We start from the raw sequence: 55,679 nt of genomic DNA, 5'->3' as shown, positions 1-55,679 counted from the left end.
GCGCGCTCCTGGTGGGTCATGAAGAACTGCAACAGGCGGTATTCGGTGGGGCCCATCTCGGCGGGCTTGCCGTCGATGGTGACACGGTGGCTGATCGGGTCGAGCAGCAGGCCGCCGACTTCGATCGGTGCTTCGCTGTCGCTCGGGCCGGTACGACGCAGCACGGCTTTCAGGCGCGCTACCAGCTCACGCGGCGAGAACGGCTTGGTGATGTAGTCGTCAGCGCCCACTTCCAGGCCCTGGATCTTGTTGTCCTCTTCACCCTTGGCGGTGAGCATGATGATCGGGATGTCGCCCGTCAGCTCATCACGCTTCAGGCGGCGGGCCAGTTCGATACCGGAGGTGCCGGGCAACATCCAGTCGAGCAGGATCAGGTCCGGTTTGCGGTCGACGATGATCGCGTGGGCCTGTTGGGAGTTTTCCGCTTCCAGGCAGTCATAGCCGGCCATTTCCAGGGCAACGGCGATCATCTCGCGAATGGGCGCTTCGTCGTCGACGATCAGAATGTTCCTGCCAACCATGCTCAAAACCTCTCCTGGATTCGGTGTCTTGGCCCGCATTAGATAACGGAATTATTGCAGCTGTGTGACAGGGTGTTGGCCGTTCTGGCGACATTGCGTGACTGAACTAGGCTTCAAAGAGCCGCAATCGTGGCACCTGAACCCAATTTCCCCCGAAACAATGGTGAATCCAATGACACGACAAACGCTGAGCTGGATGGCCCTTTTCACTGCGCTGGCGCTCCCGGGGGTGGCGTCGGCCCACCATGCCATGGAGAAGGACGGCATGTGGGTCGATCATGCCGGCATGACCCTGTACACCTTTGACAAGGATGCGGGCGGCAAGTCGATGTGCAATGGCGATTGCGCCACCAACTGGCCGCCATTGAAGGTAATGGATGGCGAAAAGGCCGATGGCAAGTGGACGCAGATCAAGCGTGACGACGGCTCGATGCAGTGGGCCTACGACGGCAAGCCGCTGTATACCTTCATCAAGGACAAGAAGGCCGGGGACAAGACCGGTGACGGCGTGAAAGACGTCTGGCATATCGCCAAGCCTTGAGATTGCCGGGGCCGCTGTGCGGCCCATCGCGACACAAGGCCGCTCCTACAGGGTCCTGCATACGCCGATCAGTGTGGGAGCGGCCTTGCGTCGCGATGGGCTGCAAAGCAGCCCCATAATATTCAGCGCAACGCGTAATCCAGCACCACACCAATGAACACCAGCAACCCCGCCCAGTGGTTGTGCAAAAACGCCTTGAAGCACGACTCGCGGTCCAGCTTGCGCGTCGACCAGTACTCCCAGGCAAAGCACGCCGCAGCGCCCAGCAACCCCAGGTGGAACCAGCCCCCCAGCTCGAAGCGGCTGCCCGCCAGCAACAGGCAGCCCAGCGACAGCAGCTGCAAGGTGAGGATGATGGAGCGGTCGGCCTCGCCGAACAGAATGGCGGTCGACTTCACGCCGATCTTCAGGTCGTCATCGCGGTCGACCATGGCGTAATAGGTGTCGTAACCCACCGTCCACAGCAGGTTGGCGATGTACAGCAGCCAGGCGCTGGCCGGCAGCTCGCCGCCCGCGGCAGTGAAGGCCATGGGGATGCCCCAGGAATACGCCGCCCCAAGCACCACCTGTGGGTAATAGGTGTAGCGCTTCATGAACGGGTAGCAGGACGCCAGCGCCACCGCGCCGAACGACAGCCACACCGTGCGGCTGTTGGTGCACAGCACCAGCAGGAAGCTTACCGCGACCAGAATCGCAAACAGTGCCAGCGCCTCGCGCGGCTTGACCCTGCCGCTGGCCAACGGCCGGTCGGCGGTGCGTTTGACGTGGCCGTCCACCTTGCGGTCGGCAAAGTCGTTGATGCAGCAGCCTGCGGCCCGCATCAGCACCACGCCAAGGCCGAAGATCAGCACGTTGGCCACGGTGGGAGAACCGTTGCCGGCAATCCACACCGCCGACAGGGTTGGCCACAGCAGCAGATAGATACCGATCGGGCGGTCCATGCGGCTGAGCTGGACGAAGTCCCAGGCCCGCGGGTGCAGGCGGTTCAGCGACTTGAGCAGTTGCAGGTACATCAGCGGTTTTCCTCCCTGGCCGCTTGCCACAATGCCGGCAGGAACACTTCTGCCACCAGCAGCTCCAGGCCGCCTCGTTCAAAGCGCGAGCGACGGCCCCACAGGGCTGCATGGGCTGCGTCGGTCGGTAGCCAGGCCTGTGGATAACTGCACACTTCGATCGGGTGGCGGATGAACGCCTGGTCGCAGAACAGCAACTCGCCCAGCGAGCGGCTACCGAGGGTTTCCAGGTCCAGCCCGCCACGCTCCAGGGCGCTGCGGCTGGCCACACTGCGGGCGAACACCCAAGGCTGGCCATGGCCGCGCAGGTACACCTCGCGCACCCAGCCTTCGCTGCCGGCAGCAATGCCCAACGCCTGGCATTCATCCTCGCGCAGCGCTTGCCAGCCCTCGAACAGCGGGGTAACGGAGAAGTGATCAGAAGACAGGCGGGTCAGGCGGCGGGTCAGCGAGCCTTCGTCGAACAGCCAGTCAAGGGTAGGCTGGTCGAAGTCGGTCGCCAGCTGTGAATACGGCAGCCACGCGACAGCGGCTGCTTGCGGGGATTCGTACGACACGTCGGTCTGCTTGTTACAACCAATGAGGCGGCGAGCTTAGCATGATTGCCCCGACTGCTTGCATACTGCGGGCAGGGCCGATAAAAAAGCCCCCCAGAATTGCACGCTGGCTGTTTCGCGGGCACGCCCGCTCCCACAGATATCACCACAACCTCTGGCCCGTGGAGTTCCTGTGGGAGCGGGCGTGCCCGCGAAGAGGCCATCAGCTGCGACACAAAGCCCCAGCCTGAACCGAGGAAAAAGACCTGATGAAAAAGTGGCAATGTATTGTCTGTGGCCTGATCTACGACGAAGCCGAAGGCTGGCCCGACGACGGCATCGCCCCCGGCACTCGTTGGGAAGATGTGCCTGACGACTGGCTGTGCCCGGACTGTGGCGTGGGTAAAAGCGACTTTGAAATGATCTCCATCGGCTAATCGAGGAAAGCACGACATGACGTCCCCTGTGGTAATCATCGGTACTGGCCTGGCGGGCTACAACCTGGCCCGTGAATTTCGCAAGCTCGATGCGCAGACGCCGCTGCTGCTGATCACCGCCGACGATGGTCGCTCCTACTCCAAGCCCATGCTCTCCATGGGCTTTGCCAAGCAGAAGGACGCCGACGGCCTGTGCATGGCCGAGCCGGGCGTCATGGCCGAGCAACTGAACGCCGAGATCCGCACCCATACCCGCATCAGCGGCATCGACCCGGGCCACAAGCGCCTGTGGATCGGCGAAGAGGCCGTGGAGTACCGCGACCTGGTGCTGGCCTGGGGGGCGCAGACCGTGCAGGTGCCGATCGAAGGCGATGGCAGCCATCTGGTGTTCCCGATCAACGACCTGGAAGATTACGCACGCTTCCGTGCCGCCGCCGTAGGCAAACAACGTGTGCTGATCCTCGGTGCCGGCCTGATCGGCTGCGAGTTCGCCAACGACATGAGCCTGGGTGGCTTCCAGGTCGACGTGGTGGCGCCGTGTGAACAGATCATGCCGACCCTGCTGCACCCGGCCGCTGCGGCAGCGGTGCAGGGCGGGCTGGAGGGCCTGGGTGTGCGCTTTCATCTGGGGCCGGTGCTGACCCGCCTGCAGCAGGTGGCCCAAGGCCTGGAGGCGCACCTGTCGGATGGCAGCGTGATCGCCTGCGACCTGGTGGTTTCGGCCATCGGCCTGCGCCCACGTATCGACCTGGCTGCCGCAGCCGGCTTGCAGACCAATCGTGGCGTCAGCGTAGACCGCGAGTTGCGTACCTCCCACGCCAACATCTTCGCCCTCGGCGACTGTGCCGAGGTCGATGGCATCAACCTGCTCTACGTGATGCCGCTGATGAGCTGTGCCCGGGCGCTGGCGCAAACCCTGGCCGGCAAACCGACCGCGGTAGCCTACGGGCCGATGCCGATCACCGTGAAAACCCCGGCCTGCCCGCTGGTGGTTTCGCCGCCGCCCCTGGCCCACGAGGGCATCTGGCAGGTAGAGGGGCAGGGCAGTGACCTCAAGGTGCTCTGCCACGGCGCTGACGGCGCATTGCTGGGCTATGCCCTGACCGGGGCTGCCGTGATGGAGAAGCTGGCACTGAATCGCCAGTTACCGCCGGTAATGGCGTAAATAGAGGGCGTTCTGTCGGATTTATCCTGTTGTTGCCTGCACAATGGCCGGCCTGATACTGGCGCGGCCCCTGAGCACGTGCCATTCTCACTTCCGTCTGCCGCAGATTAGAGCCTGCGGTGCCTTGAGCGCTGCTCCCAAAGGCAGCACGGCATAACAACAAGAATTCCGTCAAAGAGGCTTCACTATGCGCAAACCAGAACTCGCCGCCGTCATCGCCGATAAGGCTGATCTGACCAAGGAAAAGGCCAATCAGGTGTTGAACGCGATTCTCGACAGCATTACCGGTGCCCTGGACAAGGACACGGTGACCCTGGTCGGTTTCGGCACCTTCGAAAAACGTCATCGCGGCGCGCGTACCGGTAAAAACCCGCAAACGGGTGAGCCGGTAAAGATCAAAGCCAGCAATACCGTGGCCTTCAAGCCAGGCAAGAACCTCAAGGACAGCGTCAATCCACCGGCCGCGCCAGCCAAGGCCGCCAAGAAAAAGTAAGCTTCCGCTGACGATTCGTTGATCCCGAACGGGCGCCTTCATGGCGCCCGTTGTGCTTTACACGCGGTAACTGCTGCGAACTTGCATAAAAAGGTCGTTAAGAGGATAAACTGCGAAACTTAGTCACTTTTCAATCGAGGCGTGTCGATGAAGTTCCGCTTTCTTCTCTGGGCCATGGGGCTTTTGATGGCCAGGGCCAGCCGTAACAACCCGGCATTCCAGCAGCAGCTCAAGGGCAAGGACCTGGTGTTCCAGATGCAGACCCTGGACGGCAAGGTTGCCCGGCACTTCGTCGTCAACAACGAGCGCATCAGCAGCAAGGGCGGCGCACATCCGCAGCCGGCCTTCGCCATCGCCTTCAAGGACGCTGCCTACGGCTACGCCACGATGCAGGCGGGCAACAAGCAGTTGGCGTTCATGCAGGGGATTCAGGACAAGAACATCCAGATCAAGGGCAACCCGGCCCTGGTGATGTGGTTCCAGGGGCTGATGAAGTACCTGAAACCGAAGAAGAAAGGCTGAAATTGCCGGGGCTGCTGCGCAGCCCATTCGCCGGCAAGCCAGCTCCCACAGGTACCGCACAGGGTTTGAGACCAATGCGGTCGATGTGGGAGCTGGCTTGCCGGCGATTGGGCCGCAAAGCGGCCCCTCGTGATATCAGTGCGGTGCTTGAAACTGCGAAGCCAGTTCGCGCAGCAGGGTCTCGGCCTCAAGCACCTTGTTCACCACATCCTCAGCCTTTTCCCTGGTAATCCCAAGGCGCTCCAACAACTCGTCAGGAATCTCTTCCTGCGGCCCGGAGCCAATCCCCCGCGAGCGCAACAGGCGGGTGGCCAGGCACACCAGGTTGGGGAACGCCGAGTACTCGCCATCGTAGGCCGGGTCGTGCTGGAAGCGCAGCGCGGTCGACAGCTCTTCGGGCATGTCCCACAGCTTCATCAGCCAGGCACCGATCTGTTCGCGGTTGATGCCCAGCAGGTGCTGTTCCACGTAGGTGTGGTTCAGGTGCGGGTTCACCTCCAGATGGCGGCAAATCAGCGAGAAATGTGGCGGGAACACGTGCGCCAGCAGCAGGTAGCCGAAGTTGTGCAGCAGCCCGGCCAGGTAGGTCAGACCGGCTTCGGGGCGTTCTGCCCGAGGCATGGCGCGGGTCAGGCCTTCGATGATCGCGGCAGTGTAGATCGACTGCTGCCAGTAGGGTGTGGCCTGCTGCGGCTGGTCTTTCGGCAGGCTCAAGGTCTTGCCCAGCGCCAGGCCCAGGGCCAGGTTGATCACCAGGTCGAAGCCCAGCACGCGCACGATGGCGTCTTCTACCGAGCGGATCTTGCCCGGCGAAGCGTAGTAGGGCGACGCGGCCCAGCTCACCACCTGTGCCGCCAGCGCCGGGTCGGTTTCGACCACGCCGGTGATGTCATCGATGCTCGCGTTGGGGTCTACCCGCAGCTTGATGATCTTCTGCGCGGTATCGGCCAGTGGCGGAATCTCGATGGTTTCTTCCAGGCGTTTCTGGATGCGGCGGGCGGTGAAGGCCTGAACGGCATCGGTGATTTCCTGGGTGTCGTCATGGGGGCGGTCGAGGTTGGGGCTGATGGCCTCGATCTCCTGGCCGAAGCTGCTTTCGCTGGCCTTGGCCAGCATGCGCTTGAAGTGGGCGCGCTCGATCTCCAGCAGCAGCCCGCTTTCGCCAGACTGGATGTACACGGTCTCGGCGCTGAGCAGGCTCTTTTCGTACTGGCACGGTGAGCTGGTCAGGGCGGGAATGCCGGGCAGGGCCTTGAGATGGTGTTTGTCGAGCATTTGCTTGAGGCGTGGTACCGACACTGCGGTCAGCTTGCGCCCGGTCAGCTCGGCCAGGCGGCTGAGGTCCAGCAGTTGGCTCTGCGGGAACAGCACCATGAGGGCGCCGACCTCGTCGTCGAGAAGCACCGCCTGTACCCGCGAAGCCGCAGGCAGCTGCGGGTGTTCGACGACCTCGCGGTAGACCACGCCGAGCTTGTCGAGCAGCAGCTTGATGACAGAGGGGGCGTGTGGGGTTGCGGTGTCCAGGGCAACTTCAGTCATGGTCCGTATCCACTGATTCTTTTAAACGCGAAGTATAACCAGCCTGCGAGCAAATCTGGATCCATTCTGGGACTAGCGTCACACTTGGCCATATTGCTGGCCATGGCGCAGCCAGCGGTCGAGCAGCGGGCTGACATGGTCCGGCCAGCGGGCCACCAGGGCCTGGGCGGCATCGCGCACAGCCGGTAAAAGGTCGGCATCGCGCATCAGGTCGGCGACCTTGAATTGCAGCAGGCCGGTCTGGCGTGTCCCCAGCATTTCGCCTGGGCCGCGTAGTTCGAGGTCTTTCTCGGCAATGATGAAGCCGTCGTTGGTCTCGCGCATGATCCCTAAGCGTTCGCGGCCGATCTGCGACAGCGGCGGGTGGTACAACAGCACGCAATGGCTGACGGCACTGCCCCGGCCAACCCGGCCGCGCAGCTGGTGCAACTGGGCCAGGCCCAGGCGTTCGGGGTTTTCGATGATCATCAGGCTGGCGTTGGGTACGTCCACGCCTACTTCGATGACGGTGGTCGCGACCAGCAGCTGCAATTCACCGGCCTTGAACTGCGCCATGATTTCGGCTTTTTCAGCCGGCTTCATACGGCCGTGAATCAGGCCCACACGCAGTTCGCCCAAGGCGCTGCCGAGTTCTTCATACGTGCTTTCGGCGGCCTGGCAGGTCAGCTCTTCGGATTCTTCGATCAGGGTGCACACCCAGTAGGCCTGGCGCCCCTCGGCGCAGGCTGCGCGAACCCTTTCGACCACCTCGAAGCGTCGGCTGTCGGCTACCAGCACGGTGTTTACCGGGGTGCGCCCAGGCGGCAACTCGTCGAGCACCGAGGTGTCCAGATCGGCGTAAGCACTCATGGCCAGGGTGCGCGGAATAGGCGTGGCGGTCATGATCAGCTGGTGCGGGCACAACTGGCCGGCTACGCCTTTCTTGCGCAGGGCCAGACGTTGCTGCACGCCAAAACGGTGCTGTTCGTCAATGATCGCCAGGGCCAGGTGCTTGAACTTCACTTCTTCCTGGAACAGCGCGTGGGTGCCGACCACCATCGGCGCACCGTTGGCAATCTGCTCCAGGGCGCTGGCCCGGGCCTTGCCCTTGAGCTTGCCGGCCAGCCAGGCCACTTCAATGCCCAGCGGCTCGAGCCAGCGCTTGAAGGTGATGAAGTGCTGTTCGGCGAGGATCTCGGTGGGCGCCATCAGCGCCACCTGATAGCCGGCTTCCAGCCCTTGCAGCGCTGCCAGGGCGGCGACCACGGTCTTGCCGGCACCGACATCGCCCTGCACCAGGCGCATCATCGGCTCGTGCTGGCTGAGGTCGTAGGCAATTTCGTTGGCCACCCGCTGCTGTGCGCCGGTCGGCTGAAAGCCCAGGTTGGCCAGGTACTGCGCGTGCAGGCGCGTGGCCTTGGGCAGCACCGGCGCCCGCAGGCTGCGCAGGCTCTCGCGCAGGCGTTGCTGCGACAGCTGGTGGGTCAGCAGTTCTTCGAAGGCCAGGCGGTGCTGGGCCCAGTGCTGGCCTTCGGCAAGTTCGTCGAGGTCGGCGTCGGCTGGCGGGTTGTGCAGGTAACGGATGGCATCGTCCAGCGGCGCCAATTGGTAGTCCCGGGCCAGCTCGTCAGGCAGCCAGTCGGGCAGGCTGCGGGGGCCAAGCAGGCCCAGGCTCTGCTGGCACAACAGGCGCAGGCGTTGCTGGGTGAGGCCTTCGGTGGACGGGTAGATCGGCGTCAGGGTCTGTTCGACCGGTGGCGGCGGCTCGTCGCCGTTCAGCGCGCGGTACTCCGGGTGGTAGATTTCCAGGCCCGAGGCACCGGGGCGGGCTTCGCCGTAGCAGCGCAGGTGGGTGCCACGTTTCAGGCCTTCCTTCTGCGCGTTGCTGAAGTGGTAGAAGCGCAAGGTCAGCACGCCGCTGCCGTCGCCCAGGCGTACCACCAGGCTGCGGCGCTTGCCCATGGTCACGTCGGTACCACTGACCACACCTTCGATAACCGCATCCTGGCCGGGGCGCAGTTGGCCGATCGGCACCACGCGGGTGCGGTCCTGGTAGCGCAGGGGCAGGTGGAACAGCACGTCCTGCAGGTTCTCCAGGCCAACCTTGGCGAGTTTTTCCGCCATGGCCTCGCCAACACCCTTGAGTACCGTGACCGGGACCTTCGACAGCTCACTCATGACTCAGGCCGGTTGTTCCGAAGGGGCTTTGGCGACCGAGCACAGGCGGATCGAGTCGGCGAGGATCTCGATGGCCTTCGGCCGTGGGAAGCTGGCGCGCCAGGCGATGGCCACGGTGCGGAACGGTGCCGGTGCCGTCAGTGGGCGAACTTCGATGACGCCAGGGGCGTAGTGATGGCTGTGCACCGCCGACAGTGGCAGGATCGACACGCCAAGGCCCGAGGCCACCATGTGGCGAATGGTTTCCAGCGAGCTGGATTCGACAGTGGTATGCCTGGCGCCTTCGCCGCCCTTGTTCAGGGTCGGGCAGGCTTCCAGTACCTGGTCGCGGAAACAGTGGCCCTCACCGAGCAGCAACAGGCTCTTGTCGTTGAGCATGGCGGTGTCGATGGTCTTTTTTGCCGTCCATGGGTGGTCGGCGGGCATCAGGGCGCAGAACGGCTCATCGTACAGCGGCAGGGTCAGCACATCGGCTTCGTTGAACGGCAGGGCGATGATCACTGCATCCAGCTCGCCGTTACGCAGCTTTTCACGTAGGACGTGGGTGAAGTTTTCTTCGATGTACAGCGGCATCTGCGGCGCTACGCGGTGCAGTTGCGGGATCAGGTGCGGGAACAGGTAGGGGCCGACGGTGTAGATGGCACCGACCTTGAGCGGGGCGGTCAGCTGGTTCTTGCCAGCCTGGGCCAGTTCGCGAATGCCTTGGGCCTGCTCCAGTACCTTCTGCGCCTGGGCGACGATGCTTTCGCCGACCGGGGTCAGGCGTACCGCGCTTTTGCTGCGCTCGAAGATCAGAACGCCAAGCTCGTCCTCGAGCTTCTTCACACCGACCGACAGGGTCGGCTGGCTCACGTGGCAGCGTTCGGCGGCATGGCCGAAGTGCTGTTCCTGGGCGAGTGTGACGATGTAGCGTAATTCGGTGAGGGTCATAACGTGCGTCCATGAAGTTGCGGGCCCAGCATAGCGGCTGCAATCGATAGACGCACGTTATCAGAGTTGCCGATTTGTGACAGAAGCAAAAGTCTTAGCGGCGGTCCAGCGAGTAGACGAACGGTGCCACGACTTCGATCGTGCCATTGTTCAGCAACTCGGGTGGCGGCTTGGGTACCGTGCCGGCCCGACGGATCATTTCCAAAGTCGCCCGGTCCAGTGCAGCACTGCCCGAACCACCTGCCATGGAGTACGACACCACCTTGCCTTCGGCGTCGACCACGAAGCGCAGGCGGTTGATGCCTTGCAGGCCGCGACGGCGCGCGTCTTCCGGGTAACGCTTGTACTTCGCCAGGTGGCGCAGCAGGTCGCTCTGCCAGGTTGGCAGGGCGTTGCTGTTGGACGCAATGCTCGGCGCCGGTGCAGCGGACTTCTGCGGTGGCGTGTTGCTTGGCGGTGCGTCTACCGTTTGCTCGGTGGGTGGCGCTTCCTTCGGCGGCTCAGGCTTTTTCTCGGGCTTCGGCGGCTGGGGCTTGGCCTTCGGCTTGGGCGGCTTGGGGATGGCGATCTTGGGCTTGGGGGCTTCGGCCAGCTTGGGCAGTGGCGGTTCTTCGACCGGTGCCGGTGGCTGTGGCGCCGCTTTCGGTGGCGGTGGTGGCGCTGGCTCCGGTAACGGTGCCAGCTCGACCATCATCGCTGCCGGGGGCAGTTCGATGGCCTGGGGCACCGACCAGTTGAGCGTCAGCAGCACGGCGACCACGTGCACGCCCAGCACGATCGCCAGGCTGCCACCGTAGCGCGCCATGTTTGAGCGCGTTTTCGTCATTTCTTGGCTGCCGTCTCGAGACCTACCAGACCGACCTTGAGGTAGCCGGCCGCACGCATGTTGTTCATCACTTCCATCAGGTCGCCGTAATCCACGCCTTTGTCAGCCTGGAAGAAGATGGTGGTTTCCTTGTCACCCTTGGTCTTGGCGTCGAGCATCGGGCCAAGCTGGTCGGGCGCAGCAACCTGATCGTCGCCGACGTACAGTTTCTGGTCGGCCTTGACGCTGACGAACACCGGTTTCTCGGGCCTCGGCGCCGGTTTGGCGGTTGAAGCGGGCAGGTCGACCTTGATGTCGACCGTGGCCAAGGGGGCCGCGACCATGAAGATGATCAGCAGCACCAACATCACGTCGATGAACGGCGTAACGTTGATTTCGTGGTTTTCGGCGAGGTCGTCGCCACCTTCGTTGAGATGCAGGCCCATGGCTTACCCCACTTTCACCATGTGCGGGGCAGCGCGCTCGCTGCCCTGGTGGTCCAGGTCACGGCTGACCAGCAGCAGTACCTGGGCGGAGGCGTCGGACACCTGGGCCTTGTAGCCTGCGATAGAGCGGGCGAAGACGTTGTAGATGACTACAGCCGGGATTGCAGCGACCAGGCCCAGGGCGGTGGCCAGCAGGGCTTCGGCGATACCTGGGGCAACTACGGCCAGGTTGGTGGTCTGGGTCTTGGCGATGCCGATGAAGCTGTTCATGATGCCCCATACGGTACCGAACAGACCGACGAACGGCGCGGTGGAACCGATGGTGGCAAGTACGCCGGTGCCGCTGCTCATGGTGCGACCGCTGGCATGAACCAGGCGCTCCAGGCGGAAGCTGACGCGCTCCTTGATGCCTTCTTTTTCGCGGGCATTGGCCGACAGGCGCATCTCCTCGAGGGCGTCGTGGACCAAGGTGTGGGACAGGGTGCCTTCCTTGTTGGAGAGGTCACTGGCTTCTTTCAGGGTGGTGGACTTCTTCAGCTGGGCGATTTCACCACGCAGACGACGCTTGGCGCCCATCAGCTCGAAGCCTTTGGCGATCCAGATGGTCCAGGTGATGATGGAGGCGATGGCCAGGCCGATCATGACGATCTTCACCACGATGTCGGCGTTCTTGTACATGCCCCATGGGGACAGGTCGTGGGCCATGCCCAGCGAGGTGTCTTCTACCAAGGCTTGAACGTTCGAGTCTGCCGGGGGCGTTGCATCGGCCGGGGTGGCAGCAGTGGCGTTGGCAGCAGGCGCCTGCGCGTCGGCAGCCGGGGCTGCAGCAGGTGCGGCCGGGGCAGTGGCAGCAGCAGGCGCGGCGGCGCTGGCGGTTGGCTCATCGGCCATGGCCACCGGGGCCAGCACCAGGCTGAGTGTCAGCGCGGCGATGGCGCGCCAGGCGCGCGACGGGGTTGGCGAAGCGGAAGGTTGAATACGTGTCATGCTGGCCGGACCTGATGAAGAAATAAAGTGAGCGTTCTCCAAGGCCTCGAGGTAGGCCGAGAACAGATTGGCGGCCATTATTGCAAGTAATTCTTGTTAACAAAAGTAATCTTGTTGCTTTTTTCGCCTATGGTCTAGCCGCCCATCGTGTAGCGTGGCCGGGCTGATCAATTGGTCTAGGGAGTTCAGAGATGTCAGACCTTTCCGTGATGGTGGTGGGTTGTGGTGATGTAGGTGGGCGTCTGGCCCTGCAAATGCTGGGCAAAGGCTGGCAGGTAAGCGGCCTGCGCCGCGCTGTCGGGCAGTTGCCTGCGGGCGTTCAACCGGTTGCCGCGGACCTGGCCGAACCGTCGATCCCGCAAGCCTGGCCACAGGGTCCGCTGGATTACCTGGTGTACTGCGTGGCGGCCAGCCAGCACGACGAGGCCGGTTACCAGGCGGCCTATGTGGATGGCTTGCGCCATGTGCTGGCCTGGCTGGCCGAGCGAGGCCAGCGCCCCCGTCGCCTGCTGTTCGTCTCCAGCAGCAGTGTGTATGCGCAGAAGGACGGCGAGTGGATCGAGGAAGGCGCGGCCACCGAGCCTGAAGGTTATTCCGGGCGGGTGATGCTGGAGGCTGAGCGGCTGGCGCTGGCCAGTGGTATCCCTGCGAGCGTTGTGCGCCTGACGGGCATCTACGGCCCAGGCCGCGAGTGGCTGCTGAGCCAGGTGCGCCAGGGTTACCGTGTGGCCGAGGAGCCACCGCTGTATGGCAACCGCATCCACGCCGAGGATGCCGCCAGCCTGTTGGCGTTTCTGCTGCAGGCCGATGCCAATGGCAAGGTGCTGGACGACTACTACATTGGCGTTGACGACGACCCGGCGCCGCTGGCTGACGTGGTGGCCTGGCTGCGGGCATACATGGGGGTTACCGAGTGGTCCGATGAACAACGGGTGCGGCGTACCGGCAGCAAGCGCTGCAGCAACGCCCGAGCCCGGGCATTGGGCTGGGCGCCGGTGTATCCGAGCTACAAGGAAGGCTATGCCGCCATCCTGAAAGGAAAAGCTTAGCTGGCGCGGGTGGCGCGCTCCCACTGGTATCGAGAGTATCCTGTGGGAGCGGGCGTGCCCGCGAAGGCTCCAGCGCGGTGGATGTCACCGGCTTTGCCGGTGTTCGCGGGAATGCCCGCTCCCACAAAGAACGTCTACAGCCTGCAGAAGTGCTTCAGCTGCGTTCCAGCACCCACTGGCGCTTGCCCGCCGCCAGCTCCGGCATTTCATCCGGTTGCGCACGGTTCACTGCCTGGAAAATCTCCAGCTTGTCGCCATCACGCTTGATGATGAACGGTGCACCACGCTGGTTACGCTCCAGCCACAGGCTGTCATTGCTGCCGCCCATGGTCGCGCAGTCGCCTGCCAGGCACAGTGCGAAACGGTCTGGCCCCGGCAGGCCTGTGACGTTGCCGGTGTCGCTGAAGCGCACGCTGGCACCTTTGCCCTCGCCTTCGACCACCTTCCAGTTGCCGCCCAGGTAGGCCTGGTACAGCGCTTTCTCGAAGCTGCTGCCCAGCGGCGCATTGGCAGTCGCCGGGGCCTTGGCACGGACGAAGGTCTGCTTGGCGCCACGCTGGTCGACGGCTTGCAGCTCGTCACCGTCGAGCGACAGCTGCTCGGTCTGGCCGCCCTCGAAGCTGGCCTGCCATTGCTTTTCGTTGCTGCTCAGCTGGCCGTCAGCGGCCTCGAAGCCATTGCTGTAGCTGGCCTGCTGGCTGGCAACGTCGAGCTTCCATTCGAACACCGGGCCGTGTTCATTCAGCGCTTGGCGCAGGCTTCCGCCTTTTACCGCAGCAGTGATGGCCTCCTGGTTGATCCAGGTGCCGTTGAAATCTTCGGGTTTGTGGCTGGCGCAGCCGCCCAGTAGCAGGGCTGCCAGCGCGAGGGGCAGTGCTTGACGCATGACGGGGTAACCTTGCAAAGGAGGGGTGACGGGCAGGGCGCCCGTCACCGGGGCATCATTCGATGACCAGGATGGCGTCCATTTCGACCTGGGCGCCTTTCGGCAGCGCGGCAACGCCAATGGCGGCACGGGCCGGGTAGGGCTGTTCGAAGTAGCGGCCCATTACCTCGTTGACCTTGGCGAAGTGGCTCAGGTCGGTGAGGAAGATGTTCAGCTTGACGATGTCCTTGAACGAACCGCCAGCGGCTTCAGCCACGGACTTCAGGTTCTCGAACACCTGCACGGTCTGGGCTTCGAAGCCTTCGACCAGTTCCATGGTCTTAGGGTCCAGCGGGATCTGGCCCGACATGTACACCGTATTGCCGGCCTTGATCGCCTGCGAGTAGGTGCCGATGGCGGCTGGGGCCTTGTCGCTAGTGATGACGGTCTTGCTCATGATGACTCCTTGCGGTTGGCGGACTACGTACGCATGCGGGTGATGCGGACCACACCGGTCAGGGTACGCAGCTTCTTGATCACACGCGCCAGGTGCACACGGTCGTGCACGCTGACCACCAGTTGGACCACGCTGATACGGCCGTCGCGTTCGTCCATGCTGATCTTCTCGATGTTGCCGTCGGCGGCGTTGACGCTGCTGGCCAGCAGGGCGATAAGGCCGCGCTGGTGCTCCAGTTCGACACGCAGTTCGACATTGAACTCACCGGTGATGTCCTTGGCCCAGGAAAGCTGTACGCACTTCTCCGGGTTATGGCGGATTTCACTGATGTTGCGGCAATTCTCCAGGTGCACGACCATGCCCTTGCCGGCTGACAGGTGCCCGACGATCGGGTCGCCAGGGATTGGCGTGCAGCACTTGGCGTAGCTCAGCACCAGGCCTTCGGTACCACGGATCGCCAGCGGGCCTTCCGGTGCAGGCAGTTGCTCGCCGTCGGCCGACAGCAGGCGGCGTGCGACCACGTAGGCCATGCGGTTGCCCAGGCCGATGTCTTCGAGCAGGTCTTCGATCAGTTCCAGGCGGTACTCGGCGAGAATCGCCTGGATGCGCTCCTGGGGGATTTTCTCCAGGCTGCTGTCGAAGCCGGTGAGCACCTTGTTCAGCAGACGTTCGCCCAGGCTGATGGACTCGGAGCGGCGCTGTTGCTTGAGCGCGTGGCGGATGTGCGTGCGCGCCTTGCCGGTCACCACGAAGTTGAGCCAGGCCGGGTTCGGCCGTGCGCCTGGGGCGCTGACGATTTCCACCGTCGAGCCGCTTTGCAGCGGTTCGGACAGCGGCGCCAGGCGGCGGTTGATGCGGCAGGCGATGCAGCTGTTGCCGACGTCGGTGTGCACCGCGTAGGCGAAGTCCACCGCCGTGGAGCCTTTGGGCAGCTCCATGATGCGGCCTTTGGGCGTGAACACGTAGACCTCGTCCGGGAACAGGTCGATCTTCACGCTCTCGATGAATTCCAGCGAGTTGCCGGCACGCTGCTGCAGTTCGAGGATGCCCTTGACCCACTGGCGCGCGCGGGCGTGGCTGCCCTTGGGCTGTTCATCGTCGTTGGACTTGTACAGCCAGTGCGCGGCAATGCCGTTGTTGGCCATCTCTTCCATCTCACGGGTGCGGATCTGGATTTCGATGGGCACGCCGTGCATGCCGAACAGCGTGGTGTGCAACGACTGGTAGCCGTTGGCCTTGGGGATCGCGATGTAATCCTTGAAGCGACCGGGCAGCGGCTTGTACAGGTTGTGCACGGCGCCAAGCACGCGGTAGCAGGTATCGACCTTGTCGACGATGATGCGGAAGGCATACACGTCCATGATCTCGTTGAAGGCACGGCGCTTGCCGCGCATCTTCTTGTAGATGCCATAGAGGTGTTTCTGCCGGCCGCTGACCTCGCCCTCGATGCCGTCGGCAGCCAGGCAGTTGGCCAGCGAATGCTCGATCTTGGCGACGATCTCTTTGCGGTTGCCGCGTGCGCTTTTCACCGCCCGGTGAATCAGCGACGAGCGCATCGGGTGCATGGCCTTGAAGCCGAGGTCCTCGAACTCCACGCGCACGGTGTGCATGCCCAGGCGGTTGGCGATGGGGGCGTAGATTTCCAGGGTTTCCTTGGCGATGCGCCGGCGTTTTTCGCCGGACAGCACTTCCAGGGTGCGCATGTTGTGCAGGCGGTCGGCCAGCTTGACCAGGATCACGCGAATGTCGCGGGCCATGGCCATGGCCATCTTCTGGAAGTTTTCGGCCTGCGCCTCGGCCTTGGTCTCGAAGTTCATCTGGGTCAGCTTGCTGACCCCATCGACCAGTTCGGCCACCGTCTCGCCAAACTGCTGGCTGAGGGCTTCCTTGGCGATACCGGTGTCTTCGATGACATCGTGCAGCATGGCCGCCATCAGGCTTTGATGGTCCATGTGCATGTCGGCGAGGATGCTGGCCACGGCCAGCGGGTGGGTCACGTAGGGCTCGCCACTGCGGCGGCGCTGCCCATCGTGGGCCTGTTCGGCGTAGAAATAGGCGCGCCGAACCAGGTTGACCTGTTCGGGGCCAAGGTAGGTCGACAGCCGTTCGGCCAAGGCTTCTATACCCGGCATGGGTTCACCTCCTGCGGAGGACGAGGGCCTTGCGCCGTGCGACGTCGACCTGGCATCAATCAGACAGCCTCGTTGTTCTCGTCCTCGAAGGCGGCGAAGACCGGATCCTCGGTGACGATCTCTTCAGCGGCGATGAACTCGTTGGTGACGATGCCTTCGGCGATTTCACGCAGGGCAACAACGGTCGGTTTGTCGTTTTCCCACGCAACGCGGGGCTCTTTGCCGCCGGTCGCCAGCTGGCGAGCGCGCTTGGTCGAGAGCATGACCAGCTCGAAGCGGTTATCCACGTGTTCCAGGCAGTCTTCAACAGTTACGCGGGCCATGGTCTTCCTCAGTAGCAAATGCGGTGGGCGTGCAGCCCAGTAATGGGCAGGCGGACTCGATAGTATAAAAATTCACCAGCCAATAGGGAAGCGCTGTTTTGCCGGGTGGTCACCTTGAAGCACTGTGTTTGCTTCTTCGCGGGCCAACCTGCCCCCACAGGCAACGCCTACCCTGTGGGAGCGGGTTTTCCGGCGAAAGGGCCGGACCAGACAGCCGCAATACTTGAGCCGACGATAACCTCAGAGCATCGCGCCACGCAACCGCGGCGTCAGCTCTTCGAAAAGGGTCTGCACCGAGCGCAGCGCCCGGCAGTCCGGCCGGGTCAGCAGCCACAGCTGGGTGTCGCAACCCGGCAGCGGTCCGCTCAGCGCATCCACGCCGGGCAGGGCGTGCACCATGTAGTCCGGCAGCGCCGCCACGCCCAGGCCGGCAGTTACCAGCTGGGCGATGGTCGACATGCCGCTGCACTGGTAGCGCGGGCTCAACCCAGGGTGCTGCTGGTTGCGCCAGACCACCGTGGGGTGGTCCTGCATCGAGTCGTCGGGGGCGATCCATGGCACGCTGACGGCCGACTCTGCCAGGCGCTCGCGCCACTGCGGCTTGCCGCAGACCACATAGGAGGTGGACCCCAGGTTGCGACCCACCAAGTGTTCCGGTGGTGTATTGGTCAGGCGCAGGGCAATGTCGGCATCGCGCCGGCTGAGGTTGGCGAAGGTGTTCGAGGTGCCCATCTCCAGCGACAAGGCCGGGTAGTTGGGCATGAACTCGGCCAGCGCCGGCAGCAGCAGGCTATGCATCACCGCCTCGGTGCAGGTCACCCGCACCGTGCCGCTTACAACCTGCTCGCCACTGGTCATGGCAATGCGCGCCGCCTCCAGCGCCTGTTCCGCGCGCTCGGCCTGCTCGGCCAGGGCCTGGGCAGTGTCGGTCGGCAGGTAGCCCTTGCGGCTCTTGACGAACAAGGCGGTGCCCAGCGCCGACTCCAGCCGTCGGATCGAGCGGAATACCGTCGAAACGTCGACTTTGAGGAGCTCGGCGGCTTTGGCCAGTGAGCGGCCGCGCTCCAGTGCCAGGACCAGGGAGAGGTCGGCGTGGGTGATCTGATATTGCATTGGTGCACGCTCTGCTTGCCGAATTGCCAATGTCTGTTGCGTCGGGGCCATTTTATAGTGAAACGGCCCCCCGGAATCAATGCGTCCGGTCGGGTAACCAATCCCCACGATGGGAAAGTGAAAAAAACAACAGCTGCAACCATCGTCGCCCGTGAGGCGCCAGCCGTATCCCCACATCGCCGCAGCACATCAAAGGATGTACACCATGACGTCGGTAACCCCGTGCGCCAGTTCTTCCAGCGAGATGAATGACTTCCTCCAGGCCCATCCGGAAACGCAGTACGTCGACCTGCTGATCTCCGACATGAATGGCGTGGTACGTGGCAAGCGCATCGAGCGGGCCAGCCTGCACAAGGTGTACGAGAAAGGCATCAACCTGCCGGCTTCGCTGTTCGCCCTGGACATCAACGGTTCCACGGTAGAGAGCACCGGCCTTGGCCTGGACATCGGCGATGCCGACCGCATCTGCTTCCCTATCCCCGGCACGCTGTCGGATGAGCCGTGGCAGAAACGCCCCACCGCCCAGCTGCTGATGACCATGCACGAGATCGAAGGCGCGCCGTTTTTCGCCGACCCGCGTGAAGTGCTGCGTCAGGTGGTGAGCAAGTTTGACGACCTGGGCCTCACTATTTGCGCGGCGTTCGAGCTGGAGTTCTACCTGATCGATCAGGACAACCTCAACGGCCGCCCGCAGCCGCCGCGCTCGCCCATTTCCGGCAAGCGTCCGCAGTCGACCCAGGTGTACCTGATCGACGACCTCGACGAATACGCCGACTGCCTGCAGGACATGCTCGAAGCGGCCAAGGAGCAGGGCCTGCCTGCCGATGCCATCGTCAAGGAAAGCGCCCCGGCGCAGTTCGAGGTCAACCTGCACCACGTGGCCGACCCGCTGAAGGCCTGCGACTATGCGATCCTGCTCAAGCGGCTGATCAAGAACGTTGCCTACGACCATGAGATGGACACCACCTTCATGGCCAAGCCCTACCCGGGCCAGGCCGGCAACGGCCTGCACGTGCATATCTCGCTGCTGGACAAGAAAACCGGCAAGAACATCTTCTCGAGCGATGACCCGCTGCAAAGCGACACGCTGCGCCACGCCATTGGTGGTGTGCTGGAGACCATGCCAGCGTCGATGGCCTTCCTCTGCCCGAACATCAACTCGTACCGCCGCTTCGGCGCGCAGTTCTATGTGCCCAATGCGCCGAGCTGGGGCCTGGACAACCGCACCGTCGCCGTGCGCGTGCCTACCGACAGCAGCGAAAACGTGCGCCTGGAACACCGTGTGGCCGGCGCCGATGCCAACCCGTACCTGATGCTCGCGGCAATCCTTGCCGGCGTGCATCACGGCCTGACCAACAAGGTCGAGCCGGATGCCCCGATCGAGGGCAACTCATACGAGCAGCTGGAACAGAGCCTGCCGAACAACCTGCGTGATGCCCTGCGCGCGCTGGACGACAGCGAAGTGCTCAACCAATACATCAGCCCGGACTACATCGATATCTTCGTGGCCTGCAAGGAAAGCGAGCTGGCCGAGTTCGAAGTGTCGATTTCCGACCTTGAGTACAACTGGTACCTGCACACGGTGTAAGCCCATGAGCGCAAATGCGGTCCCCTTGATCGGTGTCAGCGCCTGCCGCCAGCAGGTGGGGAAGAACTCGTCGCACACGGTAGGCGACAAGTATGTCGAGGCGGCCGGCTTTGCCGGTTTGCCGCTGATCCTGCCGGCCCGAGACGGGGGCAGCGACACGCAGGCGCTGTTGGCCCGGCTGCACGGCATTGTTTTTACCGGCTCGCCTTCAAATATCGAACCGCATCATTACAATGGCGCCCCTAGCGTAGCCGGCACCCGGCACGATCTGGCGCGCGATCGCCTGACCCTGCCGCTGCTGCAGGCAGCGATTGCCGCCGGCGTGCCGGTGTTCTGCATCTGCCGTGGCTACCAGGAACTGAATGTGGCGCTTGGCGGCAGCCTGCACCAGCGCGTGCAGGAAATGCCCGGGTACCTTGACCACCGCGAACCTGAGGACGCACCCCTGGAGGTGCAATACGGCCCTCGTCACCCTGTCGGCATCGAGCCAGGCGGGTTGTTCGAGCGCCTGGGCCTGGCGGCGCAGTTCGAGGTCAACTCGCTGCACAGCCAGGGTATCGACCGCCTCGCCCCGGGCCTGCGTGTCGAGGCACGGGCCCCGGATGGCCTGATCGAAGCGGTATCCATGCCTGCGGCGCCGGGCTTTGTGCTTGGCGTGCAGTGGCACCCGGAGTGGCGCTTCACCGAAAACCCGGTCTCGCTGCGCCTGTTCCAGGCGTTTCGCGAGGCCTGCGTTGCCTACGCGGCACGGGAGGGCGCACGGCAGGAGACATTCTGACGTCAGCCGAAGGTCTTGGATGACTGGTTCCCGGCAGCAAGCTTTCAATGAGTGAAAGCAGGCCTTGTGCGCAAGGCCTGCGAAAACAATTCCAAAATTTACGGCAAATACTCATGAGCAATTATACAGAAGCCGGCCGCCCACCCGATGTGGCGGCCGACGCGGGCAACACCCAACGCGGCAAGGGCTTGGCCAAAGGCCGCCTGGGCCTGCTGGCCAGCGTGGTGCTGGGCATTTCCACCATCGCCCCGGTCTACACCCTGACGGGCGCCCTTGGCCCGACCGTGCGCGAGGTGGGTGCCCACCTGCCCGCCGTATTCATCGTCGGCTTCCTGCCGATGCTGCTGGTGGCCCTGGGCTACCGTGAACTGAACTCGGCAGAACCGGACAGCGGTACTTCGTTTACCTGGTCGGCGCGTGCCTTCGGCCCGATGATCGGCTGGATCGGCGGCTGGGGGCTGGTGGTCGCCACTACCATCGTGCTGTCGAACCTGGCGGGGGTGGCGGTCGATTTCTTCTACCTGTTCCTTGGCCAGATCACCGGCAAGCATGAACTGGCAGCGTTGGCCGACAACCTGCTGATCAACATCAGCACTTGTTGCGTGTTCATCGGCCTGGCCGTGTGGATCTGCTGTCGCGGCATCGCCACCACCATGACCGTGCAGTACGGCCTGGTGGCCCTGCAGTTGCTGGTGCTGATCGGCTTTGCCTTTGCCGCCTTCGGCGGCACCACTGCGCCGCCACCGCTGGAGTTCGATTTCGCCTGGTTCAACCCGTTCGGTGTCGAGTCGTTCTCGGCCTTTGCCGCCGGGCTGTCGCTGTCGATCTTCATCTTCTGGGGCTGGGACACGTGCCTGACCGTCAGCGAAGAGTCGGTGGGCAGCGAAGAGGTGCCGGGCAAGGCCGCTACCTGGACCGTGATGTTGATCCTCGGCCTGTACTTGTTCACCGCCATCGCCACCCTGCAGTTTGCCGGTATCAGCGAAACCGGGCTGGGCCTGAACAACCCGCGCATCCAGGAGAACGTCTTCGCCCACCTGGCCGGCCCGGTCATGGGGCCGCTGGCAATCCTGATGTCCATCGCCGTGCTGGCCAGCACCGCGGCGTCGCTGCAGTCCACCTTCGTGGCACCTGCGCGCACCCTGTTGGCCATGGGTTACTACGGTGCGGTGCCGCAGAAGTTCGCCAGCGTCTGCCCGCGTTCGCAAACCCCGCGCTACGCCACCATCTGCGCCGGCGTGGCAGCAGGCCTGTTCTACGTGACCATGCGTACCCTGAGCGAGAACGTGCTGGCGGATACCATCACCGCGCTGGGCATGATGATCTGCTTCTATTATTCGCTGACCGCGTTCGCCTGCGTCTGGTATTTCCGCGACAGCCTGTTCGACAGCGTGCGCCACTTCATCATGCGTGGCCTGTGCCCGCTGGTCGGTGGGGTGATCCTGTCGGTGATCTTCGCACGGACCGCCATCGACAGCGCCTCGCCGGACTTCGGCAGTGGCTCGCATGTGGGCGGGTTGGGGCTGGTATTCGTGATTGCCGCGATCATCTCGGTGCTCGGCATCGGGCTGATGATGCTGTCGCGCATGCGGGCGCCGGCTTACTTCCTGGGGGCTACCCTGCGCCAGCAGGCTACCCTGCCTTTGCAGGAATAAATAATTGGGGCCGCTCTGCGGCCCTTCGCGGGCACGCCCGCTCCCACAGGTACAGCGCACGCCTCAGGGCGGTGACTAACCTGTGGGAGCGGGCGTGCCCGCGAAGGGCTGCAAAGCAGCCCCAATCGTTTTTCAGCCGATCAACTGCTTCAGTAGAGACCCGTGGCGCTGTTGCTGTTTCTTCAGCACCAGCCGGTTCGAACGGAACACCGCTTTCAAGTCTTCCAGCGCCGCGTCGAAATCATCATTGATGATCAGGTAGTCATACTCGTCGTAGTGCACCATCTCGCTGACCGCTTCCTTCATGCGCCCGGCGATGATCTCTTCGCTGTCCTGCCCGCGGCCGTCCAGGCGCTGACGCAGCGCTTCCTGGCTTGGCGGCAGGATGAACACCGACAATGCCTGCGGCATCAGCTTGCGCACCTGCTGGGCGCCTTGCCAGTCGATCTCCAGGATCAGGTCATAGCCCTGATCCAGGGTCTGCTGCAGCGCACTGCGCGAGGTGCCGTAGAAGTTGCCGAACACTTCGGCATGCTCCAGGAAGTCGCCTTGCTGGATCAGCGCCTTGAACTCCTCGTGGACAACGAAGTGATAGTTCACCCCGTGTTCCTCGCCCGGGCGCATGGCGCGGGTGGTGTGCGAGACCGAGACGCGGATTTGCTGGTCGTCCTTGGTCAGGGCTGTTACCAGGCTGGTCTTGCCGGCGCCCGAAGGGGCCGAAACGATGTAGAGGGTGCCGCTGCTGTGGTTCATGGTCGGGTTGGCCTTACTCGATGTTCTGTACTTGTTCACGCATCTGTTCGATCAATACCTTCAGGTTGACCGCCGCTTGCGTGCTGCGTGGGTCGAAGGCCTTGGAGCCGAGGGTGTTGGCTTCGCGGTTGAGTTCCTGCATCAGGAAGTCCAGGCGTCGGCCGGCGGCGCCACCACCCTTGAGCACGCGGCGCACTTCGGTGACGTGGGTGCTGAGGCGGTCGAGCTCCTCGGCCACGTCGCTCTTCTGGGCCAGCATCACCATTTCCTGCTCCAGGCGCTGCGGGTCGAGTTCGGCCTGCATGTCGCCGAAACGGTCGAGAATCTTCTGCCGCTGCGCCGCCAGCATCTGCGGCACCAGGGCGCGCAGGGTGGTGACTTCGCTGGTCATGTTGTCCAGGCGCTCGTTGATCAGCCGGGCCAATTCCTGGCCTTCGCGCTGGCGGCCGGCCTTGAGTTCGGCCAGTGCTTCGTCGAACAGGGCCATGGCTTCGGCGTTCAGCGCCTGTGGGTCACTGGTGTCGGCCACCAGCACACCCGGCCACGACAGCACTTCCAGCGGGTTCAGCGGTGCCGGCTGCTTGATCAGGCCGGCCACTTCCTCGGCGGCTGCGACCAGCTGTGCCGCGCGCTCGCGGTCTACCTTCAGCGGCTTGCCGTTGCTGTCTTCATTGAGGCGCAGGGTACATTCCACCTTGCCCCGCGAAAGGCCCTGGCGCAGGCCTTCACGCACGGCACCTTCAAGGTCGCGCAGGGCCTCGGGCAGGCGCAGGTGGGGTTCCAGGTAACGGTGGTTGACCGAACGCAGCTCCCAGATCAGGGTGCCTTGGCTGCCGGCGCGCTCGACACGAGCAAAAGCGGTCATGCTGTGCACCATGGGGAGTACCTCGCGTAGATGAATGAACGGTGGGAGCCTCTCGGCTGCAAGGCGCAGGATTGTAGCGCAGTGGGACCTCGGCGCCCAATCCGCCTATGTTACAGAGGGGTGGCCATGGCAGTCGGAAAAGGCGACGGGCTGTGTCGGGCGCGACAATAGGCATGTCTTCCCCGCGCTGCGGGCTCTATAATGCTCGGCAGATTCAAAGTCCCAGTACAGGTATCCCAGATGAAACGTCCAAGTGGTCGCGCCGCCGATCAGCTCCGCTCGATCCGCCTCACCCGCAACTACACCAAGCACGCCGAAGGGTCGGTACTGGTCGAGTTCGGTGACACCAAGGTCATCTGCACGGTCAGCGTGGAAAACGGTGTCCCGCGCTTCCTCAAAGGCCAGGGCCAAGGTTGGCTGACCGCCGAGTACGGCATGCTGCCGCGCTCCACCGGTGAGCGTAACCAGCGCGAAGCCAGCCGTGGCAAGCAGGGTGGCCGCACCCTCGAAATCCAGCGCCTGATCGGCCGTTCGCTGCGCGCCGCGCTGGACATGAGCAAGCTGGGTGACATCACCCTGTATGTCGACTGCGACGTGATCCAGGCCGATGGCGGCACCCGTACTGCGTCCATCACCGGTGCCATGGTCGCCCTGTGCGACGCCTTGGCGGTGATCAAGAAGCGCGGCGGCCTGAAGGGCGGCAACCCGCTCAAGCACATGATTGCTGCCGTGTCGGTAGGCATGTACCAGGGCGAAGCCGTGCTCGACCTGGACTACCCGGAAGACTCCGCTGCCGAAACCGACCTGAACGTGGTGATGACCAGCGCCGGTGGCTTCATCGAAGTGCAGGGCACCGCCGAAGGCGCGCCGTTCCAGCCGGAAGACTTCAACGCCATGCTCGCCCTGGCGCAGAAGGGCATGAACGATATCTTCGAGCTGCAGCAGGCTGCTCTGGCTGACTGACTGTTCCTGTAGATACGAAAAAGCCGACATCAATGTCGGCTTTTTCGTGTTTGAACAGCAATCAGATGGTCAACGTCCAGTCATAGTCCACGATCAGCGGCGCATGCTGGGAGAAGCGCGGCTGACGCGGCAGGCGGGCGTTGCGCACGAAGCGGCGCAGGCCCGGGGTGAGGATCTGGTAGTCGAACCGGTAGCCCAGGTTGAGCATCTCGGCCTGCTCGTTGTCCGGCCACCAGCTGTACTGGTCGCCTTCACGGCTGACTTCGCGCAGGGCATCGACGTAACCCATCTCACCGGTGATCGCATCCATCCAGGCGCGTTCCGGCGCCAGGAAGCCCGGCGACTGCTGGCTGTCACGCCAGTTCTTGATATCGAGCTTCTGCTGCGCCACGTAGAACGAGCCGCAATAGATGTATTCGCGACGTTTGCGACGCTGTTTGTCCAGGTACTTGGCGAAGTCGTCCATCAACTTGAACTTCTGGTTCAAGTCTTCGTCGCCGTTCATGCCCGAAGGCAGCAGCAGGCTGGCAATACTGACTTTGTCGAAATCTGCTTGCAGGTAACGCCCGTAGCGGTCGGCTGTCTCGAAGCCCAGGCCGGTGATGACTGCCTTGGGCTGCATGCGCGAGTAAAGGGCCACACCACCTTGGGCAGGCACCTCCGCGTCGCAGGCATAAAGGAAATAGCCATCGAGCTGGAAAGCTGGGTCATCGAGTTCAAAGGCCGAGGCGCGGGTATCCTGAAGGCAGATGACGTCGGCATTCTGGGCTTGTAGCCAGCTGAGCAAACCACGCTCGGCCGCAGCCTGAATGCCATTTACGTTCACACTGATGATCCGCATAAATGGCCCCAAAAATCTCGTGCGTGTATGATACCCGAGCTCAACCCATTTAGCTAAATCCGTGGTGTCCGGGACTATTCATGCAGCCGTATCAGCGCGACTTTATCCGTTTTGCCATCGATCGCGGGGTACTGCGTTTCGGTGAATTCACCCTGAAATCGGGGCGTACCAGCCCGTATTTCTTCAATGCCGGCCTGTTCAACACCGGTTCTGCATTGGCCGAGCTGGGGCGGTGCTATGCCGCAGCCATCGTCGACAGCAAGATCCCGTTCGACGTGCTGTTCGGCCCGGCCTACAAGGGTATCCCTCTGGCGGCGACCACTGCCGTGGCCCTTGCCGATCAACATCAGCTCGACGTGCCATGGTGCTTCAACCGCAAGGAAGCCAAGGACCACGGCGAAGGCGGCAGCCTGGTCGGCGCGCCGCTGGCCGGTGATGTGCTGATCATCGACGACGTGATCACCGCCGGTACCGCTATCCGCGAGGTCATGCAGATCATCAACGCCCAGCAGGCCAAGGCCGCTGGCGTGCTGATCGCGCTGAACCGCGAAGAGCGTGGCAATGGCGAACTGTCGGCGATCCAGGAAGTGGAACGCGACTTCGGTATCCCGGTGGTCAGCATCGTTTCGCTGACCCAGGTGCTGGAGTTCCTGGCCGATGACCCACAGCTCAAGCAGCATCTGCCGGCTGTCGAGGCTTACCGGGCGCAGTACGGGATCTGATCCTGGCCGGGTAAATAAAAAGGCGACCTTCGTGTGAAGGTCGCCTTTTTTTGTGCCGCCAGTTCCTGCCTCTTCGCGGGCTTGACCGCTCCCACAGGTACCGGGCTGCCTTTGAGCGCGATGAAGATCCTGTGGGAGCTGGCTTGCCGGCGATGAGGCCGGGACAGGTCAACGATCAGCGTGGCTTGCGATTGGTAATCAGGGTACCCACGCCGCTGTCGGTGAAGATTTCCAACAGCACCGCGTTCGGTACGCGGCCGTCGATGATGTGCGAGCTGTTCACGCCGCCCTGCACCGCATCCAGTGCGCACTTGATCTTCGGCAGCATTCCGCCGTAGATGGTGCCGTCGGCGATCAGTTCGTTGACCTGCTCGGTGGTCAGGCCGGTCAGTACCTGGCCCTGCTTGTCCATCAGGCCGGCGATGTTGGTCAGCAGCATCAGCTTCTCGGCTTTCAGCGCCTCGGCTACCTTGCCCGCCACCAGGTCGGCGTTGATGTTGTATGACTCACCGTTGGCGCCCACGCCGATCGGCGCGATCACCGGGATGAAGTCACCCTTCACCAGCATGTTCAGCAGGTCGGTGTTCACGCTCACCACTTCGCCCACGTGGCCGATGTCGATGATTTCGGGGGTGGTCATCTCAGGCGTCTGGCGGCTGACGGTCAGCTTGCGGGCGCGGATCAGCTCCGCGTCCTTGCCGGTCAGGCCGATGGCGCTGCCGCCGTGGCGGTTGATCAGGTTGACGATGTCCTTGTTGACCTGGCCACCCAGCACCATCTCCACCACGTCCATGGTCGCCGAGTCGGTGACACGCATGCCGTCGATGAAGTGGCTTTCGATCGACAGGCGCTTGAGCAGGTCGCCGATCTGCGGGCCACCACCGTGGACCACCACCGGGTTGATGCCCACAGCCTTCATCAGCACGATGTCACGGGCGAAGCCTGTTTTCAGCTCCTCGCTTTCCATCGCGTTGCCGCCGTACTTGATCACCAGGGTCTTGCCGACAAAGCGGCGGATGTAAGGCAGTGCTTCGGACAAAACCTCGGCTACATGGGAAGCGGCATCGCGATCGAGGGTCATGCAGGGCTCCTGTAAGGAACAGATAGTCGGTCAGAACGGCAGTTGCAGCTCAGGCTCAACCCGCAGCAACTGGGTACGGAAAACATCCTTGATACGTTGCAACTCGGCGTCGCTATCGGCCTCGAAGCGCAGCACCAGCACCGGGGTGGTGTTGGAGGCGCGAACCAGGCCCCAGCCGTGGGGATAGTCGACCCGCACACCGTCGATGGTGGTCAGGCTGGCTGCGCCCCAGTCGGCGTCGCGTTGCAGTGCATCAATGATGCTGAATTTACCCTCGTCGGTCACATCAATATTGATTTCCGGCGTGGAAATATCGTTCGGGAAGGCGGCAAACAGGTTTTCGGCGCTCTGCCCGGCCTTGCTGAGGATCTCCAGCAGGCGCGCAGCGCTGTAGATACCATCATCGAAACCGTACCAGCGTTCCTTGATGAAGATGTGACCGCTCATTTCGCCGGCCAGCAGCGAACCGGTCTGTTTCATCTTCTTCTTGATCAACGAATGGCCGGTCTTCCACATCAGTGCGCGGCCGCCGTGCTGTTCGATCAGCGGGGTCAGGCGACGGGTGCATTTGACGTCGAAGATGATCTCGGCGCCCGGGTTGCGTGCCAGCACGTCCTGGGCAAACAGCATCAGCAGGCGGTCCGGGTAGACGATGCTGCCGGTGTTGGTCACCACGCCGACGCGGTCGCCGTCACCGTCGAAGGCCAGGCCGATGTCGGCACCGGTCTCCTTGACCTTGGCGATCAGGTCTTCGAGGTTTTCCGGCTTGCCCGGGTCCGGGTGGTGGTTGGGGAAGTTGCCGTCGACCTCGCAGAACAGCGGGATCACTTCACAGCCCAGGGCTTCGATCAGCTGCGGCGCGACCACGCCGGCAGCGCCGTTGCCGCAGTCCACCACTACTTTGAGTTTTTTGGCCAGTTTCACGTCGCTGACGATCTGCTGGAAATAACGCTCCAGGATTTCGACTTTTTCCACGCGGCCTTCGGCCAAGGTCAGGTCGTTGGTTTTCAGGCGGGTCAGCAGGGCCTGGATCTGTTCATTGGCCAGGGTGTCGCCGGCGATGACGATCTTGAAACCGTTGTAGTCTGACGGGTTGTGGCTGCCGGTCAGCATCACGCCCGACTTGCCGGCCAGCACGTTGGCCGCGTAGTACAGCGCCGGGGTGGGCACCAGGCCGACGTCGCTGACCTGGCAACCGGCGTCGACCAGGCCCTTGATCAGCTGTTCGACCAGCATTGGGCCCGACAGGCGGCCATCGCGGCCTACAGAAACCTGCGGTTCACCCTGAGCCAGGCTCTGCGCGCCGATGGCGCGGCCGATCCAGTAGGCGGTTTCGGCGTGGAGGGTTTTGCCGACCACGCCGCGGATGTCATACGCGCGGAAAATGCTGTCGGGTAGTGCGGCGGGGACCAGGTGGGCCATATCGTTCATCTCTGGAAGCTCCATTAGTCAAAGGCTGTCTGGGCAGGCGCAAACTGAACGCTTGGACGGTGCTTTCGCCAGAGAGTTCGCCATCCTTGGCCTGAACGGTCATTTGCCGGCTCAGTGGCTGCCAGAGTGACCGAAGCCGCCAGCGCCACGCTGGCTTTCATCGAACGCTTCGACGATGTTGAAGTGGGCCTGTACCACCGGGACCAGCACCAGCTGGGCGATACGTTCGCCAACCGCGATGGTGAACGGCGTATTGCCACGGTTCCAGCACGACACCATCAGCTCGCCTTGGTAGTCCGAGTCGATCAGGCCGACCAGGTTGCCCAGCACGATGCCGTGCTTATGGCCCAGGCCCGAGCGCGGCAGGATCATCGCCGCCAGGCCCGGGTCGCCGATGTAGATCGACAGGCCGGTAGGGATCAGCAGGGTCTGGCCTGGCTCGAGGACGGTGTCCTCCTTGAGCAGGGCGCGCAGGTCCAGGCCGGCGGAGCCGGGGGTGGCGTAGGCCGGCAGGGGGAATTCGGTACCCAGGCGTGGGTCGAGGATCTTGGCTTGAAGAGCGTGCATGTAACTTATTGAACCTGATTGAGCCGATCGGCGATGAAGGCGACCAGTTGCCGGGCGATCTTGCCCTTGCTGGTCTGCGCGAAGAGGGTCTGGTGCTGCTGGCGGTCGATCACGGTCAAGGCGTTTTCTTCGCTGTTGAAGCCGATGCTGGGGTTGGCCACATCATTGGCGACGATCAGGTCGAGGTTCTTGTCCTTGAGCTTGCGCGTGGCGTAATCGAGCAGGTGTTCGGTTTCGGCGGCGAAGCCGACGCTGAACGGGCGGTCGCTGCGGCCAGCAATGGTGGCAAGGATATCGGGATTGCGCACCATCTGCAGCAGCATGCCGTCGCCGGTCGTAGGATCTTTCTTCAACTTTTGCGTGGCAACGACCTCCGGGCGGTAGTCCGCAACCGCCGCCGAGGCGATGAACAGGTCGCACGGCATGGCCGCTTCACAGGCCGCGAGCATGTCCCGCGCGCTGACCACGTCGATGCGGCTGACCCGGTCGGGGGTTGGCAGGTGCACAGGGCCGGTAACGAGGGTGACCCGAGCCCCGGCCTCGGCAGCCGCTTCGGCCAAGGCGAAGCCCATCTTGCCGGAGCTATGATTGGTGATGTAGCGCACCGGGTCGATGTTTTCCTGGGTCGGGCCGGCGGTGATCAGCACGTGCTTGCCGGTCAGCGCCTGGCGCTTGAAGCTTTCTGCGGCGCACCAGGCCAGGTCGGTGGCTTCGAGCATGCGGCCCAGGCCCACGTCGCCACAGGCCTGGCTGCCGGACGCCGGGCCGAACACCTGGATGCCACGGCTCTTGAGCAGTTCGAGGTTGGCCTGGGTAGCCGGGTCGCGCCACATGGCCTGGTTCATGGCCGGGGCTACGGCGACGGTGGCGTCAGTGGCCAGCACCAGCGTGGTCAGCAGGTCGTCGGCCATGCCTTGGGCCATGCGCGCCATGAGGTCGGCCGTGGCCGGGGCGATCAGCACCAGGTCGGCCCACTTGGCCAGTTCGATATGGCCCATGGCCGCTTCTGCGGCAGGGTCAAGCAGGTCCATGTGCACCGGGTGGCCCGACAGCGCCTGCAGGGTCAGCGGGGTGATGAACTCGGCACCACCACGGGTCATGACGACGCGCACCTGCGCGCCGTGCTCCAGGAGACGGCGGATCAGCTCGGCGCTTTTGTAGGCGGCAATGCCGCCACCCACGCCGAGAACGATGCGCTTGCGATACAGCCGCTGCATAGGCTTGCCTTTTTCCAGTGAGAGCGGGCGGCGACGTTTGAAATTGCCTGCGGCAGTACGTCGCATGTACGAGGCGAAATAGATTAACACAGGGTCGAAATGGGCCGCAGCAAGGGCAGGGGGTGGGGATGAATATCAGGGAATGGCCGGCGCAAGAACGGCCGCGGGAGAAGTTGCTGCTGCGCGGGGCTGCTGCGCTCTCGGATGCAGAGTTGCTCGCCGTATTGCTGGGCTCGGGGGTTGCCGGGCGCAATGTGCTGGACCTTGCGCGAGGGCTGCTGGTGCGTTTTGGCGGGCTGAGGCAGTTTCTTGAGGCCGAACGCGAAGCGGTGCTGCGCGAGCCGGGCATTGGCACTGTGAAATACGCACAGTTACAGGCGCTGTTGGAGATTGGTCGGCGTTATCTGGATGAGAACCTCGAGCGCGCACCGGCGCTAGAGGGACCAGCGGCGGTGCGGCGCTATCTCAAGGCCATGTTGCGCCATGAGATCAGTGAGGTGTTCGGTTGCCTGTTTCTGGATACCAAGCACCGCCCATTGGCGTTTGAGATCCTGTTCAGGGGCACGATAGACCGGGCCAGTGTCTACCCACGGGAGGTAGTGCGCCGGGCACTGCTGCACAACGCGGCGGCGATGATCCTGTGCCACAACCACCCTTCAGGCAACAACGAGCCGAGCCAGGACGATGTGCATCTGACCTTGTCGCTGAAGCGGGGGTTGGCGTTGATCGACGTGCGGGTGCTGGACCACATCATCATCGGCGACGGGGAGCCGTTGTCGATGGTCGAGCATGGGTGGATTGTGGCTTAGGCCTTGGTACTGCCTGTGCTGGCCTTCTCGCGGGCAAGCCCGCGAGAAGGCCAGCACAGGGTTACTTGGTCACCGACACCTTGCTGAAATCCAGCCGCCCGAAGGGGCTCACCTGGTACCCCTCCACACCTTGGCGCAGCAGCGTCGCCGCCTTCGGGTGCGCCAGCGGTACCCACAGCGCCTGTTGCTGGATCAACGTCTGCGCCTGCTGGTACAGCCGGCTACGCACACTCTGGTCGTTGGTGGTGCGCCCGGCGCTGATCAGCTGGTCCAGGCGGTTGTCGCAGAAGCGGGCAAAGTTGGTCCCCGACTCGACCGCAGCGCAGGAAAACTGCGGGCTGAGGAAGTTGTCCGGGTCGCCGTTGTCGCCCGCCCAGCCCATGAACAGCAGGTCGTGCTCGCCGGCCTTGGCGCGGCGGATCAACTCGCCCCATTCGATTACGCGGATCTCGGCCTTGACGCCGATCTTGGCCAGGTCGGCCTGCAGCATCTGCGCACCAAGGCTGGGGTTGGGGTTGAGCAGGCTGCCCGACGGGCGGGTCCAGATGGTAGTGCTGAAGCCATCGCCCAGGCCGGCCTTGGTCAGCAGGGCCTTGGCTTTCTTCAGGTCCAGCGGGTAGCCGGGCAAGTCCTTGGCATAGCTCCAGGTGCTGGGCGGGTAGGGGCCGTTGGCGGCCACTGCGGAGCCTTCGAACACGGCCTTGAGGTAGGCCTGCTTGTCGAACGCCAGGTTGATGGCCTGGCGCACTTCCGGTTTGTCCAGTGGCGGGTGCTGGCTGTTGATGGCGACGAAGGCGGTCATGAAGGCCGGGGTGGTGGCCACCTTGAGGTTGCCGTCCTTGCCCGCTTCGGCAATGTCCAGCGGCTTGGGCGACAGGGCCACCTGGCACTCGCCACGCTTGAGCTTCTGCAGGCGCACGTTGGCATCGGTGGTGATGGCGAAAATCAGCGGGTCGACCGCCGGCTTGCCGGCAAAGTAGTCAGGGTTGGCGCGATAGCGCACCACGGCGTCTTTCTGGAAGCGCTGGAAGACGAACGGCCCGGTGCCGATCGGCTGGTTGTTGAGCTTCTCGGGCGTGCCGGCCTTCAGCAGCTTGTCGGCATATTCGGCGGAGTAGATCGAGGCGAAGCCCATGCTCAGCGTGGCCAGGAATGTGGCGTCCGGGTGGCTGAGGGTGAAGCGCACGGTGTTTGGCGCCGGCGCCTCGATTGCCTTGATCAGGCTGCCCAGTTGCAGCGACTGGGCATGCGGGTAGCCACCCGGTGCGGTCTTGTGCCAGGCATGGGCGGGGTAGAGCATGCGCTGGAAGCTGAACAGCACGTCGTCGGCGTTCAGCTCACGGCCTGGCTTGAAGTAGGGGGTGGTGTGGAATTTCACGCCATCGCGCAGGGTGAAATCATACACCAGCCCGTCGGCCGACACTGTCCAGCTGGCTGCCAGGCTCGGCACCACCTTGCCTTGCGCCGCGTCGAACTCCACCAGGCGGTTCATCAGCACGTCAGCTGTGGCGTTGGTGGTGGTCAGCGAGTTGTACTGCACCACGTCAAAGCCTTCGGGGCTGGCTTCGCTGCAAACGCTCAGCGGCGCGGCCTGGGCTACGCCGGCAGCGAACAGGGCGCCGGCGGCGAACAGTGAGTTGAACAATAAGGAAAGGGCGGCAGCACGCATGGTGGCTCCTTGGCTGTCGGTGGCCCATCTGCCAGTGCAGTCTGGAAAAGGCCTACCCTAGTGTGCCTGCCGGTAAATGACCACACCCTTTTTTACAAATATGGCGACGAGCGGTCGACGGCTGACGGGGCCTGCCGCTATGCTGGCCCGGCGCGTTCTGGCTTGCGGCAATGTGTATCTACTGTTGTTGCAGGCAAGTCTTTCTGGTATAAAGCAGCGCTCTTTTCTAGGGGCTCGGCCTGTCGCATAAGCGGATCCGGTCGATAAGACCTCCAGAATCACGGCGCCCAGGCGCCAAAGACTGAGAGATTAAGCGGCCAACCCATGCCGGGTTGGGCATGTGGTTTTAGAGGGCTGAGTCATGTCGAGAGTCTGTCAAGTTACTGGTAAGGGTCCAGTAACCGGGAACAACATTTCCCACGCAAACAACAAAACCCGTCGTCGTTTCCTGCCGAACCTGCAGCACCACCGTTTCTGGGTTGAATCCGAGAAGCGTTTCGTGCGTCTGCGCGTTTCCGCCAAGGGCATGCGTATCATCGACAAGCGCGGCATCGACGCCGTTCTGGTTGACATCCGTAAAGCTGGCGCCAAGGTTTAAGGGAGAACATCATGCGTGAATTGATCCGTCTGGTTTCGAGTGCCGGTACCGGCCACTTCTACACCACCGACAAGAACAAGCGCACCACCCCGGACAAAATCGAGATCAAGAAATATGATCCGGTTGTTCGCAAGCACGTGGTGTACAAGGAAGCCAAGATCAAGTAATTGATCGGCGACCTGAAAAAAACCCGCATCCGAAAGGACGCGGGTTTTTTTATGGCTGCACGGGCGTCAGATCATTTCTGCTCGAACATCACATAGATCTTGCGGCAAGGCTCCAGCACCTCCCAGGTGCCCTTGAAACCGGCCGGGATGACAAACCGATCACCGGTACGCAGGGTCTTGGCACCACCGTCCTGGTCGCGCAGCACCGAAACGCCATGGACGATCTCGCAGTACTCGTGCTCGGTGTAGTTCACCGTCCACTGCCCCACCTCACCTTCCCATACGCCCGCGGCAAACTGCCCGCAAGGGCTGGAGTAGTGGTTATAGACCGCTTGGTCTGGCTCGCCCTTGAGGATTTTTTCCGCCGCCGGGCGGTAGCGTTCGGCCTCGGTGATGACCTGCGCGAAGTCGATGATGCTGTCGATTCTCATGGTGCGGCTCCTGTTTTTGTTTAATAAAATGAACATCAGTAGGCTTTTGAGCCTTTCGTGTCAAATATATTGATAGTTTACACCGGCTGGTTTAGGGTATCGCTTGCCAGTGTGCGCTCGTCGCCCGGCCAGAATTCTGACAACGCCTGTGAGTCCTCAGTGCGGCGTTGCACCTAAACAAGAGGAGGAGTTTCGTATGACTACCCTGACCCGTGCGGACTGGGAACAACGTGCCCAGCAACTGAAGATCGAAGGCCGCGCCTTCATCAACGGCGAATACACCGATGCCGCATCCGGTGAAACCTTCGAGTGCCTGAGCCCGGTCGACGGACGCTTCCTGGCCAAGGTTGCCAGCTGCGACCTGGCCGATGCCAACCGTGCTGTGGAAAACGCCCGCGCCACCTTCAACGCTGGCGTGTGGTCGCAGCTGGCCCCGGCCAAGCGCAAGGCCAAGCTGATCCGCTTCGCCGACCTGCTGCGCAAGAACGTTGAAGAGCTGGCGCTGCTTGAAACCCTGGACATGGGCAAGCCGATTGGCGACTCCTCCAGCATCGACATCCCGGGTGCGGCGCAAGCCATTCACTGGACTGCCGAAGCCATCGACAAGGTCTACGACGAAGTCGCCCCGACCCCGCACGACCAGCTTGGCCTGGTTACCCGCGAGCCGGTAGGTGTGGTCGGTGCCATCGTACCGTGGAACTTCCCGCTGCTGATGGCCTGCTGGAAACTCGGCCCAGCGCTGGCTACCGGTAACTCGGTGGTGCTCAAGCCGTCCGAAAAATCGCCGCTGACCGCCATCCGCATCGCCCAACTGGCGATCGAAGCCGGTATCCCGGCTGGCGTGCTGAACGTGCTGCCAGGCTATGGCCACACCGTAGGCAAGGCCCTGGCCCTGCACATGGACGTCGACACCCTGGTGTTCACAGGTTCGACCAAGATCGCCAAGCAGCTGATGGTGTATGCAGGCGAATCGAACATGAAGCGCATCTGGCTGGAAGCCGGTGGCAAGAGCCCGAACATCGTCTTCGCCGACGCGCCGGACCTGCAAGCTGCTGCCGAAGCCGCTGCCAGCGCCATCGCCTTCAACCAGGGCGAAGTGTGCACCGCAGGCTCGCGCCTGCTGGTCGAGCGTTCGATCAAGGACAAGTTCCTGCCGATGGTGGTCGAGGCCCTGAAAGGCTGGAAGCCAGGCAACCCGCTGGACCCGCAGACCACTGTTGGTGCCCTGGTTGACACCCAGCAGATGAACACCGTGCTGTCGTACATCGAGGCTGGCCACAAGGACGGCGCCAAGCTGCTGGCCGGCGGCAAGCGCACCCTGGAAGAGACTGGCGGCACCTACGTCGAGCCGACCATCTTCGACGGCGTGACCAATGCCATGCGCATTGCCCAAGAAGAAATCTTCGGCCCGGTGCTGTCGGTGATTGCCTTCGACACCGCCGAAGAGGCCATCGCCATTGCCAACGACACGCCATACGGCCTGGCCGCTGGCATCTGGACGTCGGACATTTCCAAGGCCCACAAGACCGCCCGTGCCGTGCGCGCTGGCAGCGTCTGGGTCAACCAGTACGACGGCGGCGACATGACCGCACCGTTCGGTGGCTTCAAGCAGTCGGGCAACGGCCGTGACAAGTCGCTGCATGCGCTGGAGAAATACACCGAGCTGAAGGCGACCTGGATCAAGCTGTAACTCCAGGGGGCCGCGTTGCGGCCCAATCGCCGGCAAGTCAGCTCCCACAGGTTCTTCGCAGCCCGCAAGGCCTCCGTTGTACCTGTGGGAGCCCGGCTTGCCGGCGATGGGCTGCACAGCAGCCCCAACAATAGCCGGGTCGGCTCACGCTGACCCGGCTTCGTCGTTTTTGCTGTTCACGAATTCTGCCTGGGAGGCTGCAATGCGTTGGGGTACCTACTTCGCCGTACTGGCATCGGTGCTCAGTGTCGGGCTGGCGCTTGGCGTGAGCATGCCGCTGGTGTCCCTGCGCCTGGAGGCCTGGGGCTACGGCAGCTTTGCCATCGGTGTGATGGCGGCGATGCCGGCGCTGGGCGTACTGGCCGGTGCCAGCCTGGCCAGCCGCCTGGCAGGCTGGGTTGGCGTGCCCTCGGCGATGCGCCTGTGCCTGTGGGGTGGGGCGCTGTCGATCGGCCTGCTGGCCCTGTTGCCAAGCTACCCGCTGTGGCTGCTGCTGCGGCTGATGATCGGCATGTCCCTGACCGTGGTGTTCATCCTCGGCGAAAGCTGGATCAATCAGCTGGTGGTCGAGCAGTGGCGTGGCCGCCTGGTGGCGTTGTACGGCAGCAGCTACGCCTTGAGCCAGCTGGCCGGGCCGCTGGTGCTGGGCTTTCTCGGCTCCGATGACGACTTCGGTTTCTGGGCCGCGACGGGCCTGCTGCTGGTCGCGCCGCTGATCCTGCTGGGGCGTGGCGGTGCACCGAGCACGGAAGCCTGCAACGTTACCTTCGGCGACCTGTTCCGTTTCTGCCGGCGTTTGCCGGTGATCGCCTGGGCCATTGCCCTGTTCGCTTCGTTCGAGGCGATGATCCTTACCTTGCTGCCGGTGTATTGCCTGCAGCAGGGCTTCACCACCGAGATCGCCCTGTTCATGGTCAGTACCGTGGTGGTGGGGGATGCGGTGCTGCAGTTGCCCATCGGCGCGTTGGCCGATCATATGTCGCGCCGCACCCTGTTCACCGGCTGCGCGGTGACGTTGCTGGTGTCCAGCCTGGCGATTCCGCTCTTGCTGCATACCCCGGCGATCTGGCCATTGTGGGTGTTGTTCGGGGCCAGTGCAGGGGGCTTGTTCACCTTGTCGCTGGTGCTGATTGGCGAGCGCTACCGTGATGATGCGCTGGTGCGGGCCAACGCCCATGTTGCGCAGCTGTGGGGTATTGGTTGCCTGCTCGGGCCGTTGCTGGCGGGGGCGGGGAGCCAGTGGGTCAGTGGGCATGCGCTGCTGTGGCTGATGGCGGCGGGGGCTGCGGGGCTGGTGGTGTTGACTCAGCGGCGTGGGGCGTTTGAACCGGTTTCTGCCTGATGGATTTTGGGGCCGCTTTGCGGCCCTTTCGCGACGCAAGGCCGCTCCCACATTGATCGGTGTACACCGTACCCTTGTGGGGGCGGCCTGGTGTCGCGATGGGCTGCGAAGCAGCCCCAACGATAGCGGCTACAACATCTTCTCCAAGCCAACCGCCTTGCTGATCCAGGCATTGAACCGCCGCCACATCCCACCCGGTTCAGACGTCAGTACGTGCCGCTGGCCATTGTCCTCGGTGGCCCACACCAGCTTGTCACCCATCAATTTCACCTGATAGCTCAGCGCGGGCGCCATGCCCTGTTGGGCCAGTTCGCGTGTGTATTCGGCCAGCTCCGGGCTGTCTACCAGCACCCCGACCTCGGTGTTCCACAGCACTGAACGTGGGTCGAAGTTGAACGAGCCTATGAAGGTCTTGCGCCGGTCGAAAACGATCGCCTTGGTGTGCAGGCTCGAATCCGAGCTACCACGGAAGCTCAACCGCCCTGCGCTGGGATCGCCTGGCTGGCGGCGAAGCTCGTAAAGCTCCACCCCGTGCTCAAGCAAGGCCCGGCGATAGGGTGCATAGCCGCCATGCACCGCCGGCACGTCGGTGGCTTCCAGCGAGTTGGTCAGCAGTTTCACCGAAACGCCGGCGTCGGCGCGGCCGGTCAGGTACAGCAGCCCCGGTTCACCCGGCACAAAGTAGGCCGAAGCCAGGATCAGCTCGTGGTGCACGTTGGCCAGGTCTGGTGCCAGTTGCTGGCTCAGCAGCAGTTGCGGGTCTGGCTCGTCGTCAGCCAACACCTTGCTTGGGGCATCCCATAGCGCTTGGGCGTGTGCCCAGATCAGCTCGTTGCGCCACACATCGAGGCGCGGTTGCGACTGGTAGGCCATCAAGCGGTCATACAGGGCTTTGCGCTGGGTGCGCGCCTCGGCCAGGGACACTTCCAGGCGATGGCGGCTGGCACGCAGGTCGTTGGCATCCGGCTCACGCCAGAGGAAGTCGGTGATCGGCCGGCTGAGGGCGCTGTTCCAGTATTGGTCGAAACTGTGCCCCAACTGCTCGGCCACCGGGCCTATACCCAGCAGGTCGATGTCGGTGAAGTTGAGGTTGGGCTCGGCATCGAAATACTCGTCGCCAAGGTTACGCCCGCCGACAATTGCCATGCTGTTGTCCACCAGGAACAGCTTGTTGTGCATGCGCCGGTGCTGGCGCGACAGGTTGAACAGCCGGCCCATGGCGCGCGTTACGCCTGTGCTGCGGCCCAGGTGCAGCGGGTTGAACACGCGGATCTGGATGTTGGGGTGGGCATCGAGGGTGCCCATGATGGTGTCCAGGCCATCGCTGGTGGTGTCGTCCAGCAGGATGCGCACACGCACGCCACGGTCGGCGGCACGCAGCAGTTCATGCACCAGGGCGCGGGTGCTGAGGCCGTCGTGGACGATGTAGTACTGCAGGTCGATGCTCGCTTGGGCGTTGCGGATCAGTTCGGCACGGGCGCGGAACGCTTCATTGCTGTTGGGCAGCAGGCGAAAGCCCGAACGGCCGCCGTAGGGTGCTGCCTGGCGCAGTACCGAGCGGCCGAAGGCGGAGTCATTGGCGGGCAGCGCCTGGCTGGTTTCGCGGGGCGAGCTGACGCTGGCGCAGCCGGCAAGGCCGAGCAGCAGCACCAGCAGCAGAGGCAAGGCGTGCTGGAGTCTCAAGGGTGGATCGTCCTGTGCAGCAAGGGCTTTGGGGTTGGACCGTGGCGGGCGGCGCAAAGTTACGCGTGAGCGCTTTCTTCATCCAGTAGACGAAGGGCGGTTTCCCCTACCTTGCGCACGGCAGCCTCGATCTGCGGCGTCGGCCGCGCGGCGAAGTTCATGCGCAGGCAGTGGCGAAACTTGCCCGAGGCCGAGAAGATGCTGCCCACCGCAACTTGCACACCTTGCTCCAGTAAAGCCCGGTTCAGGCGCAGCGTATCGAAATGTTCGGGTAGTTCCACCCACAGCATGAAGCCACCCTGGGGGCGGCTGACGCGGGTGCCCGGCGGGAAGTAGCTGTTTACCCATTCGCTCATCAGGTCTCGGCCACGCTGGTATTGGCTGCGCATGCGCCGCACGTGGGGCTGGTAGTGGCCGCCGGCGATGAAGTCGGCGATGGCCAGCTGCGGCTGGCTGGCGCTGCTGCCGGTGCTGATGTACTTCATGTGCAGCACCCGCTCCAGGTAGCGCCCGGGCGCCACCCAGCCTACACGCAGGCCGGGAGCGAGGGTCTTGGAAAACGAGCTGCAGAACAGCACGCGGCCATCGTCGTCGAACGACTTGAGCGTACGCGGGCGCGGGTAGGTGTACGCCAGGTCGCCGTACACATCGTCCTCCAGAATCGCCACGTCGTAGCGCTGGGCCAGGCTCAGCAGGGCCTTCTTGCGGGCCTCGGGCATGATGTAGCCGAGCGGGTTGTTGCAGCTGGGGGTGATCTGGATGAGCTTGATCGGCCACTGTTCCAGCGCCAGTTCCAACGCCTCCAGGCTGATGCCGGTCACCGGGTCTGTGGGGATTTCCAGCGCCTTCATGCCCAGGCCCTTCAGGGTTTGCATGGCACCGTGGAAGCTGGGCGAGTCGACCACGACGATGTCGCCTGGCTCGCAAACCGCACGAATGCTGCACGACAGCGCCTCGTGGCAACCGGTGGTCACGACCAGGTCGGCCGGGCTCAGGCGGCAACCGGAGTCGAGCATCAGCCGCGCCACCTGCTCACGCAGGGCCAGGTTGCCGTGGATGTTGTCGTAATACAGGCCAGGCATGTCCTGGCGCCGGCTCAGCTGAGCCAGGCTACGCAACAGCGGCTTGAGGGTAGGGCTGTTGATGTCGGGCATGCCACGGCCGAGCTGGACCACATCCTGGCGCGGCGTGCTGCGGATCAGCTCCAGCACTTGTTCCCACTGCGAGATATCCACCGGGCGCTGGGCCGGGCGGCTGACGGCGGGCAGCGCTGGCAGGTGGCGGCGGTCGCTGACGAAGTAGCCGGATTTGGGCTTGGGCGAGACCATGCCGCCGTCTTCCAACATGCGATAGGCCTGCTGCACGGTGCTCAGGCTTACTCCGTGTTCCACACTCAGGGCGCGCACCGATGGCAGGCGCTGGCCGGGGCGATACAGGCCTTGCTCGATACGGGCGCCGAGCAGTTCGGCCAGGTTCAGGTAGAGGGTCACGGCATACTCCTGCGCTGCATTGGCATAGCGACCGGTACAGTTGGGCTGAAAATACAGCATTCAGTCGGCCGACGGCCAATTCTGTATGGGAATAATAAGGCTGTATTGGATCTGTATTGTCGATGGTGCCGACGCGCATCCTGTCTCCACGGTATCAACTGAACGAGAGGGTGCGGTGATGGGCGGCATGAGCGATGTGCGCTTGCAACTGATGGCCAGGGAACTGGAAGCCGGGCAGCAGGCCAAGGTATTCAACGCGCCGGAAGGGCTTGGGCGTTGGGGGCTGATGCTGCATCGCTGGCACACCCGTAGGGCGCTGCTGCAGCTGACGGATGACGAGTTGCGCGATGTCGGGCTGAGCTGGGAGCAGGCCCGTACCGAAGGGCGTAAACCCTTCTGGAAAGACTAACAACGAGACGCAAGGCCGGTCCTACACCGACCGCGTCAGTTTTCAGATCAGCTCTTTAAGCCTGTGCCACAGCATGCCCAGCGCCAGTAGCGGCGAGCGCAGGTGCTTGCCGCCGGGGAAGGTGATATGCGGCACTTTGGCGAACAGATCGAAACGCCCGCTTTCCTGGCCACTGATGGCCTCGCCCAGCAGGCGCGCGGCCAGGTGGGTGGCGTTGAGCCCATGGCCTGAGTAAGCCTGGGCGTAATACACGTTCTGCTGGCTGGCCAGGCGGCCCACCTGCGGCAGGCGGTTGGCGCCAATGCCGATCATGCCGCCCCACTGGTAGTCGATGCGCACGTCGGCCAGCTGCGGGAACACCTGGAGCATCTTCGGGCGCATGTAGGCGGCGATGTCTTTCGGGTCGCGGCCTGAATAGTGGCAGGCACCGCCGAACAGCAGGCGGTGGTCGGCGGACAGGCGGTAGTAATCCAGCGCCACGCGCTGGTCACATACCGCCATGTTCTGTGGCAGCAACGTGCGGGCGCGCTCTTCGCCGAGCGGTTCGGTGGCGATGATGTAGCTGCCGGCCGGTAGCACCTTGCCGCCCAGCTCGCGGTTGAGGCCATTGAGGTAGGCGTTGCAGCACAGTACCAAGGTCTTGGCGCGTACCCGGCCCTGGGCGGTATGCACCTGCACTTCGGGGCCGTAGTCGATGCGGGTAACCTCGGACTGCTCGAACAGCTTTACGCCCAGGCTGCTGGCCACGGCCGCTTCACCCAAGGCCAGGTTGAGCGGGTGCAGGTGGCCGGAGCCCATGTCGATCAGCCCGCCCACATAGCAGTCGGCGCCGACCACGCTGTGGATATCGTCCTTGCCGACCAGCCGCAGCTCATGCGCGTAACCCAGGCTGCGCAGTTCTTCGGCGTCTTCGGCAAAGCCCAGCAGCTCGGCCGGCTTGTTGGCCAGGTCGCAGTAGCCCCAGGTCAGGTCGCAGGCGATGGCATGCTTCTCGACCCGCTCGCGGACGATCTGCACGGCCTCCAGGCCCATCAGCTTCATGCTGCGCACGCCTTCCTCGCCTATCACCGGCAGAAACTGTTCCAGGCCGTGGCCGACGCCGCGGATCAACTGCCCGCCATTGCGCCCGCTGGCGCCCCAGCCCAGTTTGCGCGCTTCCAGCAGGATGACCGACAGGCCGCGTTCGGCCAGTTCGATGGCAGTGTTCAGGCCCGAGTAGCCGCCGCCGACGATGCATACATCGGCGCTGTGCTCGCCCTGCAGGAAGGAGTAGTCAGGGTGTGGCGCGCTGCTGGCGGCGTAGTAGGAGGCGGCATGCTGCGCGCTGTGGATCATGGGGTTGGTCCTGAGGCTGGTGGGCTAGGGGAGGAGGATAAGTCGGGGTGGGGTAGTGGGCAACAAGGCGAGGGCTGCGCCCTCGTTCGCGGGCTCGCCCGCTGCCACAGGTACTCTACAATCTGAGACCTGCGAGTTACCTGTGGGAGCGGGCAAGCCTGCGAATGGGCTTATAATCCAACTTTTCCATCAGCTTTGTACTTGGTCATGTCCTGCAACCGCCACAAGATCCACTTCCTGCGCGAACTCATCCCCTCGTTCGAGTGCGAGCCCGGCTGCCACGACTGCTGCGGCCCGGTCACCACGTCGACAGAAGAAATGGCCCGCCTGCCGCGCAAGTCCCAGGCCGAGCAGGCAGCTGCCCTGGAGCGCCTGGACTGTGTGCACCTGGGCCCCAACGGTTGTACGGTGTATGAAGAGCGCCCGATGATCTGCCGCCTGTTTGGCACCACGCCACGCATGGCCTGCCCGCGTGGCCGTGGCCCTGAGCCGATGATCGAGCCAGCAGCCGAGCAACTCGTGCACCAGTTCATCGCCACAACCCGGCAGGTGCTGGTCTAGCCTCAGTCCGGGATCGGCAGGCAGAGGCTTTCTTTCACCTCTTCCATCACGATGTAGCTCTTCGATTCGCGCACGTGCGGCAGCTTCAGCAGGATGTCGCCAAGCAGCTTGCGGTACGACGCCATCTCCGAAATGCGCGCCTTCACCAGGTAGTCGAAGTCACCTGACACCAAGTGGCATTCCAGCACGTGGGGCAGCTTCAAGACCGCGCGGCGGAACTCCTCGAAGGTGTCGCCCGACTTGTAGTCCAGGCTGATTTCCACGAACACCAGCAGGCTGCCCTTGAGGTGCTGCGGGTTCAGGCGGGCGTTGTAGCCCATGATGATGCCCTCGCGCTCCAGGCGGCGTACCCGCTCGGTGCAAGGGGTGGTGGACAGCCCAACTTTCTCGCCCAGTTCGGTGAAGGAAATACGCCCGTCATTCTGCAGGATCCGCAGGATGTTACGGTCGATCTTGTCCAGTTCACGCTTGCTCTGGTGCTGGGTTCTCATAGGGGATGCCCCTCCGTGAAAGGCGATTTTGCCGAGAATTCTCGCCAATAATAGGCTTTTATATAGTGAATTGCACTGGTCTCAAATTCCTATACTGCGCCCATTCATGCCATATCAATAAAAGTCTGCGGCGTGCCGCGTGTGAGGGATATAACGATGCGAGTTCTGGTACTTGGTAGCGGTGTAATCGGAACCGCCAGTGCCTACTACCTGGCCCGGCAAGGTTTCGAAGTGACGGTGGTCGACCGCCAGCCGGCGGTGGCCATGGAAACCAGTTTTGCCAACGCCGGCCAGATCTCGCCCGGCTATGCCTCGCCCTGGGCCGCCCCAGGCGTGCCGCTGAAGGCCATCAAGTGGCTGCTGGAGCGCCACGCTCCCCTGGCCATCAAGCTCACCGGCGACGTCGACCAGTACCTGTGGATGGCGCAGATGCTGCGCAACTGCACCGCCAGCCGTTACGCGGTGAACAAGGAGCGCATGGTGCGCCTGTCCGAGTACAGCCGCGACTGCCTGGACGAACTGCGCGCCGAAACCGGCATTGCCTACGAAAGCCGCTCTTTGGGTACCACCCAGCTGTTCCGCACCCAGGCCCAGGTGGATGCCGCGGCCAAGGATATTGCCGTGCTCGAGCAGTCTGGCGTGCCTTACGAACTGCTGGACCGCGAGGGTATTGCCCGGGTCGAACCCGCCCTGGCTGGCGTGAAGGACATTCTGGCCGGCGCCCTGCGCCTGCCTAACGACCAGACCGGCGACTGCCAGATGTTCACCACCAAGCTCGCCGACATGGCCATCAAGCTGGGTGTGGAGTTCCGTTTTGGCCAGGACATCCAACGCCTGGACTTCGCGGGCGACCGCATCAATGGCGTGTGGATCGACGGCAAGCTGGAAACCGCCGACCGCTACGTGCTGGCGCTGGGCAGCTACTCGCCGCAGATGCTCAAGCCCCTGGGCATCAAGGCGCCGGTGTACCCGCTGAAGGGCTACTCGCTGACCGTACCGATCACCAACGGCGACATGGCCCCGACTTCGACCATTCTCGACGAGACCTACAAGGTCGCGATCACCCGTTTCGACAACCGTATCCGGGTTGGCGGCATGGCTGAAATTGCCGGTTTTGACCTGTCGCTGAACCCGCGTCGGCGCGAAACGCTGGAGATGATCGTCAACGACCTTTATCCTCGCGGTGGTGACCTGAGCCAGGCCAGTTTCTGGACCGGCCTGCGCCCGGCGACCCCGGACGGCACGCCGATCGTTGGTGCCACGGCGTTCCGCAACCTGTTCCTGAACACCGGTCACGGTACCCTGGGCTGGACCATGGCGTGCGGCTCCGGTCGCCTGCTGGCCGACCTGATTGCGCGCAAGAAACCGCAGATCAGTGCCGAAGGCCTGGACATTTCCCGTTATGGCAACAGCCGGGAAGCGACCAAGCAAGGGCAGGGCGCGCCGGTTCACCAGCAGTAATAGCCTGTACCGGCCTTTTCGCGGGCTCGCCCGCTCCCACAGGTACTGCACAGTTTTCAATACCTGTGATGCTCCTGTGGGAGCGGGCGAGCCCGCGAAGAATCCAACACCGATTTCAACCCGAACCACCATAAGGCAGCCGCCATGCGTCCCGCCCGCGCCCTGATCGACCTCCAGGCCCTGCGCCACAACTACCGTCTGGCCCGTGAACTGACCGGTGCCAAAGCCCTCGCAGTGATCAAGGCCGACGCCTATGGCCACGGTGCCGTACGCTGCGCCCTGGCCCTGGAGGCCGAAGCCAACGGCTTTGCCGTGGCTTGCATCGAAGAGGCGCTGGAGTTGCGCGCCGCCGGTATCAAGGCTCCGGTGCTGTTGCTGGAAGGCTTCTTCGAAGCCAGCGAGCTGGCGCTGGTTGCCGAGCACGACCTGTGGTGCGTGGTGCACTCGCTGTGGCAGCTGGAAGCCATCGAGAAAACCCAGCTGCACAAGCCGCTCACCATTTGGCTGAAGCTGGACAGCGGCATGCACCGCGTCGGCCTGCACCCCAAGGACTACCACGACGCCTACCAGCGCCTGCTGGCCAGCGGCAAGGTTTCGCGCATCGTGCTGATGAGCCACTTTGCCCGCGCTGACGAACTGGATGCCGACGCCACCGCCCAGCAGATCGCCGTGTTCGAAGCCGCCCGCCAGGGCCTGGCTGCCGAGTGCAGCCTGCGTAACTCGCCCGGCGTGCTGGGCTGGCCGCAAGCGCCCGGCGATTGGGTACGCCCAGGCCTGATGCTGTACGGTGCCACGCCGTTCGAAGTGCCCCAGGCCCAGGCCGCACGCCTGCAACCGGTGATGACCCTGCAATCGCGGGTCATCAGCGTGCGCGAGCTGCCTGCCGGCGAGCCGGTGGGCTACGGCGCCAAGTTCGTCAGCCCACGGCCAACCCGTGTTGGCGTGGTCGCCATGGGCTATGCCGATGGCTACCCACGCCAGGCGCCCAACGGCACCTCGGTGCTGGTCGCCGGCCAGCGCACCCAGCTGATCGGCCGGGTGTCGATGGACATGCTCAACATCGACCTGACCGACGTGCCGCAAGCCACCGTCGGCAGCCCGGTCGAATTGTGGGGCAAGCAGGTGCTGGCCAGCGAAGTAGCCGCGCAAGCGGGCACCATTCCCTACCAGATCTTCTGCAATCTGAAACGGGTACCTCGGGACTACATCGGCGAATGAAACGCTGAAGCGGACAGGTTGCAGGGCGGTGTGTTGTAAATACTGAACGGCATTGCCATGATATCGTTCACATCCACCCCCTTTACCACCGTTTCAGGAGGCTCCAGCTTTGGACGTCGGCGAACGACTGCAAGTCATCCGCAAGCTCAAGGGCCTGTCCCAGCGTGAACTCGCCAAGCGTGCCGGCGTGACCAATAGCACCATCTCGATGATCGAGAAGAACAGCGTGAGCCCTTCTATCAGCTCGCTGCGCAAGGTGTTGAGCGGCATTCCCATGTCCATGGTCGAGTTCTTTTCCGTCGAGCTGGAACCTGAAAGCCCCGCGCAAATCGTCTACAAGGCCCACGAGCTGATTGATATCTCGGATGGCGCGGTGACCATGAAGCTGGTCGGCAAGTCGCACCCCAACCGTGCCATCGCGTTTCTCACCGAGGTGTATCCGCCAGGTGCCGACACCGGTGCCGAGATGCTCACCCATGACGGCGAGGAAACCGGCATCCTGCTCGAAGGGCGGCTGGAGCTGGTGGTCGGCAACGAGATCTTCATCCTTGAAGAAGGCGACAGCTACTACTTCGAAAGCACCCGCCCGCACCGCTTTCGCAACCCTTTCAACCAGCCTGCGCGCCTGATCAGTGCGGCAACGCCTTCAAACTTTTGATCCAGCGCAGTGCATTGATTCGGCAATACCCCTTTCCCGTGTAGGGTCGTTTCACGGCCTCTGGGTTCCCGCTATACTTTTCAACGCTCGCCGTTCCGTGGCCGCGAGCGTGATTAGCCACCATGAGGGTGTTCGCGTGAACCAAATCAAGAAGATGCTGGCCGTACCAGCAGCCGTATTCGCCCTCTGGGCAATGAGCGCAACCGCTGCGACCAATGACGACATTGCCAAACGCCTGGAGCCGGTTGGCCAGGTGTGCGTCCAGGGCCAGGAATGCAAAGGCATGGAAGTGGCTGTTGCAGCGGGGGGCGGGGGTGCCAAGACCCCAGATGAGATCATCGCCAAGCACTGCAATGCTTGCCATGGCAGCGGTCTGCTCGGCGCGCCGAAGATTGGCGATACCGCCGCGTGGAAAGAACGCGCTGACCATCAGGGCGGCCTGGATGGCATCCTGGCCAAGGCCATTACCGGCATCAACGCCATGCCACCCAAAGGCACTTGCGCGGACTGCTCGGATGACGACCTGAAAGGGGCGATCAAGAAGATGTCCGGGCTGTAAGACACAGCTGAATTGCATCAGGCCCGCCGTTGATGGCGGGCTTTGTATTTGTGGTGCCTGTGCTGGCCCGCCAATGCCATGCCCCATCCCTGAATCTATGGATGCGCAGGTGCCCGCTTAGGTCCGAGTCGGGTGACTGTATAACTAGCATTTTTACCAGTTTTGTTTTTCGGGCTTCAGGAGAATGCTTAAGCTTGTCATTGTGCTGGTAGGTGCGTTGCAATGGATTCGGGCTGGGAGAGCAATAACTGTTCAGAGCAGGCTGCAGGCAGTCGGGCGCAGCCGCAAAGGCTGATGCCCGGCGCTGCCCGTGGGCATCCTGGCTATTTGCCGTATGGCTATCTCTCAATTTCACAGACCCTGCTCGGTTTTAATGGTGACCGACGGGATCCTGTTACAGACTGTTATCTATTGGGCAATGGTCGTCGAGCATTCAACCCAACATTGATGCGTTTCATTAGCTCGGACAGGATGAGCCCTTTCGCAGCGGGTGGATTGAATTCATATGCGTATTGTTTGGGTGACCCTGTAAATCGTCACGACCCACAGGGAAATGTTTCGATAAAAAAATTAGCCTTGTCGTTATCGAGACGGGGGAACCATAGGACGGCAAAAGGCCCGGGGAAAGTAAATTCGTACGGGGGCAGCTACATTAGTGAAACTAGGGTTCATACAAAAATCGAAGAGAATTTTTCACCCGCCATCAATAAGATAACAATCAATCAGGATGCTAAGATTCCTGCAGGTTATGAATTGATTGGGTATCACGGCAGCAGGCGCCCGAATGCTGAGAAAACGCTGCTGTCAGGGCTTAATTCTCGCCATGGCACGGTAATGTGGTATGGGCATGGATTTTATACTTCGCCATATGTCAATGTTGCCAGTATTTACGCTGGTAAGGATGGCAGAATATACGGAGTCTACGCAAAGAATTTTAGCGAGTGGGTTCATGGAAAGCATTTTAAATTGCCCAATAGGGAGGAAATGGTGATTCTTGAGTCAGCCTATAAAAATGTTATTGTGAGGCGCGAAGTCAAATTTCCACTGGTGCTCAGCGATACATTCGAAAAGTTTATGAATTCGCCTCCAGATGAAAATTGGCGGTTATGGTCTTCCTCCCGCATGTAGTCGTCCCCCGAAGGCCATGGCAGTTCGGAATGCTGTTCTCTTCGGTCAAGGCTGTCGAAGAGCAGGCCGGTACAGGCAACCAACCCGCCAGTGCCATGTCCAACCCCTGAACCCATGGATGTCTCAGGAGGCCCCGATGCACCTCTGCTCCATCGACCAGGCTGTCGAGCAGGTCTTGTCCCGCCTGCCAGCCCACATCCACATGGGCCTGCCGCTGGGCCTGGGCAAGCCCAATGCCTTCGTCAACGCCCTCTACGCCCGGGTGCGTGAGCTGCCCGAACGGCGCCTGACTATCTACACCGCGCTGTCCCTCGGCCGCCCGCCATTGGGCGATGGCCTGCAGCGGCGCTTTCTCGAACCCTTCGTCGAGCGCGTCTTCGCCGACTACGAAGAGCTCGACTACCTCGCCGACCTGCGCAACGCCAGCCTGCCGCCGAACATCCGCGTCGAGCAGTTTTTCATGCAGCCCGGCAGCCTGCTACACAGCGAGGCTGCCCAGCAGGATTACATCAGCAGCAACTACAGCCACGCCGCACGCGACATCAACGCCAAGGGCCTGAACCTGGTCGCGCAATTGGTGGCCGCCACACCTGAAAAGCCTGTTCACCTGAGCCTTGCCTGCAACCCCGACATCACCCTCGACCTGCTGCCGATGATCGCCAAGCGCCGTGCGGCCGGCGAGACCATACTCATGCTCGGCCAGGTGCACGCCGAACTGCCCTACATGCCCGGCGATGCGGAACTGCCCATCGATGCGTTCGACCTGCTGATCGACGAGGCCGAGCAACGTCGCCTGTTCTCCACACCGAACATGCCGGTGGGCACCCAGGACCACTGCATCGGCCTGCACGCCAGCACACTGGTACGCGATGGCGGCACCCTGCAGATCGGCATCGGTGCCATGGGCGATGCAGTTGCCGCCGCGTTGCTGGCCCGCCAGGGTGACAATGCAGGCTACCGCGCCTTGCTCGACGAGCTGGATACGGGCCCGTGGCATGCGCTGATCGAGCGCGAAGGGGGGCTGGGGACGTTTGCCCAAGGCCTGTACGGCTGCAGCGAGATGTTCGTCAATGGCCTGCTGGTACTGGCCGAAGCAGGCCTGCTGCGGCGCCCGGCCGATGAGCAGGGGCCAGTGGTGCATGGCGGCTTTTTCCTTGGCCCGCAGGCGTTCTACCAGCGGTTAAGGGAGATGCCACTCGAACAGCGCGCACGTTTTGCCATGACCCGTATCAGCTTCATCAACGAGCTGTACGGGCAGGAAGAACTCAAGCGACGTCAGCGCCGCGATGCGCGCTTCATCAACACGGCGTTCGCCATGACCTTGCTCGGCGCCGGGGTGGCCGATCAGCTGGAAGACGGCCGCGTGCTCAGTGGCGTGGGCGGGCAGTACAACTTCGTCGCCCAAGGCCATGCGCTAGAGGGAGGGCGCTCGATTCTGCTGCTGCGCAGCTGGCGCGAGGCAGGCGGGGAGGTGACCTCAAACCTGTTCTGGACGTATGGCCACTGCACCATACCTCGGCACCTGCGCGATATCGTGGTGACCGAATACGGCATTGCGGATTTGCGCGGGCAAACCGACAGCGAGGTGATTGCACGGTTGCTGGCAGTGAGCGATTCGCGTTTCCAGCAGGGGCTCATCGAGCAGGCAAAAGAGGCCGGCAAGCTGCCCAAGAGTTTTGAGCTGGACGCTCGCTTTACTGACAATACGCCGCAGCGGTTGGAGGCGATCAGGGCGCGGCATGCGCGGCTGTTCCCGGAGTATCCGATGGGGACGGACTTCACAGCTGAAGAGCGCGACCTGTTGCGGGCGCTGAACTGGTTGAAGAGCAAGTTCAAGCTGAGCGAGGTGCTGGAGCTGGGCAAGGCAGCGTTGGATGCGCCGGGGCCGGAGGGGTATCAAGGGCACCTGGAGCGGATGGGGCTGGGCGCTCCGCAGGGATTGAAGGAAGAGCTGTATCAGCGGCTTTTGCTGGCAGGGTTGGCGGCGACCTGAAGATTGCCGGGGCTGCTTTGCAGCCCATCGCCGGCAAGCCAGCTCCCACAGGAGTTTCACAGAGGCCGAGCCTTGTGCAGTACCTGTGGGAGCTGGCTTGCCGGCGATGGGGCCGGTACAGGCTTACTCGATGAAGCTGACCACGCCGCCTTCCAGCGACTTCACCCGGGCCAGCGATTCAACGCGGTAGCCCTGGCTGTCCAGCTCGGCACGGCCGCCCTGGAACGACTTCTCGATCACGATACCCAGGCCGGCCACGGTGGCACCGGCTTGCTTGATGATCGAGATCAGCGCCTGCGACGCCTTGCCGTTGGCCAGGAAGTCGTCGATCACCAGCACGCGGTCGCTGCTGTTGAGGTGGCGTGGCGAAATGGCCACGGTGTTCTCGGTCTGCTTGGTGAAGGAGTACACCGAGGCAGTCAGCAGGTTCTCGGTAAGGGTCAGCGACTGGTGCTTGCGCGCAAAGATCACCGGTACGCCCAGCTTCAGGCCGGTCATCACCGCCGGGGCAATGCCCGAGGCTTCGATGGTGACGATCTTGGTCACGCCGGCGTCGGCGAACAAGCGGGCGAACTCGTCACCGATCAACTGCATCAGAGCAGGGTCGATCTGGTGGTTGAGAAACGCGTCGACTTTGAGAACCTGGTCGGAAAGCACGATGCCTTCTTCGCGAATCTTCTGATGCAGTGCTTCCACTTTGTTTTCCTCGATGTAGCAAAGGTGGCCGCAAATAGCGGCAAAGTTTAAGAGTAATGGTTGATCAGCGTTTGAGCATTGCCCGGATATCGGCCAGGGCGTTGTTGCCGCGTGCGGCCTTTACCTCGACCGGCGCATCGTCCAGGCCCTCCCAGGCCAGGTCGTCCGGAGGCAGTTCGTCAAGGAACCGGCTGGGCGTGCAGTCGATGATTTCACCGTACTGCTTGCGCTTGGCAGCGAAGGTGAAGGCCAGGGTCTGGCGCGCGCGGGTAATGCCCACGTAGGCCAGGCGGCGTTCCTCTTCGATGGTGTCGGCCTCGATGCTGGAGCGGTGCGGGAGGATTTCCTCTTCCATGCCCATGATGAACACGTAGGGAAATTCCAGGCCCTTGGAGGCGTGCAGGGTCATCATCTGCACACCTTCGGCGTTCTCTTCTTCTTCCTGCTGACGCTCGAGCATGTCACGCAACACCAGCTTGCCGATGGCGTCCTCGATGGTCATGTCACCCTCTTCGTCTTTCTCGAGGGTGTTTTTCAGCGCTTCGACCAGGAACCAGACGTTGCTGATCCGGAACTCCGCCGCCTTGTCGCTGGCGGTCTGCTGGCGGATCCAGTTCTCGTAGTCGATATCGCGGATCATCTCGTGCAGCGCGGCAATCGGGTCTTCCAGGGCTACCTTGTGGCGTACCCCGTCGAGCCAGTGCTTGAAGCGCTGCAAACGCTCGGTGTAGCGGGCGTCCAGGTGCTCACCCAGGCCCAGTTCCTCGCTGGCGGCGTACATAGAAATGCCGCGCTCGGTGGAATAGTTGCCGAGCTTTTCCAGGGTGGTGGAGCCGATTTCGCGGCGCGGTACGTTGATTACCCGCAGGTAGGCGTTGTCATCGTCCGGGTTCACCAACAGGCGCAGGTAGGCCATCAGGTCCTTTACCTCCTGGCGGCCGAAGAAGCTGTTGCCGCCCGACAGGCGATACGGCACCTGGTGGTGCTGCAGCTTCAGTTCGATCAGCTTGGCCTGGTAGTTACCGCGGTAGAGGATTGCGAAATCGCTGTACGGGCGATTGGTGCGCAGGTGCAAGGTGAGGATTTCCATGGCCACGCGTTCGGCCTCGGCTTCCTCGTTCTTGCAGCGGATGACGCGGATCTCGTCGCCCACGCCCATCTCGCTCCACAGCTGTTTCTCGAACGCGTGCGGGTTGTTGGCGATCAACACGTTGGCACAGCGCAGGATGCGGCTGGTGGAGCGGTAGTTCTGCTCGAGCATGACGATCTTCAGGGAGGGGTAGTCCTCCTTGAGCAGCATCAGGTTTTCGGGGCGGGCACCACGCCAGGCATAGATCGACTGGTCGTCGTCACCCACCACGGTGAACTGGTTGCGCATGCCGATCAGCATTTTCACCAGCAGGTACTGGCTGGCATTGGTGTCCTGGTATTCGTCCACCAGCAGGTAGCGCACGCGGTTCTGCCAGCGCTCCAGTACCTCGGGGTGCTCCTGGAACAGTTTGACCGGCTGCAGGATCAGGTCGTCGAAGTCCACCGCGTTAAACGCTTTGAGCGTGCGCTGGTAGTGGGTGTAGACGATGGCGGCGGTCTGCTCGCGCGGGTTGCGCGCCTTTTCCAGGGCCTCGGGTGGCAGGACCAGGTCGTTCTTCCAGGCACCGATCATGTTCTTGATCTCGTCGATGCCGTCGTCGCCGGAGTATTCCTTCTGCATGATGTCCGACAGCAACGCCTTGATGTCGGACTCGTCGAAGATCGAGAAGCCTGGCTTGTAGCCCAGCTTGTCGTGCTCCTTGCGGATGATGTTCAGGCCCAGGTTGTGGAAGGTACACACCGTCAGGCCACGGCCTTCCCCCGGGCGCAGCAGGGTGGCGACCCGCTCCTTCATCTCGCGTGCGGCCTTGTTGGTGAAGGTCATCGCCACGATGTACTGGGCACGGATGCCGCAGTTCTGGATGAGGTGGGCAATCTTGCGCGTGATCACGCTGGTCTTGCCCGAACCTGCACCGGCGAGCACCAAAAGAGGGCCGCCGACGTAGTCACGGGCTTCTTGCTGCCTGGGATTGAGTCGGGACATGCTAGAAACCGGGGGTCGCCAGAAAATAGCCGCGCATTCTAACAGGCATGGGGCGGTTGTGGCGCGACCGTCTGACGTCTGAGTCAGACTTTTGTCCGCCTCATTATTAGCGCCACTAATGCTAGCAACTGAAAAAATCATATTTGCCGGCTCGTCTGGTTTCGAGCACGATGCACGACAAAATACGTCGGGATGCTACGCCCGCAAATGCATGTATAAAAGTGAAAATCATTTTCATTAATGCAGTAGCATACTGGCAGATATCGTTGCACCGTGAAGTCCTAAGGAGCCCGCTTGTCCACGCCTGTCGAACCTTTGCGTTTGCTGCTGTTGGCTGATGAGCCGCAATGGGCCGCCTTGTTGCACGCCTGCATGCCTGCCCTTAACGGCAGTGCCGTGCTGCTGACCGCGCCTGACTGGGACTCGGTCGATAGCCTGTTCAGCCATGATCGCCAGGCCGTGGTGCTGGCAACTCCGGCCTTGCAGCCGGTGCCTGGGCGCTGCGAGCTGCCAACTATTCTGCTGCTGGACCACGAGCCCGAGGTGGCGCCCAGCGCCGTCAGCGACTGGCTGGTACGCGACCAGCTCAATGCCGACACCCTGCGCCGCTCGCTGCGCCATGTGCGCGAACGCGGGGTGCTGGTGGCCACTTTGCAGCGCTTGGCCGAACAGGACCCACTGACCGGCATCGCCAACCGCCAGGGCTTCCAGGCCTTGCTGACCGCGCGCCTGGCCGAGAACGAGGGCCGTGGCATTGCCTTGGGCCACCTGGACCTGGACAACTTCCGCCACGTCAACGATGCGCTCGGCCACCAGAGCGGCGACCGCTTGATCCTGCAGGTGGTGGCGCGGCTGCAAAACCAGCTCGAAGCAGGCGACCAGCTGGCTCGCCTGGGCAGCGACGAGTTCGCCTTGCTGATCGACACCCGCCGCGACGCCAACCGTGCCGAGTGGATTGCCGAGCGCATCGTCGAGGCCCTGGCCGAACCCTACTGGATCGACGGCGAAAGCCTGCTGCTGGGTTGCAGCCTGGGCCTGGCCCATGCCCGCGCGCAGAGCGGTGCCGACCCGCTGATGTGGCATGCGCACATCGCCATGCGCCAGGCCAAGGGCAGCCAGGGCTGCACCTTCCATGTGTTCAATGAACGCATCAATCGCAACGCCCGCAGCCTTGCCGACCTGGAAAGCGAGCTGCGCCGCGCGCTGCGCCGTGACGAGCTGGAGCTGCATTACCAGCCGCGGCTCGACCTGGCCGACGGGCGCATTGTCGGCCTGGAGGCGCTGGTGCGCTGGCGCCATGCCGAACGCGGGCTGTTACCGCCCAGCGAATTCGTGCCCTTGGCCGAGCAGAGCGGCCTGATCGTGCCCTTGGGCTACTGGGTGATTTCCCGCGCGCTGCGCGACATGCAGGCGCTGTGCGAGCGCGGCCTGGAGCCGCTGCACATGGCGGTCAACCTGAGTTTCCGCCAGTTCCAGGACAGCCAGCTGCTAGCCACCCTGAGTCGCCTGATCCTTGAGCATGGCGTGGACGCCCGCTGGCTGGAATTCGAACTGACCGAAACGGCGGTGATGCGCCGCAACGAGCTGGTACGCCAGACCATGGACGCCCTCGGCCGGCTGGGCGTGCGCTTCTCGCTCGACGATTTCGGCACCGGGTTTTCTTCGTTCGTACACCTCAACAGCTTGCCGATCACTTTGCTGAAGGTGGACCGCAGTTTTGTCGCGGGAATGGAAATGCGCGAGGAAAACCGCAAGCTGGTGCACGCCATGATCAACCTGGCGCACAACCTCAACCTCGAAGTGGTGGCCGAGGGGGTGGAGAGCGAAGAGCAGCTGGCGTTGTTGCGTGGGTTTGGCTGTGATCAGGTGCAGGGCTTTTTGGTCAGCAAGCCGCTGCCGGTCGGGGAGTTGATCGATTTTTTGCTGAAGGTGCCTGGCTGTCAGTTGGATGCTGTCCTTTAGGGCCCTTTCGCGGGCACGCCCGCTTCCACAGGGACCGCGCAACCCTGTGGGAGCGGGCGTGCCCGCGAAGAGGCCCTGAAGTCAGGCCGAAGCAGCAGCCCCTGCGCGCGCCACCGCCTTTCTCAAAAGCCGCTTCATCCGCCACTCAAAGCCAAAGGTCAGCGCCACCGCCGCACACGCCAGCCCCAGCGCCAGCCCCCACCAGATCCCCACCGCCCCACCGCCCAGGGTAAAGGTGAACAACCAGGCGCTCGGCGCCCCCACCAGCCAGTAGCACACCAGCCCGATCAGGAAGGTGGTCTTGGCATCTTTCAGGCCACGGATCGAGCCCATGGCAATCGTCTGCATGCCATCGAACAGCTCGAACCACGCCGCCACCATCAACAATTGCACGGCCACCTGGAAGATCGCGGCAAAGGCCGGGTCATTGCGGTCGATGAACAGCCCCACCAGCGCTTCGGGCAGCAGCAGGAACAGGGCGGCGAAGGCAAACATGATCATTGCCCCGAACCCGATACCCACGCGCCCGGCACTGCGCGCCGCCAGCAGGTTGCCAGCGCCGTAGTACAAGCCCACGCGCATGGTCACCGCATAGGACAAGCCCGTCGGCACCATGAACGCCGTGGACACGATCTGCAGGGCGATCTGGTGTGCCGCCAGTTCGGTACTGCCCAGCACGCCCATGCACAGCGCGGCGAAGGCGAACAGGCCCACTTCCACCATGTAGGTACCACCAATTGGCAGGCCCAGCCGCCACAGCTCG

The 55,679-nt window shown here is 63.2% G+C and carries 54 protein-coding genes and 1 pseudogene (2 of these 55 only partly in view); 25 read left to right on the top strand and 30 right to left on the bottom strand.

The window, feature by feature from the left end; genetic code table 11:
- A protein-coding gene (phoB, locus tag WF331_RS14210) for a phosphate regulon transcriptional regulator PhoB (protein ID WP_003253341.1) crosses the window boundary here: on the bottom strand, positions 1 to 521 show its 5' portion. The gene continues 169 nt to the left of window position 1, outside the view; the window shows 521 of its 690 coding nt (coding positions 1–521); it begins with the start codon at positions 519 to 521; its stop codon lies off the left edge, out of view.
- A 172-nt stretch (positions 522 to 693) separates the two neighbouring features.
- Here phoB and WF331_RS14205 point away from each other — a divergent pair, with 172 nt between their 5' ends.
- Positions 694 to 1,062, top strand: a complete 369-nt coding sequence (locus tag WF331_RS14205; RefSeq protein WP_016502247.1) for a COG4315 family predicted lipoprotein — start codon at positions 694 to 696, stop codon at positions 1,060 to 1,062.
- Between the two features lie 122 nt (positions 1,063 to 1,184).
- Here WF331_RS14205 and ubiA read toward each other — a convergent pair whose 3' ends face one another.
- Both ubiA and WF331_RS14195 read right to left on the bottom strand, forming a co-directional pair.
- On the bottom strand, positions 1,185 to 2,075 hold the full coding sequence (gene ubiA / locus WF331_RS14200; protein WP_016502246.1) for a 4-hydroxybenzoate octaprenyltransferase: 891 nt from the start codon (positions 2,073 to 2,075) through the stop codon (positions 1,185 to 1,187).
- The gene (locus WF331_RS14195) at positions 2,075 to 2,632 is read right to left on the bottom strand and encodes a chorismate--pyruvate lyase family protein (RefSeq protein WP_016502245.1); all 558 of its coding nucleotides are present in this window, start codon (positions 2,630 to 2,632) and stop codon (positions 2,075 to 2,077) included. Before WF331_RS14195 ends, ubiA begins: the two co-directional genes overlap by 1 nt.
- 248 nt (positions 2,633 to 2,880) lie before the next feature.
- Here WF331_RS14195 and rubA point away from each other — a divergent pair, with 248 nt between their 5' ends.
- The 4 genes from rubA (at position 2,881) to WF331_RS14175 (ending at position 5,228) form a co-directional block, all read left to right on the top strand.
- Entirely contained in the window at positions 2,881 to 3,048 is a 168-nt protein-coding gene (gene rubA, locus WF331_RS14190; protein WP_016502244.1) for a rubredoxin RubA, read from the top strand.
- A gap of 16 nt (positions 3,049 to 3,064) precedes the next feature.
- Entirely contained in the window at positions 3,065 to 4,213 is a 1,149-nt protein-coding gene (locus tag WF331_RS14185; protein ID WP_197897400.1) for an NAD(P)/FAD-dependent oxidoreductase, read from the top strand.
- Between the two features lie 187 nt (positions 4,214 to 4,400).
- Complete coding sequence (locus tag WF331_RS14180; protein ID WP_016502242.1) at positions 4,401 to 4,706, top strand: HU family DNA-binding protein; 306 nt, start codon at positions 4,401 to 4,403, stop codon at positions 4,704 to 4,706.
- Between the two features lie 147 nt (positions 4,707 to 4,853).
- The gene (locus WF331_RS14175; protein WP_016502241.1) at positions 4,854 to 5,228 is read left to right on the top strand and encodes an SCP2 sterol-binding domain-containing protein; all 375 of its coding nucleotides are present in this window, start codon (positions 4,854 to 4,856) and stop codon (positions 5,226 to 5,228) included.
- A 135-nt stretch (positions 5,229 to 5,363) separates the two neighbouring features.
- Here the strand turns inward: WF331_RS14175 and WF331_RS14170 are convergent, their stop codons facing one another.
- The 6 genes from WF331_RS14170 to exbB form a co-directional block, all read right to left on the bottom strand.
- Positions 5,364 to 6,767 (bottom strand): aminoacyl-tRNA deacylase and HDOD domain-containing protein, encoded by a 1,404-nt coding sequence (locus WF331_RS14170; RefSeq protein WP_016502240.1) that lies wholly within the window; start codon positions 6,765 to 6,767, stop codon positions 5,364 to 5,366.
- A 78-nt stretch (positions 6,768 to 6,845) separates the two neighbouring features.
- Entirely contained in the window at positions 6,846 to 8,924 is a 2,079-nt protein-coding gene (gene recG, locus WF331_RS14165; RefSeq protein WP_340623012.1) for an ATP-dependent DNA helicase RecG, read from the bottom strand.
- A gap of 3 nt (positions 8,925 to 8,927) precedes the next feature.
- A complete protein-coding gene (locus WF331_RS14160) occupies positions 8,928 to 9,854 on the bottom strand; it encodes a hydrogen peroxide-inducible genes activator (RefSeq protein WP_284359242.1) in 927 nt (308 codons plus the stop codon).
- 94 nt (positions 9,855 to 9,948) lie between these two features.
- Positions 9,949 to 10,680 (bottom strand): energy transducer TonB, encoded by a 732-nt coding sequence (locus WF331_RS14155; protein WP_016489831.1) that lies wholly within the window; start codon positions 10,678 to 10,680, stop codon positions 9,949 to 9,951.
- Positions 10,677 to 11,105 (bottom strand): TonB system transport protein ExbD, encoded by a 429-nt coding sequence (gene exbD / locus WF331_RS14150; protein ID WP_003253367.1) that lies wholly within the window; start codon positions 11,103 to 11,105, stop codon positions 10,677 to 10,679. The genes WF331_RS14155 and exbD overlap by 4 nt, the downstream gene beginning before the upstream one ends.
- A 3-nt stretch (positions 11,106 to 11,108) precedes the next feature.
- Entirely contained in the window at positions 11,109 to 12,092 is a 984-nt protein-coding gene (gene exbB / locus WF331_RS14145; protein WP_049275905.1) for a tonB-system energizer ExbB, read from the bottom strand.
- A 191-nt stretch (positions 12,093 to 12,283) separates the two neighbouring features.
- Between exbB and WF331_RS14140 the strand changes: the two genes are divergently transcribed.
- Positions 12,284 to 13,141: an SDR family oxidoreductase gene (locus WF331_RS14140; protein WP_284359238.1), complete on the top strand. Its 858-nt coding sequence runs from the start codon at positions 12,284 to 12,286 to the stop codon at positions 13,139 to 13,141.
- 154 nt (positions 13,142 to 13,295) lie between these two features.
- Here the strand turns inward: WF331_RS14140 and WF331_RS14135 are convergent, their stop codons facing one another.
- The 5 genes from WF331_RS14135 to WF331_RS14115 form a co-directional block, all read right to left on the bottom strand.
- Positions 13,296 to 14,027, bottom strand: coding sequence for a hypothetical protein (locus tag WF331_RS14135; RefSeq protein ID WP_049275883.1), 732 nt, complete (start codon positions 14,025 to 14,027; stop codon positions 13,296 to 13,298).
- A 55-nt stretch (positions 14,028 to 14,082) separates the two neighbouring features.
- Positions 14,083 to 14,463 carry a RidA family protein gene (locus WF331_RS14130; protein WP_016489827.1) on the bottom strand — a complete coding sequence of 127 codons (381 nt, stop codon included), beginning with the start codon at positions 14,461 to 14,463 and terminating at the stop codon, positions 14,083 to 14,085.
- Positions 14,464 to 14,486: 23 nt separating this feature from the next.
- A complete protein-coding gene (gene spoT / locus WF331_RS14125; RefSeq protein ID WP_016502233.1) occupies positions 14,487 to 16,595 on the bottom strand; it encodes a bifunctional GTP diphosphokinase/guanosine-3',5'-bis pyrophosphate 3'-pyrophosphohydrolase in 2,109 nt (702 codons plus the stop codon).
- A gap of 59 nt (positions 16,596 to 16,654) precedes the next feature.
- A complete protein-coding gene (rpoZ, locus tag WF331_RS14120; RefSeq protein WP_003253383.1) occupies positions 16,655 to 16,918 on the bottom strand; it encodes a DNA-directed RNA polymerase subunit omega in 264 nt (87 codons plus the stop codon).
- Positions 16,919 to 17,158: 240 nt separating this feature from the next.
- Positions 17,159 to 18,031 carry a LysR family transcriptional regulator gene (locus WF331_RS14115; protein ID WP_016502232.1) on the bottom strand — a complete coding sequence of 291 codons (873 nt, stop codon included), beginning with the start codon at positions 18,029 to 18,031 and terminating at the stop codon, positions 17,159 to 17,161.
- 205 nt (positions 18,032 to 18,236) lie between these two features.
- Here WF331_RS14115 and WF331_RS14110 point away from each other — a divergent pair, with 205 nt between their 5' ends.
- The 3 genes from WF331_RS14110 to WF331_RS14100 all read left to right on the top strand — a co-directional run bounded on the left by WF331_RS14110 (position 18,237) and on the right by WF331_RS14100 (position 22,052).
- Complete coding sequence (locus WF331_RS14110; RefSeq protein ID WP_016502231.1) at positions 18,237 to 19,619, top strand: glutamine synthetase family protein; 1,383 nt, start codon at positions 18,237 to 18,239, stop codon at positions 19,617 to 19,619.
- A 4-nt stretch (positions 19,620 to 19,623) separates the two neighbouring features.
- On the top strand, positions 19,624 to 20,397 hold the full coding sequence (locus tag WF331_RS14105; RefSeq protein ID WP_049275885.1) for a gamma-glutamyl-gamma-aminobutyrate hydrolase family protein: 774 nt from the start codon (positions 19,624 to 19,626) through the stop codon (positions 20,395 to 20,397).
- 113 nt (positions 20,398 to 20,510) lie between these two features.
- Positions 20,511 to 22,052 (top strand): APC family permease, encoded by a 1,542-nt coding sequence (locus WF331_RS14100; protein WP_016502229.1) that lies wholly within the window; start codon positions 20,511 to 20,513, stop codon positions 22,050 to 22,052.
- 132 nt (positions 22,053 to 22,184) lie between these two features.
- Here the strand turns inward: WF331_RS14100 and gmk are convergent, their stop codons facing one another.
- Together gmk and WF331_RS14090 are read right to left on the bottom strand one after the other, a co-directional pair.
- Positions 22,185 to 22,805, bottom strand: coding sequence for a guanylate kinase (gene gmk / locus WF331_RS14095; RefSeq protein WP_016502228.1), 621 nt, complete (start codon positions 22,803 to 22,805; stop codon positions 22,185 to 22,187).
- 13 nt (positions 22,806 to 22,818) lie between these two features.
- A complete protein-coding gene (locus tag WF331_RS14090; RefSeq protein ID WP_016502227.1) occupies positions 22,819 to 23,682 on the bottom strand; it encodes a YicC/YloC family endoribonuclease in 864 nt (287 codons plus the stop codon).
- A 228-nt stretch (positions 23,683 to 23,910) separates the two neighbouring features.
- On the opposite strand from WF331_RS14090, the gene rph reads away from it, so the two are divergent.
- A complete protein-coding gene (rph, locus tag WF331_RS14085; RefSeq protein ID WP_284359231.1) occupies positions 23,911 to 24,633 on the top strand; it encodes a ribonuclease PH in 723 nt (240 codons plus the stop codon).
- 61 nt (positions 24,634 to 24,694) lie between these two features.
- On the opposite strand, the gene WF331_RS14080 is transcribed toward rph, so the two are convergent.
- The gene (locus WF331_RS14080) at positions 24,695 to 25,474 is read right to left on the bottom strand and encodes an exodeoxyribonuclease III (RefSeq protein ID WP_003253401.1); all 780 of its coding nucleotides are present in this window, start codon (positions 25,472 to 25,474) and stop codon (positions 24,695 to 24,697) included.
- Positions 25,475 to 25,554: 80 nt separating this feature from the next.
- On the opposite strand from WF331_RS14080, the gene pyrE reads away from it, so the two are divergent.
- Positions 25,555 to 26,196 (top strand): orotate phosphoribosyltransferase, encoded by a 642-nt coding sequence (pyrE, locus tag WF331_RS14075; protein WP_003253405.1) that lies wholly within the window; start codon positions 25,555 to 25,557, stop codon positions 26,194 to 26,196.
- 175 nt (positions 26,197 to 26,371) lie between these two features.
- Here pyrE and argB read toward each other — a convergent pair whose 3' ends face one another.
- The 4 genes and pseudogenes from argB to coaBC all read right to left on the bottom strand — a co-directional run bounded on the left by argB (position 26,372) and on the right by coaBC (position 30,492).
- Positions 26,372 to 27,277 carry an acetylglutamate kinase gene (gene argB / locus WF331_RS14070; RefSeq protein ID WP_004575216.1) on the bottom strand — a complete coding sequence of 302 codons (906 nt, stop codon included), beginning with the start codon at positions 27,275 to 27,277 and terminating at the stop codon, positions 26,372 to 26,374.
- A gap of 30 nt (positions 27,278 to 27,307) precedes the next feature.
- Positions 27,308 to 28,675: pseudogene (locus WF331_RS14065) on the bottom strand (phosphomannomutase/phosphoglucomutase); the annotation flags it as partial.
- A gap of 144 nt (positions 28,676 to 28,819) precedes the next feature.
- Positions 28,820 to 29,275, bottom strand: coding sequence for a dUTP diphosphatase (dut, locus tag WF331_RS14060; RefSeq protein WP_016502225.1), 456 nt, complete (start codon positions 29,273 to 29,275; stop codon positions 28,820 to 28,822).
- A gap of 5 nt (positions 29,276 to 29,280) precedes the next feature.
- Positions 29,281 to 30,492, bottom strand: coding sequence for a bifunctional phosphopantothenoylcysteine decarboxylase/phosphopantothenate--cysteine ligase CoaBC (gene coaBC, locus WF331_RS14055; protein WP_016489816.1), 1,212 nt, complete (start codon positions 30,490 to 30,492; stop codon positions 29,281 to 29,283).
- Positions 30,493 to 30,620: 128 nt separating this feature from the next.
- Between coaBC and radC the strand changes: the two genes are divergently transcribed.
- Complete coding sequence (radC, locus tag WF331_RS14050; protein ID WP_174370589.1) at positions 30,621 to 31,301, top strand: RadC family protein; 681 nt, start codon at positions 30,621 to 30,623, stop codon at positions 31,299 to 31,301.
- 61 nt (positions 31,302 to 31,362) lie between these two features.
- Here the strand turns inward: radC and WF331_RS14045 are convergent, their stop codons facing one another.
- Positions 31,363 to 32,970 (bottom strand): ABC transporter substrate-binding protein, encoded by a 1,608-nt coding sequence (locus tag WF331_RS14045; protein WP_084967367.1) that lies wholly within the window; start codon positions 32,968 to 32,970, stop codon positions 31,363 to 31,365.
- A 361-nt stretch (positions 32,971 to 33,331) separates the two neighbouring features.
- Here WF331_RS14045 and rpmB point away from each other — a divergent pair, with 361 nt between their 5' ends.
- Together rpmB and rpmG are read left to right on the top strand one after the other, a co-directional pair.
- Positions 33,332 to 33,568 carry a 50S ribosomal protein L28 gene (gene rpmB / locus WF331_RS14040; protein WP_003253504.1) on the top strand — a complete coding sequence of 79 codons (237 nt, stop codon included), beginning with the start codon at positions 33,332 to 33,334 and terminating at the stop codon, positions 33,566 to 33,568.
- An 11-nt stretch (positions 33,569 to 33,579) separates the two neighbouring features.
- Positions 33,580 to 33,735: a 50S ribosomal protein L33 gene (rpmG, locus tag WF331_RS14035; protein WP_003253507.1), complete on the top strand. Its 156-nt coding sequence runs from the start codon at positions 33,580 to 33,582 to the stop codon at positions 33,733 to 33,735.
- A gap of 71 nt (positions 33,736 to 33,806) precedes the next feature.
- On the opposite strand, the gene WF331_RS14030 is transcribed toward rpmG, so the two are convergent.
- Positions 33,807 to 34,166 carry a cupin domain-containing protein gene (locus WF331_RS14030; RefSeq protein ID WP_016502222.1) on the bottom strand — a complete coding sequence of 120 codons (360 nt, stop codon included), beginning with the start codon at positions 34,164 to 34,166 and terminating at the stop codon, positions 33,807 to 33,809.
- Positions 34,167 to 34,362: 196 nt separating this feature from the next.
- On the opposite strand from WF331_RS14030, the gene WF331_RS14025 reads away from it, so the two are divergent.
- Both WF331_RS14025 and WF331_RS14020 read left to right on the top strand, forming a co-directional pair.
- Positions 34,363 to 35,856, top strand: a complete 1,494-nt coding sequence (locus WF331_RS14025; RefSeq protein ID WP_016489812.1) for an aldehyde dehydrogenase — start codon at positions 34,363 to 34,365, stop codon at positions 35,854 to 35,856.
- Between the two features lie 202 nt (positions 35,857 to 36,058).
- Positions 36,059 to 37,198: an MFS transporter gene (locus WF331_RS14020; protein ID WP_016502221.1), complete on the top strand. Its 1,140-nt coding sequence runs from the start codon at positions 36,059 to 36,061 to the stop codon at positions 37,196 to 37,198.
- A 129-nt stretch (positions 37,199 to 37,327) separates the two neighbouring features.
- Here WF331_RS14020 and WF331_RS14015 read toward each other — a convergent pair whose 3' ends face one another.
- Positions 37,328 to 38,881, bottom strand: coding sequence for a phospholipase D family protein (locus WF331_RS14015; protein ID WP_340623011.1), 1,554 nt, complete (start codon positions 38,879 to 38,881; stop codon positions 37,328 to 37,330).
- 59 nt (positions 38,882 to 38,940) lie between these two features.
- The gene (locus WF331_RS14010) at positions 38,941 to 40,371 is read right to left on the bottom strand and encodes an aminotransferase-like domain-containing protein (protein ID WP_340623010.1); all 1,431 of its coding nucleotides are present in this window, start codon (positions 40,369 to 40,371) and stop codon (positions 38,941 to 38,943) included.
- Between the two features lie 178 nt (positions 40,372 to 40,549).
- On the opposite strand from WF331_RS14010, the gene WF331_RS14005 reads away from it, so the two are divergent.
- Positions 40,550 to 40,780, top strand: a complete 231-nt coding sequence (locus WF331_RS14005) for a DUF1127 domain-containing protein (RefSeq protein WP_016502218.1) — start codon at positions 40,550 to 40,552, stop codon at positions 40,778 to 40,780.
- A gap of 42 nt (positions 40,781 to 40,822) precedes the next feature.
- On the opposite strand, the gene WF331_RS14000 is transcribed toward WF331_RS14005, so the two are convergent.
- On the bottom strand, positions 40,823 to 42,115 hold the full coding sequence (locus WF331_RS14000) for an NAD(P)/FAD-dependent oxidoreductase (protein WP_340623009.1): 1,293 nt from the start codon (positions 42,113 to 42,115) through the stop codon (positions 40,823 to 40,825).
- A gap of 207 nt (positions 42,116 to 42,322) precedes the next feature.
- Here WF331_RS14000 and WF331_RS13995 point away from each other — a divergent pair, with 207 nt between their 5' ends.
- Positions 42,323 to 42,676, top strand: coding sequence for a YkgJ family cysteine cluster protein (locus tag WF331_RS13995; RefSeq protein WP_016502216.1), 354 nt, complete (start codon positions 42,323 to 42,325; stop codon positions 42,674 to 42,676).
- Positions 42,677 to 42,678: 2 nt separating this feature from the next.
- Here WF331_RS13995 and dadR read toward each other — a convergent pair whose 3' ends face one another.
- Complete coding sequence (gene dadR / locus WF331_RS13990) at positions 42,679 to 43,167, bottom strand: transcriptional regulator DadR (RefSeq protein ID WP_003258963.1); 489 nt, start codon at positions 43,165 to 43,167, stop codon at positions 42,679 to 42,681.
- A 156-nt stretch (positions 43,168 to 43,323) separates the two neighbouring features.
- Here dadR and dadA point away from each other — a divergent pair, with 156 nt between their 5' ends.
- The 6 genes from dadA to WF331_RS13960 all read left to right on the top strand — a co-directional run bounded on the left by dadA (position 43,324) and on the right by WF331_RS13960 (position 50,184).
- Positions 43,324 to 44,628, top strand: coding sequence for a D-amino acid dehydrogenase (gene dadA / locus WF331_RS13985; protein ID WP_016502215.1), 1,305 nt, complete (start codon positions 43,324 to 43,326; stop codon positions 44,626 to 44,628).
- Positions 44,629 to 44,772: 144 nt separating this feature from the next.
- A complete protein-coding gene (gene alr / locus WF331_RS13980) occupies positions 44,773 to 45,846 on the top strand; it encodes an alanine racemase (RefSeq protein ID WP_340623008.1) in 1,074 nt (357 codons plus the stop codon).
- A 109-nt stretch (positions 45,847 to 45,955) separates the two neighbouring features.
- Positions 45,956 to 46,504 (top strand): cupin domain-containing protein, encoded by a 549-nt coding sequence (locus WF331_RS13975; protein ID WP_016502213.1) that lies wholly within the window; start codon positions 45,956 to 45,958, stop codon positions 46,502 to 46,504.
- 154 nt (positions 46,505 to 46,658) lie between these two features.
- Complete coding sequence (locus WF331_RS13970) at positions 46,659 to 47,063, top strand: c-type cytochrome (protein ID WP_041168151.1); 405 nt, start codon at positions 46,659 to 46,661, stop codon at positions 47,061 to 47,063.
- A 222-nt stretch (positions 47,064 to 47,285) separates the two neighbouring features.
- On the top strand, positions 47,286 to 48,191 hold the full coding sequence (locus tag WF331_RS13965; RefSeq protein ID WP_445324680.1) for an RHS repeat-associated core domain-containing protein: 906 nt from the start codon (positions 47,286 to 47,288) through the stop codon (positions 48,189 to 48,191).
- A gap of 136 nt (positions 48,192 to 48,327) precedes the next feature.
- Positions 48,328 to 50,184 (top strand): acetyl-CoA hydrolase/transferase C-terminal domain-containing protein, encoded by a 1,857-nt coding sequence (locus tag WF331_RS13960; protein ID WP_340623007.1) that lies wholly within the window; start codon positions 48,328 to 48,330, stop codon positions 50,182 to 50,184.
- 123 nt (positions 50,185 to 50,307) lie between these two features.
- On the opposite strand, the gene WF331_RS13955 is transcribed toward WF331_RS13960, so the two are convergent.
- Both WF331_RS13955 and rep read right to left on the bottom strand, forming a co-directional pair.
- On the bottom strand, positions 50,308 to 50,880 hold the full coding sequence (locus tag WF331_RS13955) for a xanthine phosphoribosyltransferase (protein WP_003253535.1): 573 nt from the start codon (positions 50,878 to 50,880) through the stop codon (positions 50,308 to 50,310).
- A 64-nt stretch (positions 50,881 to 50,944) separates the two neighbouring features.
- On the bottom strand, positions 50,945 to 52,954 hold the full coding sequence (gene rep, locus WF331_RS13950; RefSeq protein WP_016502210.1) for a DNA helicase Rep: 2,010 nt from the start codon (positions 52,952 to 52,954) through the stop codon (positions 50,945 to 50,947).
- A gap of 294 nt (positions 52,955 to 53,248) precedes the next feature.
- Between rep and WF331_RS13945 the strand changes: the two genes are divergently transcribed.
- Complete coding sequence (locus WF331_RS13945) at positions 53,249 to 54,916, top strand: putative bifunctional diguanylate cyclase/phosphodiesterase (RefSeq protein ID WP_016502209.1); 1,668 nt, start codon at positions 53,249 to 53,251, stop codon at positions 54,914 to 54,916.
- Between the two features lie 81 nt (positions 54,917 to 54,997).
- On the opposite strand, the gene WF331_RS13940 is transcribed toward WF331_RS13945, so the two are convergent.
- On the bottom strand, positions 54,998 to 55,679 hold the final stretch of the coding sequence (locus WF331_RS13940) for a NorM family multidrug efflux MATE transporter (RefSeq protein ID WP_016502208.1). It continues 707 nt past the right edge of the window; only the last 682 of its 1,389 coding nucleotides appear in the window; the start codon falls outside the window, past its right edge; the stop codon is at positions 54,998 to 55,000.

Source organism: Pseudomonas sp. YNh (assembly GCF_037993085.1).
Taxonomy (GTDB): Bacteria; Pseudomonadota; Gammaproteobacteria; order Pseudomonadales; family Pseudomonadaceae; genus Aquipseudomonas; species Aquipseudomonas putida.
This window is presented reverse-complemented; position numbering and strand designations above follow the sequence as displayed.

Coding starts and splice junctions, on each gene's coding strand:
- WF331_RS14115 (WP_016502232.1), bottom strand. CDS start 18,031: ATGCAATATCAGATCACCCACGCCGACCTCTCCCTGGTCCTGGCACTG.
- WF331_RS14155 (WP_016489831.1), bottom strand. CDS start 10,680: ATGACGAAAACGCGCTCAAACATGGCGCGCTACGGTGGCAGCCTGGCG.
- WF331_RS14170 (WP_016502240.1), bottom strand. CDS start 6,767: ATGACTGAAGTTGCCCTGGACACCGCAACCCCACACGCCCCCTCTGTC.
- gmk (WP_016502228.1), bottom strand. CDS start 22,805: ATGAACCACAGCAGCGGCACCCTCTACATCGTTTCGGCCCCTTCGGGC.
- WF331_RS14090 (WP_016502227.1), bottom strand. CDS start 23,682: ATGGTGCACAGCATGACCGCTTTTGCTCGTGTCGAGCGCGCCGGCAGC.
- WF331_RS14135 (WP_049275883.1), bottom strand. CDS start 14,027: ATGCGTCAAGCACTGCCCCTCGCGCTGGCAGCCCTGCTACTGGGCGGC.
- exbB (WP_049275905.1), bottom strand. CDS start 12,092: ATGACACGTATTCAACCTTCCGCTTCGCCAACCCCGTCGCGCGCCTGG.
- WF331_RS13960 (WP_340623007.1), top strand. CDS start 48,328: ATGCACCTCTGCTCCATCGACCAGGCTGTCGAGCAGGTCTTGTCCCGC.
- dut (WP_016502225.1), bottom strand. CDS start 29,275: ATGCACGCTCTTCAAGCCAAGATCCTCGACCCACGCCTGGGTACCGAA.
- WF331_RS13995 (WP_016502216.1), top strand. CDS start 42,323: ATGTCCTGCAACCGCCACAAGATCCACTTCCTGCGCGAACTCATCCCC.
- WF331_RS14130 (WP_016489827.1), bottom strand. CDS start 14,463: ATGAGCAAGACCGTCATCACTAGCGACAAGGCCCCAGCCGCCATCGGC.
- WF331_RS14105 (WP_049275885.1), top strand. CDS start 19,624: ATGAGCGCAAATGCGGTCCCCTTGATCGGTGTCAGCGCCTGCCGCCAG.
- WF331_RS14160 (WP_284359242.1), bottom strand. CDS start 9,854: ATGACCCTCACCGAATTACGCTACATCGTCACACTCGCCCAGGAACAG.
- WF331_RS14110 (WP_016502231.1), top strand. CDS start 18,237: ATGACGTCGGTAACCCCGTGCGCCAGTTCTTCCAGCGAGATGAATGAC.
- rph (WP_284359231.1), top strand. CDS start 23,911: ATGAAACGTCCAAGTGGTCGCGCCGCCGATCAGCTCCGCTCGATCCGC.
- radC (WP_174370589.1), top strand. CDS start 30,621: ATGAATATCAGGGAATGGCCGGCGCAAGAACGGCCGCGGGAGAAGTTG.
- dadA (WP_016502215.1), top strand. CDS start 43,324: ATGCGAGTTCTGGTACTTGGTAGCGGTGTAATCGGAACCGCCAGTGCC.
- ubiA (WP_016502246.1), bottom strand. CDS start 2,075: ATGTACCTGCAACTGCTCAAGTCGCTGAACCGCCTGCACCCGCGGGCC.
- alr (WP_340623008.1), top strand. CDS start 44,773: ATGCGTCCCGCCCGCGCCCTGATCGACCTCCAGGCCCTGCGCCACAAC.
- WF331_RS13970 (WP_041168151.1), top strand. CDS start 46,659: ATGCTGGCCGTACCAGCAGCCGTATTCGCCCTCTGGGCAATGAGCGCA.
- pyrE (WP_003253405.1), top strand. CDS start 25,555: ATGCAGCCGTATCAGCGCGACTTTATCCGTTTTGCCATCGATCGCGGG.
- WF331_RS14080 (WP_003253401.1), bottom strand. CDS start 25,474: ATGCGGATCATCAGTGTGAACGTAAATGGCATTCAGGCTGCGGCCGAG.
- argB (WP_004575216.1), bottom strand. CDS start 27,277: ATGACCCTCGATCGCGATGCCGCTTCCCATGTAGCCGAGGTTTTGTCC.
- WF331_RS14205 (WP_016502247.1), top strand. CDS start 694: ATGACACGACAAACGCTGAGCTGGATGGCCCTTTTCACTGCGCTGGCG.
- exbD (WP_003253367.1), bottom strand. CDS start 11,105: ATGGGCCTGCATCTCAACGAAGGTGGCGACGACCTCGCCGAAAACCAC.
- WF331_RS14180 (WP_016502242.1), top strand. CDS start 4,401: ATGCGCAAACCAGAACTCGCCGCCGTCATCGCCGATAAGGCTGATCTG.
- WF331_RS14000 (WP_340623009.1), bottom strand. CDS start 42,115: ATGATCCACAGCGCGCAGCATGCCGCCTCCTACTACGCCGCCAGCAGC.
- WF331_RS14100 (WP_016502229.1), top strand. CDS start 20,511: ATGAGCAATTATACAGAAGCCGGCCGCCCACCCGATGTGGCGGCCGAC.
- WF331_RS14185 (WP_197897400.1), top strand. CDS start 3,065: ATGACGTCCCCTGTGGTAATCATCGGTACTGGCCTGGCGGGCTACAAC.
- WF331_RS14175 (WP_016502241.1), top strand. CDS start 4,854: ATGAAGTTCCGCTTTCTTCTCTGGGCCATGGGGCTTTTGATGGCCAGG.
- rpmB (WP_003253504.1), top strand. CDS start 33,332: ATGTCGAGAGTCTGTCAAGTTACTGGTAAGGGTCCAGTAACCGGGAAC.
- rep (WP_016502210.1), bottom strand. CDS start 52,954: ATGTCCCGACTCAATCCCAGGCAGCAAGAAGCCCGTGACTACGTCGGC.
- spoT (WP_016502233.1), bottom strand. CDS start 16,595: ATGCCGGGTATAGAAGCCTTGGCCGAACGGCTGTCGACCTACCTTGGC.
- WF331_RS14045 (WP_084967367.1), bottom strand. CDS start 32,970: ATGCGTGCTGCCGCCCTTTCCTTATTGTTCAACTCACTGTTCGCCGCC.
- WF331_RS14020 (WP_016502221.1), top strand. CDS start 36,059: ATGCGTTGGGGTACCTACTTCGCCGTACTGGCATCGGTGCTCAGTGTC.
- rubA (WP_016502244.1), top strand. CDS start 2,881: ATGAAAAAGTGGCAATGTATTGTCTGTGGCCTGATCTACGACGAAGCC.
- WF331_RS14005 (WP_016502218.1), top strand. CDS start 40,550: ATGGGCGGCATGAGCGATGTGCGCTTGCAACTGATGGCCAGGGAACTG.
- WF331_RS14025 (WP_016489812.1), top strand. CDS start 34,363: ATGACTACCCTGACCCGTGCGGACTGGGAACAACGTGCCCAGCAACTG.
- dadR (WP_003258963.1), bottom strand. CDS start 43,167: ATGAGAACCCAGCACCAGAGCAAGCGTGAACTGGACAAGATCGACCGT.
- rpoZ (WP_003253383.1), bottom strand. CDS start 16,918: ATGGCCCGCGTAACTGTTGAAGACTGCCTGGAACACGTGGATAACCGC.
- WF331_RS14030 (WP_016502222.1), bottom strand. CDS start 34,166: ATGAGAATCGACAGCATCATCGACTTCGCGCAGGTCATCACCGAGGCC.
- WF331_RS14140 (WP_284359238.1), top strand. CDS start 12,284: ATGTCAGACCTTTCCGTGATGGTGGTGGGTTGTGGTGATGTAGGTGGG.
- rpmG (WP_003253507.1), top strand. CDS start 33,580: ATGCGTGAATTGATCCGTCTGGTTTCGAGTGCCGGTACCGGCCACTTC.
- coaBC (WP_016489816.1), bottom strand. CDS start 30,492: ATGCAGCGGCTGTATCGCAAGCGCATCGTTCTCGGCGTGGGTGGCGGC.
- recG (WP_340623012.1), bottom strand. CDS start 8,924: ATGAGTGAGCTGTCGAAGGTCCCGGTCACGGTACTCAAGGGTGTTGGC.
- WF331_RS13965 (WP_445324680.1), top strand. CDS start 47,286: ATGGATTCGGGCTGGGAGAGCAATAACTGTTCAGAGCAGGCTGCAGGC.